47 protein-coding genes (1 of these 47 only partly in view) are annotated in these 55860 nt (G+C 70.1%); 23 read left to right on the top strand and 24 right to left on the bottom strand.

Annotated features, from left to right (window positions below; translation table 11 throughout):
* Nucleotides 1–542, top strand: partial view of an AEC family transporter gene (locus ACEN9J_RS00235; protein WP_413762965.1) — the 3' portion only. It extends 376 nt beyond the left edge of the window; the window shows 542 of its 918 coding nt (coding positions 377–918); the start codon falls outside the window, past its left edge; its stop codon occupies nucleotides 540–542.
* 658 nt (nucleotides 543–1200) lie between these two features.
* Here ACEN9J_RS00235 and queG read toward each other — a convergent pair.
* Entirely contained in the window at nucleotides 1201–2268 is a 1068-nt protein-coding gene (gene queG / locus ACEN9J_RS00230; protein WP_172705641.1) for a tRNA epoxyqueuosine(34) reductase QueG, read from the bottom strand.
* On the opposite strand from queG, the gene tsaE reads away from it, so the two are divergent.
* The 3 genes from tsaE (at nucleotide 2254) to ACEN9J_RS00215 (ending at nucleotide 4790) form a co-directional block, all read left to right on the top strand.
* On the top strand, nucleotides 2254–2742 hold the full coding sequence (gene tsaE, locus ACEN9J_RS00225; RefSeq protein WP_057597919.1) for a tRNA (adenosine(37)-N6)-threonylcarbamoyltransferase complex ATPase subunit type 1 TsaE: 489 nt from the start codon (nucleotides 2254–2256) through the stop codon (nucleotides 2740–2742). The two genes, queG and tsaE, sit on opposite strands and share 15 nt — an antisense overlap.
* Complete coding sequence (locus tag ACEN9J_RS00220) at nucleotides 2739–4325, top strand: N-acetylmuramoyl-L-alanine amidase (protein ID WP_296739856.1); 1587 nt, start codon at nucleotides 2739–2741, stop codon at nucleotides 4323–4325. Before tsaE ends, ACEN9J_RS00220 begins: the two co-directional genes overlap by 4 nt.
* 180 nt (nucleotides 4326–4505) lie before the next feature.
* Nucleotides 4506–4790 carry a glycine zipper domain-containing protein gene (locus ACEN9J_RS00215; protein WP_057597702.1) on the top strand — a complete coding sequence of 95 codons (285 nt, stop codon included), beginning with the start codon at nucleotides 4506–4508 and terminating at the stop codon, nucleotides 4788–4790.
* An 80-nt stretch (nucleotides 4791–4870) separates the two neighbouring features.
* Here ACEN9J_RS00215 and ACEN9J_RS00210 read toward each other — a convergent pair whose 3' ends face one another.
* The gene (locus ACEN9J_RS00210; protein ID WP_413762964.1) at nucleotides 4871–5533 is read right to left on the bottom strand and encodes a DedA family protein; all 663 of its coding nucleotides are present in this window, start codon (nucleotides 5531–5533) and stop codon (nucleotides 4871–4873) included.
* A gap of 94 nt (nucleotides 5534–5627) precedes the next feature.
* Here ACEN9J_RS00210 and ACEN9J_RS00205 point away from each other — a divergent pair, with 94 nt between their 5' ends.
* Nucleotides 5628–6842 (top strand): dienelactone hydrolase family protein, encoded by a 1215-nt coding sequence (locus tag ACEN9J_RS00205; RefSeq protein ID WP_413762963.1) that lies wholly within the window; start codon nucleotides 5628–5630, stop codon nucleotides 6840–6842.
* A gap of 13 nt (nucleotides 6843–6855) precedes the next feature.
* Nucleotides 6856–7794: a LysR family transcriptional regulator gene (locus tag ACEN9J_RS00200; protein ID WP_296777219.1), complete on the top strand. Its 939-nt coding sequence runs from the start codon at nucleotides 6856–6858 to the stop codon at nucleotides 7792–7794.
* 7 nt (nucleotides 7795–7801) lie between these two features.
* On the opposite strand, the gene ACEN9J_RS00195 is transcribed toward ACEN9J_RS00200, so the two are convergent.
* The gene (locus ACEN9J_RS00195) at nucleotides 7802–9154 is read right to left on the bottom strand and encodes an MFS transporter (protein WP_413762962.1); all 1353 of its coding nucleotides are present in this window, start codon (nucleotides 9152–9154) and stop codon (nucleotides 7802–7804) included.
* Nucleotides 9155–9192: 38 nt separating this feature from the next.
* The gene (locus ACEN9J_RS00190) at nucleotides 9193–10980 is read right to left on the bottom strand and encodes an IlvD/Edd family dehydratase (protein ID WP_413762961.1); all 1788 of its coding nucleotides are present in this window, start codon (nucleotides 10978–10980) and stop codon (nucleotides 9193–9195) included.
* Between the two features lie 207 nt (nucleotides 10981–11187).
* On the opposite strand from ACEN9J_RS00190, the gene mutL reads away from it, so the two are divergent.
* Together mutL and ACEN9J_RS00180 are read left to right on the top strand one after the other, a co-directional pair.
* Nucleotides 11188–13068 (top strand): DNA mismatch repair endonuclease MutL, encoded by a 1881-nt coding sequence (gene mutL / locus ACEN9J_RS00185; protein ID WP_413764649.1) that lies wholly within the window; start codon nucleotides 11188–11190, stop codon nucleotides 13066–13068.
* Between the two features lie 226 nt (nucleotides 13069–13294).
* Nucleotides 13295–14263 carry an alpha/beta hydrolase gene (locus tag ACEN9J_RS00180; RefSeq protein ID WP_057596858.1) on the top strand — a complete coding sequence of 323 codons (969 nt, stop codon included), beginning with the start codon at nucleotides 13295–13297 and terminating at the stop codon, nucleotides 14261–14263.
* Between the two features lie 4 nt (nucleotides 14264–14267).
* Here ACEN9J_RS00180 and ACEN9J_RS00175 read toward each other — a convergent pair whose 3' ends face one another.
* The 3 genes from ACEN9J_RS00175 to ACEN9J_RS00165 are packed head-to-tail and all read right to left on the bottom strand — an operon-like array spanning nucleotide 14268 to nucleotide 17377.
* Nucleotides 14268–16514: a molybdopterin cofactor-binding domain-containing protein gene (locus ACEN9J_RS00175; protein WP_413762960.1), complete on the bottom strand. Its 2247-nt coding sequence runs from the start codon at nucleotides 16512–16514 to the stop codon at nucleotides 14268–14270.
* 10 nt (nucleotides 16515–16524) lie between these two features.
* Complete coding sequence (locus ACEN9J_RS00170; RefSeq protein WP_413762959.1) at nucleotides 16525–16998, bottom strand: (2Fe-2S)-binding protein; 474 nt, start codon at nucleotides 16996–16998, stop codon at nucleotides 16525–16527.
* Between the two features lie 37 nt (nucleotides 16999–17035).
* Entirely contained in the window at nucleotides 17036–17377 is a 342-nt protein-coding gene (locus tag ACEN9J_RS00165) for a c-type cytochrome (RefSeq protein WP_057596846.1), read from the bottom strand.
* A gap of 181 nt (nucleotides 17378–17558) precedes the next feature.
* Between ACEN9J_RS00165 and ACEN9J_RS00160 the strand changes: the two genes are divergently transcribed.
* From ACEN9J_RS00160 to ACEN9J_RS00145, 4 genes are all read left to right on the top strand, one after another.
* Entirely contained in the window at nucleotides 17559–18476 is a 918-nt protein-coding gene (locus ACEN9J_RS00160) for an AraC family transcriptional regulator (protein ID WP_082321742.1), read from the top strand.
* Between the two features lie 177 nt (nucleotides 18477–18653).
* The gene (gene miaA, locus ACEN9J_RS00155; RefSeq protein WP_413762958.1) at nucleotides 18654–19628 is read left to right on the top strand and encodes a tRNA (adenosine(37)-N6)-dimethylallyltransferase MiaA; all 975 of its coding nucleotides are present in this window, start codon (nucleotides 18654–18656) and stop codon (nucleotides 19626–19628) included.
* Nucleotides 19625–20278 carry an ABC transporter ATP-binding protein gene (locus tag ACEN9J_RS00150; RefSeq protein ID WP_296739884.1) on the top strand — a complete coding sequence of 218 codons (654 nt, stop codon included), beginning with the start codon at nucleotides 19625–19627 and terminating at the stop codon, nucleotides 20276–20278. Before miaA ends, ACEN9J_RS00150 begins: the two co-directional genes overlap by 4 nt.
* Nucleotides 20279–20281: 3 nt before the next feature.
* Nucleotides 20282–21001, top strand: a complete 720-nt coding sequence (locus ACEN9J_RS00145) for a hypothetical protein (RefSeq protein WP_413762957.1) — start codon at nucleotides 20282–20284, stop codon at nucleotides 20999–21001.
* Here the strand turns inward: ACEN9J_RS00145 and ACEN9J_RS00140 are convergent.
* The 4 genes from ACEN9J_RS00140 to ACEN9J_RS00125 all read right to left on the bottom strand — a co-directional run bounded on the left by ACEN9J_RS00140 (nucleotide 20998) and on the right by ACEN9J_RS00125 (nucleotide 28030).
* Nucleotides 20998–21963, bottom strand: a complete 966-nt coding sequence (locus ACEN9J_RS00140; RefSeq protein ID WP_203201873.1) for a threo-3-hydroxy-L-aspartate ammonia-lyase — start codon at nucleotides 21961–21963, stop codon at nucleotides 20998–21000. The two genes, ACEN9J_RS00145 and ACEN9J_RS00140, sit on opposite strands and share 4 nt — an antisense overlap.
* 121 nt (nucleotides 21964–22084) lie before the next feature.
* Nucleotides 22085–25159, bottom strand: coding sequence for an efflux RND transporter permease subunit (locus ACEN9J_RS00135; RefSeq protein WP_057596851.1), 3075 nt, complete (start codon nucleotides 25157–25159; stop codon nucleotides 22085–22087).
* 10 nt (nucleotides 25160–25169) lie between these two features.
* Entirely contained in the window at nucleotides 25170–26363 is a 1194-nt protein-coding gene (locus ACEN9J_RS00130; RefSeq protein ID WP_413762956.1) for an efflux RND transporter periplasmic adaptor subunit, read from the bottom strand.
* Between the two features lie 74 nt (nucleotides 26364–26437).
* Nucleotides 26438–28030 carry an efflux transporter outer membrane subunit gene (locus tag ACEN9J_RS00125; RefSeq protein WP_413762955.1) on the bottom strand — a complete coding sequence of 531 codons (1593 nt, stop codon included), beginning with the start codon at nucleotides 28028–28030 and terminating at the stop codon, nucleotides 26438–26440.
* Between the two features lie 212 nt (nucleotides 28031–28242).
* Between ACEN9J_RS00125 and ACEN9J_RS00120 the strand changes: the two genes are divergently transcribed.
* From ACEN9J_RS00120 to ACEN9J_RS00110, 3 genes are read left to right on the top strand one after another with little or no spacing between them, the layout of a single operon-like run.
* Complete coding sequence (locus ACEN9J_RS00120; RefSeq protein WP_057596853.1) at nucleotides 28243–28968, top strand: GntR family transcriptional regulator; 726 nt, start codon at nucleotides 28243–28245, stop codon at nucleotides 28966–28968.
* Nucleotides 28965–29837, top strand: coding sequence for a phytanoyl-CoA dioxygenase family protein (locus tag ACEN9J_RS00115; protein ID WP_057596854.1), 873 nt, complete (start codon nucleotides 28965–28967; stop codon nucleotides 29835–29837). Before ACEN9J_RS00120 ends, ACEN9J_RS00115 begins: the two co-directional genes overlap by 4 nt.
* Nucleotides 29838–29874: 37 nt before the next feature.
* Nucleotides 29875–31236, top strand: coding sequence for an NAD(P)H-dependent oxidoreductase (locus ACEN9J_RS00110; RefSeq protein ID WP_261217175.1), 1362 nt, complete (start codon nucleotides 29875–29877; stop codon nucleotides 31234–31236).
* A 27-nt stretch (nucleotides 31237–31263) separates the two neighbouring features.
* Here ACEN9J_RS00110 and ACEN9J_RS00105 read toward each other — a convergent pair whose 3' ends face one another.
* Nucleotides 31264–31662 carry a nuclear transport factor 2 family protein gene (locus ACEN9J_RS00105; RefSeq protein WP_057596856.1) on the bottom strand — a complete coding sequence of 133 codons (399 nt, stop codon included), beginning with the start codon at nucleotides 31660–31662 and terminating at the stop codon, nucleotides 31264–31266.
* A 185-nt stretch (nucleotides 31663–31847) separates the two neighbouring features.
* Here ACEN9J_RS00105 and ACEN9J_RS00100 point away from each other — a divergent pair, with 185 nt between their 5' ends.
* The gene (locus ACEN9J_RS00100) at nucleotides 31848–32210 is read left to right on the top strand and encodes a YciI family protein (RefSeq protein ID WP_057596857.1); all 363 of its coding nucleotides are present in this window, start codon (nucleotides 31848–31850) and stop codon (nucleotides 32208–32210) included.
* Nucleotides 32211–32229: 19 nt separating this feature from the next.
* Nucleotides 32230–33462 carry an RNA polymerase sigma factor gene (locus ACEN9J_RS00095; RefSeq protein ID WP_413762954.1) on the top strand — a complete coding sequence of 411 codons (1233 nt, stop codon included), beginning with the start codon at nucleotides 32230–32232 and terminating at the stop codon, nucleotides 33460–33462.
* A 12-nt stretch (nucleotides 33463–33474) separates the two neighbouring features.
* Here the strand turns inward: ACEN9J_RS00095 and ACEN9J_RS00090 are convergent, their stop codons facing one another.
* Nucleotides 33475–34209 carry an NUDIX hydrolase gene (locus ACEN9J_RS00090; protein WP_261217183.1) on the bottom strand — a complete coding sequence of 245 codons (735 nt, stop codon included), beginning with the start codon at nucleotides 34207–34209 and terminating at the stop codon, nucleotides 33475–33477.
* Nucleotides 34210–34341: 132 nt separating this feature from the next.
* On the opposite strand from ACEN9J_RS00090, the gene ACEN9J_RS00085 reads away from it, so the two are divergent.
* Nucleotides 34342–34911 (top strand): NADAR family protein, encoded by a 570-nt coding sequence (locus ACEN9J_RS00085; RefSeq protein ID WP_413762953.1) that lies wholly within the window; start codon nucleotides 34342–34344, stop codon nucleotides 34909–34911.
* A gap of 4 nt (nucleotides 34912–34915) precedes the next feature.
* Nucleotides 34916–35830 (top strand): ADP-ribosylglycohydrolase family protein, encoded by a 915-nt coding sequence (locus ACEN9J_RS00080; RefSeq protein ID WP_413762952.1) that lies wholly within the window; start codon nucleotides 34916–34918, stop codon nucleotides 35828–35830.
* Between the two features lie 8 nt (nucleotides 35831–35838).
* Here ACEN9J_RS00080 and ACEN9J_RS00075 read toward each other — a convergent pair whose 3' ends face one another.
* Complete coding sequence (locus tag ACEN9J_RS00075) at nucleotides 35839–36300, bottom strand: Lrp/AsnC family transcriptional regulator (RefSeq protein WP_064262233.1); 462 nt, start codon at nucleotides 36298–36300, stop codon at nucleotides 35839–35841.
* A gap of 101 nt (nucleotides 36301–36401) precedes the next feature.
* Between ACEN9J_RS00075 and ACEN9J_RS00070 the strand changes: the two genes are divergently transcribed.
* On the top strand, nucleotides 36402–38672 hold the full coding sequence (locus tag ACEN9J_RS00070; protein ID WP_413762951.1) for an aminotransferase class V-fold PLP-dependent enzyme: 2271 nt from the start codon (nucleotides 36402–36404) through the stop codon (nucleotides 38670–38672).
* A 76-nt stretch (nucleotides 38673–38748) separates the two neighbouring features.
* Nucleotides 38749–39303 (top strand): DsbC family protein, encoded by a 555-nt coding sequence (locus ACEN9J_RS00065; protein WP_413762950.1) that lies wholly within the window; start codon nucleotides 38749–38751, stop codon nucleotides 39301–39303.
* On the opposite strand, the gene ACEN9J_RS00060 is transcribed toward ACEN9J_RS00065, so the two are convergent.
* On the bottom strand, nucleotides 39300–40742 hold the full coding sequence (locus ACEN9J_RS00060) for a serine hydrolase domain-containing protein (RefSeq protein WP_413762949.1): 1443 nt from the start codon (nucleotides 40740–40742) through the stop codon (nucleotides 39300–39302). The two genes, ACEN9J_RS00065 and ACEN9J_RS00060, sit on opposite strands and share 4 nt — an antisense overlap.
* Before the next feature lie 80 nt (nucleotides 40743–40822).
* On the opposite strand from ACEN9J_RS00060, the gene ACEN9J_RS00055 reads away from it, so the two are divergent.
* On the top strand, nucleotides 40823–43432 hold the full coding sequence (locus ACEN9J_RS00055; RefSeq protein WP_413762948.1) for an FtsX-like permease family protein: 2610 nt from the start codon (nucleotides 40823–40825) through the stop codon (nucleotides 43430–43432).
* A 155-nt stretch (nucleotides 43433–43587) separates the two neighbouring features.
* Here the strand turns inward: ACEN9J_RS00055 and ACEN9J_RS00050 are convergent, their stop codons facing one another.
* The 3 genes from ACEN9J_RS00050 to ACEN9J_RS00040 form a co-directional block, all read right to left on the bottom strand.
* A complete protein-coding gene (locus tag ACEN9J_RS00050; protein WP_057597097.1) occupies nucleotides 43588–45210 on the bottom strand; it encodes a carboxypeptidase regulatory-like domain-containing protein in 1623 nt (540 codons plus the stop codon).
* A gap of 246 nt (nucleotides 45211–45456) precedes the next feature.
* Nucleotides 45457–45825 carry a hypothetical protein gene (locus ACEN9J_RS00045; RefSeq protein ID WP_413762947.1) on the bottom strand — a complete coding sequence of 123 codons (369 nt, stop codon included), beginning with the start codon at nucleotides 45823–45825 and terminating at the stop codon, nucleotides 45457–45459.
* Nucleotides 45826–46213: 388 nt separating this feature from the next.
* The gene (locus ACEN9J_RS00040; protein ID WP_413762946.1) at nucleotides 46214–48754 is read right to left on the bottom strand and encodes a penicillin acylase family protein; all 2541 of its coding nucleotides are present in this window, start codon (nucleotides 48752–48754) and stop codon (nucleotides 46214–46216) included.
* Nucleotides 48755–48855: 101 nt separating this feature from the next.
* Between ACEN9J_RS00040 and ACEN9J_RS00035 the strand changes: the two genes are divergently transcribed.
* Nucleotides 48856–49926 carry a lipocalin-like domain-containing protein gene (locus tag ACEN9J_RS00035; protein ID WP_413762945.1) on the top strand — a complete coding sequence of 357 codons (1071 nt, stop codon included), beginning with the start codon at nucleotides 48856–48858 and terminating at the stop codon, nucleotides 49924–49926.
* 22 nt (nucleotides 49927–49948) lie between these two features.
* Here ACEN9J_RS00035 and ACEN9J_RS00030 read toward each other — a convergent pair whose 3' ends face one another.
* The 6 genes from ACEN9J_RS00030 to ACEN9J_RS00005 all read right to left on the bottom strand — a co-directional run bounded on the left by ACEN9J_RS00030 (nucleotide 49949) and on the right by ACEN9J_RS00005 (nucleotide 55858).
* A complete protein-coding gene (locus ACEN9J_RS00030; RefSeq protein WP_413762944.1) occupies nucleotides 49949–50935 on the bottom strand; it encodes a branched-chain amino acid ABC transporter permease in 987 nt (328 codons plus the stop codon).
* Nucleotides 50936–50945: 10 nt separating this feature from the next.
* Nucleotides 50946–51821: a branched-chain amino acid ABC transporter permease gene (locus ACEN9J_RS00025; RefSeq protein WP_203201892.1), complete on the bottom strand. Its 876-nt coding sequence runs from the start codon at nucleotides 51819–51821 to the stop codon at nucleotides 50946–50948.
* Nucleotides 51822–51866: 45 nt separating this feature from the next.
* Nucleotides 51867–53063: an ABC transporter substrate-binding protein gene (locus ACEN9J_RS00020; RefSeq protein WP_057597883.1), complete on the bottom strand. Its 1197-nt coding sequence runs from the start codon at nucleotides 53061–53063 to the stop codon at nucleotides 51867–51869.
* A 56-nt stretch (nucleotides 53064–53119) separates the two neighbouring features.
* Entirely contained in the window at nucleotides 53120–54316 is a 1197-nt protein-coding gene (locus tag ACEN9J_RS00015; RefSeq protein ID WP_057597882.1) for an ABC transporter substrate-binding protein, read from the bottom strand.
* 76 nt (nucleotides 54317–54392) lie between these two features.
* Complete coding sequence (locus ACEN9J_RS00010; protein ID WP_413762943.1) at nucleotides 54393–55100, bottom strand: ABC transporter ATP-binding protein; 708 nt, start codon at nucleotides 55098–55100, stop codon at nucleotides 54393–54395.
* A complete protein-coding gene (locus ACEN9J_RS00005; RefSeq protein ID WP_413764647.1) occupies nucleotides 55100–55858 on the bottom strand; it encodes an ABC transporter ATP-binding protein in 759 nt (252 codons plus the stop codon). Before ACEN9J_RS00005 ends, ACEN9J_RS00010 begins: the two co-directional genes overlap by 1 nt.
* Nucleotides 55859–55860: the final 2 nt, after the last annotated feature.

Here is a 55860-nt window from a genome sequence, read left to right as displayed (position 1 = left end):
CCGAAGGCCTGCTGCTGATCGCGGTGCTGATCGGGGTGTGCGTGCCGATGATGAACATCGCGGCGGTGTGGCCGATGACGCGGCATGCGCAGACCGGATTCGCGCGGCAGCTGGTGCGCAATCCGCTGATCGTGGCGACGGTGGCGGGGTTGCTGGCGAACGTGCTGGGGTTCACGGTGCCTGGCTGGCTCACGCCGACCTTGTCGCGGATCGGGGCGGCTTCGTTGGCGCTCGGGTTGCTGGCTGCGGGGGCGGGGAGGCCGTCCGCTCCGTGGGGGCGGGGGAAGGTGCTGGCTGTCTCGGTGCTTTCCATTCGGCACTTCATCTTGCCGCTGGTGGCCTGGGGGCTGGCTCGGTGGTTGCGGCTGGATGCGGCGCAGGCTTCTGTGTTGATGGCTTTTTCCGCGGTTCCTACGGCTTCGAGTGCGTATGTGCTGGCGCAGAGGATGGGGTACAACGGGGCGTTTGTGGCGGGGTTGGTGACGATGTCTACGGTGTTGGGGGTGGTTAGTTTGCCGTTTGCTTTGGCGCTGCCTCGTTGAATCCTTCCAGCGCTGTCTGCTTGATTTTTTTGTTGGTCCTGCTGAGGCCGTTGGCCGGGTCTCGCCCCGGCGGGCGAGTCACTTTCTCTTGTCTCGCCAAGAGAAAGTAACCAAAGAGAAGGCGACCCCGCTGTCTGTGTCCCTTCGCTTCGCTACGGGCAACCTGCGGTGCTCGGAGAAAGCGGGGGTCCGCAGAACTCGCTGCACTTCGTTGCGCTCAGACAGCTGCGGCCCTGATCCCGCTTTCTCCTGCGCTCCTCGGCACAGCCAGAGGGGACTAGGGTCAACGCGCCGTGGCGCGTCCTTGTGTGGTGAGTGCGCACGCGTAGGCACTGGATCTTTCACTGAGGCCGAGCAACGCGAAGGCCCGAAGGGCTTGCTTTGCCAAGCGCAGCGATGGCCCGACCCACCCCTCTGGCTGCGCCGAGGAGCGCAGCGTTTCGCGGATCAGGGCTCGCAGCTGTTTGAGCGGAACGAAGTGGAGCGAGTTCTGCGAGACCCCGCGAAACGCGAGCACCGCAGGTTGCCCCGTAGCGAAGCGAAGGGGTCGCAGACAGTGGGTCGCCGTTTATTTGGTTAATTTATTTTGGGGAAGCAAAAGAAAGTGACTCGCCCGCCGGGGCGAGTCCCGGCCGACAGCCTCAGCAAAAGCAAACCGCTAGGAAGAAGCCCCCAAAGCCCACTCCACATGCTCCCGAACCAGCGCACTGGAACCATCCTTCCGAGAAACCAGCGCCTCAAGAGCCCCCTCTTCACCAGCCCTCAAAGCATTCCCCAGCGCCACGGCAATGTTCCGCAACCACCGCTCATGCCCAATCCGCCGAATAGGACTCCCCTCCGTCCTCCGCAAGAACTCCTCCTCGGTCCAGGCAAACAACTCGGCCAAGGTACGCCCCGTCAACCCGTCCCTCGCATCGAAGTCCACCAACGAACTCTTCTTCGCGAACTTGTTCCACGGACAGATCAGCTGGCAGTCGTCGCAGCCATAGATCCGGTTCCCCATCAGCGTCCGCAGCTCCACCGGAATCGCCCCCCCATGCTCGATCGTGAGGTACGAGATGCACCGCCGCGCATCGAGCCGCCGCGGCGCCACGATCGCCCGCGTCGGGCACACGTCGATGCAGGCGCTGCAGCTGCCGCAGTGCGAGCTCACCGGCTCGCTCTCGGGCAGCACCATGTCGACGTAGATCTCGCCGAGGAAAAACATCGAGCCCGCGTCGCGATCGAGCACCAGCGTGTGCTTGCCGCGCCAGCCCTGCCCGCTGCGCGAGGCCAACTCGGCCTCGAGCACCGGCGCCGAATCGGTGAAGGCCCGATGCCCGAAGGGCCCGACCTCCTGCGCAATGCGCTCGGCCAGCTTCGCGAGCCGGTTGCGCAACACCTTGTGATAGTCGCGACCGCGCGCATACACCGAGACGATCGCCTCGCCAGGCCGGCGCAAGCGGTCGAACTCGACCGCCTGCCAGTCGGCCGGCGTGTCGCGCGGAAGGTAGTCCATGCGCGCGGTGATCACGCTCACCGTGCCGGGCACCAGCTCGGCGGGCCGCGCGCGGCGCGTGCCGTGCGCGGCCATGTAATCCATCTCGCCATGGAACCCATGGGCCAGCCATTGCATCAGACCGTCCTCGGCGCTCGACAGATCGACGCCCGCGATTCCGATTTGGGAGAATCCGAGTTCCCGGGCCAAGGCCTGAATACGCACAACGAGTGGATGGCTGCTGACGATCACTTGCCGATTGTAGAAATGCGCTGGCGCGACGAGGCCGATACCGAGGCCTTCGCCCGTTCGCTCGCGGCCTCCCCCGCCCTGCGCGATGCCTTCGTCGAACTGCACGGCGACCTCGGGGCCGGCAAGACCACCTTCGTGCGGCACCTGCTGCGCGCGCTCGGCATCACGGGTCGCATCAAGAGCCCGACCTATGCGGTGGTCGAGCCGCACGAGGCACCCGACGGCCTCGCGATCTTCCACTTCGACTTCTACCGCTTCAGCGATCCGCGCGAATGGGAGGACGCGGGCTTCCGTGACATCTTCGCGGGCCCGGGCCTCAAGCTGGCGGAATGGCCCGAAAACGCGGCGGGGCGCACTCCAATTGCGGACCTAGCTATTAAAATCGAAGCAATGACCGACGACACACGCAGCGTGACACTCCTGGCGAACACACCTCGCGGCGGCGACCTGCTGTCCCACGCCGCCGCATGAAGGCGGGCGGCCTCAAGCGGCGCGTGCTGCTGCAGGGCGGCAGCCTCGCGCTGGTGCTCGGCGTCCATCAGATCGCGCGCGGCGCCAGCATCCTCGCGGTGCGCGTCTGGCCCGCGGCCGACTACACGCGCGTGACCATCGAGTCCGACGTGCGCCTGCATTCGCAGCAGCTGGTGGTGGGCAACCCGCCACGGCTCGCGGTCGACATCGAGGGCATCGACCTCAGCAGCGAATTGCGCGAGCTGGTCGGCAAGATCAAGCCCGGCGACCCCTACATCAACGGCCTGCGCGTGGGACAGAACGCACCGAAGGTGGTGCGCATCGTGTTCGACCTCAAGCAGACCGTGGCGCCGCAGGTGTTCTCGCTCGCGCCCATCGCCGCCTACAAGCACCGTCTGGTGCTCGACCTCTATCCCGAGAAGGCCATCGACCCGATGGAGGCGCTGATCACCGAGCGCCTGCGCGACGCGCCGCGCACCAGCGGCGGCAACGACACCTCGGTGGCCAGCGCGCCCGCGGTGCCGCCGCCCGCGACGCCGCCCTCGGGTCTGGCACCCGACGGCGGGCCGCCGATCCTGGTGCGGCCCTCGCCCAACGTGCCGGCGCCGCGCCCCGTGCCCACGCCCGTCGCGCCGCCCGCGCGCCCGCCCGCGGTGGCGACCGCGCCGGCCCCCGATCCGCTGGGCGAGCTGATGGCGCAGCAGTCGATGCGGCCCGGCCCCGCGACGCCGCCGCCGGTCGTCGCCGAGAGCCGCCCGCTGCCGATGCCGCCGAGCCCGCCCGCGGCCGCGCCCCGGCCCGTGGCTCCGCCGCCGCCGGTGGCGGTCGCGCGCGGTGGCGCCACCGCCAATCGCACCGACCGCATCATCATCGTCGCGCTCGACCCGGGCCACGGCGGCGAGGACCCCGGCGCCATCGGCCCGGCCGGCACGCGCGAAAAGGACATCGTGCTGCAGGTCGCGTTCCGCCTGCGCGACCGCATCAACGCCAGCAGCATCAACGGCAACCCGATGCGCGCCTTCCTCACGCGCGATGCCGACTTCTTCGTGCCGCTGGGCGTGCGCGTGCAGAAGGCGCGGCGCGTGCAGGCCGACCTGTTCGTGAGCATCCATGCCGACGCCTTCACCACACCGGCCGCGCGCGGCGCCAGCGTGTTCGCGCTGAGCCAGAGCGGCGCCTCGAGCAGCGCCGCGCGCTGGCTCGCCAACAAGGAGAACGACGCCGACAAGGTCGGCGGCGTGAACGTCGGCAACCACGAGGCGCAGGTGCAGCGCGCGCTGCTCGACATGAGCACCACCGCGCAGATCAACGACAGCCTCAAGCTCGGCGGCGCGATGCTCGGCGAGATCAAGGGCATCGGCGCGCGGCTGCACAAGGGCCAGGTCGAGCAGGCCGGCTTCGCGGTGCTGAAGGCGCCCGACATCCCGAGCGTGCTGGTCGAGACCGCCTTCATCAGCAATCCCGAGGAAGAAGCCAACCTGCGCCGCGTGCAGTACCAGGAAGACCTGGCCGACGCGCTGATGCGCGGCATCCAGCGCTATTTCGCGCAGAACCCGCCGCTGGCACGCAGCCGGCAGCTCTGAGCGGTCCTCGGGCCCTGTTTTCAGAGGGCGGCGTGGGCAGCGCCGACCCCGCGCAGGCTCCCCTTCCCACGCTGCGGCCCGGCGCCCCGCACAGGCAGGCGCGGCCGGCTCCTACACGGCGTGGAACACCGTTTTGCAGAAGATCACTCCATCGATTTTTTAAACAGAAAGGTGGACATCATGAAAGCACGCATCTGGATTGCCGCTGCGGCGGCCACCTCCGTGATGGCGCTCGCAGGCTGCGCGTCGGGCCCGAACCAGAACCTGGGCACGGGCGTGGGCGCGGTCGGCGGCGCGCTGGTCGGCAATGCGATCGGCGGCAATACCGCCAGCACCGTGGGTGGGGCCGCCATCGGCGGCATCATCGGCAACCAGGTCGGCCGCAATGCCGACGAACGCAACTACTACAACCAGCAGCGCTATCCCCAGGGCAATTACTACCCGCGCAACGGCCCGAACTACTGACCGTCCGGGTGCCTGGCACCCATGCCGCACCAACGAAAAGAGCGCCCCGCGGGGCGCTCTTTTTTCGTGGGCGAGCGGCCTCAGGCGCCCTGCTGCGCGCGCGCCTTCTCGGCCCGCGCCGCACGCCAGGCGCCGAAGATCGCGAGCAGCCCCGGCACGAAGATCAGGGCCCAGATGATCTTGTCGAGGTGCTCGCGCACCAGCGGCAGGTTGCCGAAGAAGTAGCCCGCGGTCGCGATGCCCAGCACCCACAGCAGCGCGCCGCCGACGTTGAACATGCTGAACTTGGCGCGGCTCATCTCGGCCACGCCGGCCACGAAGGGCGCGAAGGTGCGGATGAAGGGCATGAAGCGCGCCAGCACGATGGTGATGCCGCCGTAGCGCTCGTAGAAGGCATGCGCCTGGTCGAAGGCCTTGCGGTTGAAGAAGCGCGAACTCTCCCACTGGAACACCTTAGGCCCGAAGTAGCGGCCGATGCTGTAGTTGCACTGGTCGCCGAGGATGGCGGCGATCACCAGCAGGGTGCAGGCGATCGGAAAGCTCATCAGCCCTACGCCGCACAGCGCGCCCACGATGAACAGCAGCGAATCGCCGGGCAGGAAGGGCATCACCACCACCCCCGTCTCGACGAACACGATCAGGAACAGGAGCGCGTAGACCCAGGGGCCGTAGGCGATGACGAAGGCCTCGAGGTGCTTGTCGACATGCAGGATGAAGTCGACGAGAAAGCTGATGATTTCCATGGGGGCGGATTATCCTTGCAGCGTCCGCCCCTCGGGCGAAGACCCCAGGCCGCGACCGCGCCTGCAGAACACCCACCCCACCTTGGAGACACCGATGACAGGTCAATACATCCAGCTCGCCGCCAAAGACGGCAGCGGCAGCTTCCGCGGCTATCTCGCCGTGCCGGCCTCGGGCCACGGGCCCGGCCTGGTGATCGCGCAGGAGATCTTCGGCGTGAACAAGACCATGCGCGACGTGGCCGACTACTACGCCGAGGAGGGCTACGTGGCGCTGGTGCCCGACCTGTTCTGGCGCCAGCAGCCCGACGTGGAACTGAGCTACAGCGAGGCCGACTGGCAGCAGGCCTTCGAGTTCTACGGCGGCTTCGACGAGGCCAAGGGCATGGAGGACATCCAGGCCGCGCTCGACGTGCTGCGCGACCGGCCCGAGGTGGTCGAGCGCCAGGCCGGCGTGCTGGGCTTCTGCCTCGGCGGCAAGCTGGCCTACCTCGCGGCCTGCCGCACCGATGCCGACGTGTCGGTGGGTTACTACGGCGTGGGCATCGACGCGGCGCTCGAGGAAGCGAAGAACATCCGCAAGCCACTGCTGCTCCATGTGGCCGAGCTCGACAAGTTCTGCCCGCCCGAGGCGCGCGAGCGCATCGTGCAGGCGCTCAAGGGCCATCCGAAGGTCGCGCTGCACGTCTATCCGGGCGTCGACCACGCCTTCGCGCGCGCGGGCGGCGACCACTTCCACAAGCCCTCGGCGCTGATGGCGCACGAGCGCAGCATCGCCGCGCTCAAGGCCGCGATCGGTCCGCACTACGACCTCTCGGCGCTGTGGGACAAGCACTGCGAGTACGAGTTCGGCACGCGCAACGTCGACGACACCATGTCGACCATGGTGGCCGAGCCCTACGTCAACCACATCCCGACCATGACCGGCGGCGTGGGCTACAGGGACCTGCATGCCTTCTACACGAATCACTTCGTCAACAGCAATCCGCCCGACACCGCGCTGACCTCGATTTCGCGCACGGTCGGCGCGACGCAGGTGGTCGACGAGTTGCTGTTCACCTTCACCCACACCACCGAGATCCCGTGGATGCTGCCGGGCGTGGCGCCCACGGGCCGGCGCGTGGAGGTGCCGCTGCTCGCGGTCATCAAGTTCCGCGGCGACAAGCTCTACCACGAGCACATCTACTGGGACCAGGCCAGCGTGCTGGTGCAGGTGGGCCTGCTCGACCCGAAGCTGCTGCCGGTGGCCGGCATCGAGACGGCGCGCAAGCTGCTCGACGAGACGCTGCCCTCGAACACGCTGATGCCCTGAACATGCGCGCCGCATGAAGAAGATCGACCCGCGGCTGCTGCAGGCCTTCGTGGCCGTCGCGCGCGAGGGATCGGTGTCCAAAGGCGCGCAGCGCCTGTTCCTCACGCAGCCGGCGGTCAGCCTGCAGCTCAAGGAGCTGGGCGCGCTGGTCGAGCTCGAGCTGTTCCAGCGCACGCCCACCGGCCTGCTGCTGACGCGCGACGGCGCGGCGCTGCTCAACCACGCGGAACACGCGCTCGAAGGCCTCAACGATTTCGCGATCGCCGCCGAGCGCATGAAGGGCGGCGTGCGCGGCGCACTGCGCATCGGCACCATCCTCGACCCCGAGTTCACGCGCCTGAGCGGCCTGCTCAAGGAGCTGGTGACGCTGGCGCCCGAGCTCGAGACCGAGCTGCACCACGGCACCAGCGGCGAGGTGCTGGCCAAGCTGCTGAACAAGGAGGTCGACGTCGGCTTCTACCTCGGCGATCCCGATGCGAGCGACCTGCCGCAGGCCAGCTCGGCCTCGCGCCGCAGCGAGGGCAAGGCCTTCCATTCGACCGTGCTCACGCGCTTCAGCTACCAGGTGATCGGCCCGCCGGGCTGGGGACCGCAGGTGATGGGCCGCGACTGGCCCGACCTGAGCTGCCTGCCCTGGGTGCTGGCGCCGGCGACCTCCTCGCACTCGCGGCTGCTGGCGCCGGTGCTGCAGGCGCGCGGGCTGGTGCTGAAGAAGGCAGCGCAGGCCGACCAGGAGTCGTCGATGCTCGCGCTGGTGCGCGCGGGCGTGGGCATCTCGCTGGCGCGCGACGCGGTGGCGCTGCGCGCCAGCCAGCGCGACGGGCTGGTGATCGCCGACCAGGTCGGCATCGAGAGCGACCTGCGCTTCGTCTGCCTCGCGGGCGCGCTGCGGCGCCCCGAGGTCGACTGCGCGATGCAGGCGCTGGCGCGCGCCTGGCGGCTGTCGCTCTGAACCGGCCTCAGGCGCGCGGCAGCGCGGAGCCTTCGAGCGCCGCGCCGGGCCGCGAGGCCTCGCGCGGCACGGCGGCCACCGTGCGCCAGCCCCTGGGCATCAGCGCCAGCATCAGGGCCGCGAGCAGCGCCGCGCCGCCCAGCGTGTAGAGGCCGGCGGCCGAACCGCCATGGTTCTGCTCGACATAGGTTCGCAGGTTCGGCGCCACGAAGCCGCCGAGGTTGCCGATGGAATTCACCAGCGCGATGCCGGTGGCGATGCCCAGGCCCGACAGGCGCTCCGACAGGAAGGCATAGAAGATCGGCGTGCCCGACAGGTAGGTCGAAGCGCCGATCGACAAGGCCGCGATCGCGAAGATCGGCGAACCGTGCGCCGACAGGCACACGCACACGCCGAACACCGTGTAGAGCGAGGCCACCGTGAGGCGCCGCCGCTCGTGGTGCCGGTCCGACCAGCGCGTGACGAAGTAGACGACGAACAGCGCCAGCAGCCACGGGATGCTGGTGACGAAGCCCACCATCAGCCCGATCTTCTGGCCGAGGATCTGCGACACCTGGCTCGGCAGGTAGAAGATCAGGCCGTAGGCCGCGATCTGCACGATGAAGAAGTTCAGCGCGAAGAACATCACCTTCGGGTTACGCAAGGTCTGCATCACGGTGTGCGGGCTGCCGGCCGCCTTCTGCGCCGCCTCCTGGTCGAGCACGGCCTGCAGCGCATCCTGCTCCGCGCTCGCGAGCCACTTCGCGGCATGCGGCCGGTCGACGATCACGAAGAAGGCCGCGATGCCGACCACCACCGCCATCGCGCCCTCGATCAGGAACATCCACTCCCAGCCCTTGAGCCCGCCGATGCCGTGCATCTCGAGCAGCGCGCCCGACACCGGCCCGCCGATCACCAGCGCGCCCGCGAAGCCGAACAGCAGGATGCCGTTGGCCTGCGCCCGCACCTTGGCCGGGAACCAGTAGGTCAGCGTGAGCAGCACGCCCGGGTAGAAGCCGGCCTCGGCGATGCCGAGCAGGAAGCGCAGCAGGTAGAACGAGGTCTCGGTGGTCGCGAACATCATGGCCGAGGCCACCAGGCCCCAGCTCACCATGATCCGGCTGAGCCAGATGCGCGGACCGATGCGCGTCATGATCACGTTGCTCGGCACCTCGAAGAGGGCGTAGCTCACGAAGAAGATGCCGGCGCCGAGCGCGAAGGCGCCGTCGCTGAGGCCGGTGTCGATCTGCAGCGCGTTCTTCGCGAAGCCGACGTTGACGCGGTCGAGGATCGACATGATGTACATGAGGATCAGCATCGGCAGCAGGCGCCAGCGCGCCTTGTGGACGGCCGCGCCGACCAGGGGGCTGTAGGGATTCATCATCGTCTCCTTGGTTCTTCTGATGAGGCTTGTTCGGGCTAGTGGTTGCGGCGCGGAATCCCCGCGGTCTGCGCCACGCGCTGGTACTTGACGGCCGGCTTGAGCACCATGCCCTCGGACAGCGTGTCGACCATCGCGCGCTGGATCTCCTGCCACGGCGTCTGGCTCGCGGGGATCGGATAGCCGCCCGCGGCCTCGAGCTGGCGCGCGCGGGAGCGCAGTTCTTCTTCGTCCACCAGCATGTCGACGCGGCGCGCCTTCAGGTCCACGCGCACGCGGTCGCCGGTGCGCAGCAGCGCCAGGCCCGCGCCCGCCGCCGCCTCGGGCGAGGCATTGAGGATCGAGGGCGAGCCCGAGGTGCCCGACTGCCGGCCGTCGCCGATGCAGGGCAGCGCCGAGACGCCGCTCTTGAGCAGATGCGCGGGCGCGCGCATGTTCACCACCTCCGACGAGCCCGGATGCCCGATCGGCCCGACGCCGCGCATGAACAGGATGCAGGAGGCGTCGATGTCGAGCGCCGGGTCCTCGATGCGGCGCTCGTAGTCCTCGGGGCCGTCGAACACGATGGCGCGGCCGACGAAGGCATCGGGGTCGCCGGGCGCGCTCAGGTAGCGTGCCCTGAACTCGTCCGAGATCACGCTGGTCTTCATGATCGCGCTGTCGAACAGGTTGCCCGACATCACGAGGAAGCCGGCGTTCTGTCGCAGCGGTGCCTCGAAGGGGCGGATCACGTCGGCGTCCTTCACCGGCGCCTGCGCGCAGTTCTGCGCCAGGGTGCGGCCCGTGACCGTGAGCGCGCCCTCGCGGATCAGGCCGTGGCGATGGAGCTCGGCCACCACGGCCGGCACGCCGCCGGCGCGGTAGAACTCCTCGCCCAGGTACTTGCCGGCCGGCTGCATGTCGAGCAGCAGCGGCACCTCGAGCCCCACGCTCTCCCAGTCCTGGATGGCCAGGTCCACGCCCGCGTGCTTGGCGATCGCGATCAGGTGGATCGGCGCGTTGGTCGAGCCGCCGATCGCCGAGTTGACGACGATCGCGTTCTCGAAGGCCGGGCGCGTGAGGATGTCCGAGGGCTTGAGGTCCTCGCGCACCATCTGCACGATGCGCCGCCCGGTCTCGTAGGCCATCTGCCCACGCTCGCGGTACGGCGCCGGAATGGCGGCGCAGCCCGGCAGGCTCATGCCCAGCGCCTCGGCCAGCGCGTTCATGGTCGAGGCCGTGCCCATCACGTTGCAGTGGCCGATCGAGGGCACGGTGGAGCCGACCAGGTCGATGTAGCCCGAGAAATCGATGCTGCCCTTGGCGAACAGCTCGCGCGCCTTGAACAGCGTGGTGCCGGTGCCGGTGCGCTGCCCGTCGTGCCAGCCGTTGAGCATCGGCCCGCCCGACAGCACGATGGCCGGGATGTTCGCGGTGGCCGCGGCCATCAGCGCGGCCGGGGTGGTCTTGTCGCAGCCGGTGGTGAGCACCACGCCGTCGATCGGGTAGCCGGTCAGCGTCTCGACCAGGCCCAGGTAGGCCAGGTTGCGGTCGAGCGCGGCCGTGGGCCGGCGGCCGTTCTCCTGGATCGGGTGCATCGGGAATTCCATCGCGATGCCGTCCATCTCGCGGATGCCGTCGCGCACCCGCTGCGCGAGCTCGCGGTGGTGGCGGTTGCACGGCGTCAGGTCGGAGCCGCTCTGCGCGATCGCGATGATGGGGCGGCCGGACTGCAGCTCCTCGCGCGTCAGGCCGTAGTTGAGGTACCAGGCCAGGTGGAGGACCGAGAGTTCGCTGTGCTCGGGGTTGTCGAACCAGGCGGCGGAACGAAGGGGGCGGGTGGTCATTGGGGGTCTTTCTCGAAGGGCGTTCTCGTGGAGCGGCCGCAGCTTAGGGAGAGCGCCGCGCGAGCGCCAATGAGATCGGTTGCGAGGCCGTATAAGCGCTGCAAATACAGCCGATGCCCCGCCCGGAAGGCCGGTCCGGGCCAGCTTCTAGAATGGTTCGGTGAGCGCCCTTCCCACCTCCTCCCTCCCCCCGCCGAACGCCGCCCGATCCGCGAACTGCCCGACGAGCTGATCAGCCAGATCGCCGCGGGCGAGGTGGTCGAGCGCCCGGCCTCGGTGGTGCGCGAGCTGCTCGACAACGCGCTCGACGCGGGCGCGACGCAGGTCACGGTGCGACTGGCGGCCGGCGGCGTGCGGCTGATCTCGATCGAGGACGACGGCCTGGGCATTCCGCGCGAGGAGCTCGTGGTGGCGCTGCGGCGCCATGCCACCAGCAAGATCGCGAGCCTCAACGACCTCGAGACGGTCGGCACCATGGGCTTTCGCGGCGAGGCGCTGGCCGCCATCAACGCGATCGCCGAGCTGAGCCTGCAGTCGCGCGCGGTGGGTGCCGACGGCGCCTGGTCGCTCGACGGCCGCACGGGCGAGCTGCGCCCGGTGGCGCGTTCGCGCGGCACCACGGTCGAGGTGCGCGAGCTGTTCTTCGCGACCCCGGCGCGGCGCAAGTTCCTCAAGACCGATGCCACCGAGCTCGCCCACTGCATCGAGGCGGTGCGCCGCCATGCGCTGGCGCGGCCCGACGTGGGCTTCTCGGTCTGGCACGACGGCAAGCTGGTCGAGCAATGGCGCGCCAGCGAGCAGCGCGAGCAACGCCTGGGCGATGCGCTCAGCGAGGATTTCGTGGCGCAGAGCGTCGTCGTCGAGCATGTGGGCGGACCGGTGCGCGTGGTCGGCCGCGCCGGCATCCCCGATGCGGCGCGCTCGCGCGCCGACCACCAGTTCTTCTACGTCAACGGCCGTTTCGTGCGCGACAAGGTGCTGTCGCACGCGGTGCGCAGCGCCTACGAGGACGTGCTGCACGGCCAGCGCCAGCCGGTCTACGTGCTCTACCTCGAGATCGACCCCGCGCGCGTCGACGTGAACGTGCACCCGACCAAGATCGAGGTGCGCTTCCGCGACGGCCGCGAGGTGCACCAGGCGGTGCGCCACGCGGTCGAGAACGCGCTGGCCGCGCCGCGCGCCGGCGACGCCACGCAGGCGGCCCAGGCGCAGCAGCCCTTCTTCAAGCCGGTGTCGCCGGTCACGACCGGCTCGTGGTCGCAACCGGCCATCAACTTCAGGGCCGCCGAGCGCGGCGCCGGCGATTTCGAGGCCATGTGGCCGCGGCGCGCCAGCGAAACCCTGCTGGCGCCCGAGTCGGCCTCGGCTCACTGGCCCGTGCTGTCCGATTCCGGCGTCGGCGCGGCGCCGGCCGCCGCCTTCGGCACCCAGGCCCCGGCCGCCCCGTTCCAGGCCCCCGCGGGGCTCGCGGCCGAGCCCCAGGCGCTGGCCCACAACGACGAGGCCTGGCCGCTGGGCCGCGCGCTGGCGCAGTTGCAGGGCATCTACATCCTGGCCGAGAACAGCCAGGGCCTGATCGTGGTCGACATGCACGCGGCCCACGAGCGCATCGTCTACGAGCGCCTGAAGACCCAGCTCGACGGCGCCGCCATCTCGAGCCAGCCGCTGCTGATCCCCGCCACCTTCGCCGCCACGCCGCAGGAAGTGGCCACGGCCGAGGCCTGCACCGCCGTGCTCGCCACCCTGGGCCTGGAGATCACGCCCTTCTCGCCGCGCACCCTGGCGGTGCGCGCGGTGCCCGGCACGCTGGCCGACGGCGACCCGGTCGAGCTGGCGCGCAGCGTGCTGGCCGAGCTGTCGCAGCACGATGCGAGCACCGTGGTGCAGCGGGCCCAGAACGAATTGCTGTCGACCATGGCCTGCCACGGCGCGGTGCGCGCCAACCGCAAGCTCACGCTCGACGAGATGAACGCCTTGTTACGCCAGATGGAGGCGACCGAGCGTTCGGACCAGTGCAACCACGGCCGCCCGACCTGGCGCCAGCTCTCGATCCGCGAGCTCGACGCCCTGTTCATGCGCGGCCGCTGAGCCGAATCCGCACCAAAAGCCGTCCCAAAAGCCGCCAATTGGCGGCTTTTTGAGGGTTTTTCCGGGTTTCGAGCCGTCATCCGCATGGCGGGCACGCACGTTGCATGGTGAGTTCGCCAAAGACGCCACAAGGCGCTGGTCAGGGAGGTGTCGAAACGCACGTCGGCGTGTTTCGGCAGCAGGCAGATGAACTTTTTCGCCGGCATCGCTGTCCCTCACTCCCATGATGAAACGCTGGACCCTCCTCGCGTCAGTCCTTTCGCTTTGCGCCATTCTTGCCGCCGGCTGCTCGACCTTCGACGAGCAGCAGCGCGAATGGATCTTCCAGCCCAGCGACCGCAGCTGGGGCAACACCGCCACCATGGCCCAGGGCATGCAGGACGTGTGGATCGACTTCCAGTCCTCCATCACGGGCGAGCCCGCGCGCCTGCACGGCCTGTGGCTCGGCGGCGAGCCCGAGACCACCGAGACCCCGGTGCTGCTGTACCTGCACGGCGCGCGCTACAACGTGGCGGGCTCGGCCCCGCGCATCCAGCGCATGCACGAACTCGGTTTCTCGGTGCTGGCCATCGACTACCGCGGCTTCGGCAAGAGCTCCAAGGGCCTGCCCTCGGAGGAATCGGCGCGCGAGGATGCCCGCGCCGCCTGGACCTGGCTGGCCGCGCGCCATCCGCGCCAGCACCGCTACATCTTCGGCCACTCGCTGGGCGGCGCCATCGGCATCGACCTGGCCGCGCGCGTGAACGACGAGAGCGGCACCATCGTCGAGAGCACCTTCACCTCGATCGCCGACGTGGTCGGCAGCTTCAAGTGGGGCTGGCTGCCCTTCCGTCCCTTCATCACCCAGCGCTTCGAGGCGATCGACAAGGTCAAGGACATCGGCGCGCCGCTGCTGGTGGTGCACGGCACCGCCGACAGCCTGATCAACCCGACGCTGGGCCGCAAGCTCTACGACGCGGCCACCGTGCCCAAGCTGTTCGTGCTGGTGGAAGGCGGCTCGCACCACAACACCAACTCGGTCGGCGAGGCCCAGTACCGCGCGGCGCTCACGCAGCTGTTCCGCATGAAGCCCGACAACATGGTGGCACGCAACCAGCCCAAGCTGTCGCCGCCCTCGCCGGCGCTGCCGCCCGCGGTGTCGCCGCAGGACGTGCGCGGCCAGGCGCGCGAGAACAGCGCGCCCGCCGCGATCTAGGACCTCAGGCCAGCTCGAACGGCAGCCGCCGCAGCGGCTTGCCCGTCAACTGCGCCACGGCATTGGCGAACGCGGGCGCCAGCGGCGGCAGGCCCGGCTCCCCCATCCCCTTGGGCGCATCGGCGCTCGGCACGATGTGGATGTCGAACTCCGGCACCTGCGTGATGCGCGCCACCGTGAAGTCGCCGAAGTTGCCCTGCTGCACCACGCCGTCCTTCAGGGTGATCGCGCTGCCCGGCAGGCAGGTCGACAGCCCCATCACCGCCGCGCCCTGCACCTGTGCTTCCACGCTGCGCGGATTGACGGCCAGGTTGCAGTGCACGCCGCTGGTCACGCGGTGCAGCACCGGCTGGCCGTCCTTGACCGAGGCTTCCACCACGTAGGCCACCACCGATTCGAAGGACTCGTGCACCGCCACGCCCCAGGCACGGCCGTCCGCGAGCTTCTTCTTGCCGTAGCCGCTCTTGTCGACGGCCAGCTGCAGCGCGGCGCGATGGCGCGGATGCTTGTCGCCGAACAGCTGCATGCGATAGGCCACCGGGTCCTGCTTGGTGCTGCGCGCGATCTCGTCGATCAGCGTCTCCATCACGAAGGCGGTGTGGGTCGAACCCACGCTGCGCCACCACAGCACCGGCACGTTGAGCTGCGGATGGTGCACCGTCAGGCGCATCGGCAGCGGATAGGGATCGCGCATGCCCTCGACCGCCGTGGCGTCGATGCCGTCCTTCACCATGGCGCCCGCGAACACCGTGCCCGCGGTGATGGACTGGCCCACGATGACATGGTCCCAGGCCAGGATGCGACCGCGCTCGTCGAAGCCGATGCGCGCGCGATGCAGGTGCATCGGCCGGTAGTAGCCGCCCTTGATGTCGTCCTCGCGGCTCCACAGCAGCCGCACCGGCACGTCGAGGCCGGCGGCGCGCGTGGCCTTGGCGATCTCGCAGGCCTCGACCACGAAGTCGCTGGTGCTCACGAAGCGGCGGCCGAAGCCGCCGCCCGCCATCTGCACGTTGACCTTCACCTGCGCGGGCTCGAGCTTCAGCGCGCGCGCCGCGGCGATGCCGTCGAGGTCGGCGGACTGGGTACCGACCCACAGCTCGGCGCGACCGTCCGACAGCTTCACGGTGCAGTTCAGCGGCTCCATCGGCGCATGCGCCAGGTAGGGAAACACGAACTCGGCCTCGAGCTTGCGCGGCGCATTGGCCAGCGGCGCCATGTCGGCGTCGAACTTCCGGTTGCCGGGACGGCCGGCCAGTTCGCGGTACTGGGCCAGCTGCTTGTCGGAATCGACCTTCTCGACGGCGGCCGTGTCCCACTGCAGCTTGAGCGCGTCGCGGCCCAGCTTGGCGGGCCAGTAGCCGTCGGCCACCACGGCCACGCCCTCGGCGCCGCGGTCCAGCGGAATGCGCACGACCGCCTTCACGCCCTTGACGGCGCGCGCGGCGCTGTCGTCCACCGACGCCAGGCGGGCGCCGAACACCGGCGGATGGGCCACCACCGCCGTGAGCTGGCCCGGGTGCTTGACGTCGATGCCGAAGTCCTGCCGGCCGCTGCTCTTGGCGGCCGCGTCGAGGCGCTGGGTCGGGCGGCCGATGATGCGGAAGTCCTTCGGATCCTTGAGCACCACCTTCTCGGGCACCGGCAGCGCCATCGCCGCCTCGGCCAGCTCGCCGTAGCTCGCCTTGCGCCCGCCCGGGCCGAGCACCGTGCCGGCCTGCGTGCGCAGGGTGGAGGCATCGACCTTCCAGCGCGCCGCCGCGGCCGACAGCAGCATGGCGCGCGCGCGGGCGCCGAGCTCGCGGTACTGCACGAAGCTGTTCTTGATGGTGTTCGAGCCGCCGGTCAGGTGCATGCCGAAGAAGGGGTCGGCATAGGCGGCGTCGTTGGTGCCGCTGCGGCTGCGCACCAGGGCCCAGTCGGCGTCGAGCTCCTCGGCCAGGATCATCGGCAGGCCGGTCTGCACGCCCTGGCCGAACTCGAGCCGGTTGATGGTCACCATGACCTCGCCGTTGGGCGCGATCTGCACGAAGGCCAGCGGCTGTTGCGTCGGCTTGAGGCCGCCGGCCGCCCGGGCCGCGCCGCCGGCCTGCGCCAGGGCCAGGTGCGGGAAGGTGCCGAGCGCGAAACCGCTCGCGCCGACGATCTTGAGGAAGCTGCGCCGCGGCAGCGCGGCGGGCTCGTCGGCCGCGGGGCGGGCCATCAGGCGTTGCAGCGAACGCGGCAGGTCGTGGTAGTCGATGTGGGGCAGCATGGCTTTTCCTTCAGGCGAGGTTGCGGGCTGCATCGGCCACGGCCGCGCGGATGCGCGCATAGGTGCCGCATCGACAGATGTTGCCGGCCATGGCCGAGTCGATCTCGTCGGCGCTGGGCTGCTTGCCCGCGGGCAGCGACTGCAGGAAGGCGGTCGCGCTCATGATCTGGCCGCTCTGGCAGTAGCCGCACTGCGCGACGTCGTGCCGCACCCAGGCGGCGTGCACGGCGGCGCCGACGCGGTCGCTGCCGTCGGTCATGCGTTCGATGGTGGCGATCTTCTTGCCGTCGGCGGCGGCGATCGGCGTGATGCACGAGCGGATCGCCTGGCCGTCGAGGTGCACGGTGCAGGCGCCGCACAGCGCGGCGCCGCAGCCGAACTTGGTGCCGGTCATGCCCAGCGTGTCGCGCAGGGCCCAGAGGATGGGCGTGCCGGGATCGGCATCGACCGTGTGGTCACGGCCATTGACGTGGAGCGCAGTCATTGCTTGTTTTCTCCGTGGGTGGATGGGGGAACGGGATTCACTTGGCGCCGTCGAGCAGCCATTGCGCGAGCGCCTGCAGGTCGGCATCGGGCACCTGGGCCTGCGGCGGCATCGGCATCGGGCCCCATTTGCCCGAGCTGCCGGCCTTGATGCTGGCGGCGAGCTGCGCGGCCGTGCCCTTGCCGTCGCCGTACTTCGCGCCGATGTCCTTCCAGGACGGGCCCACCACCTTGGTGGCGGGTTGATGGCAGGCGACGCAGGCGTACTTCTGGGCCAGCGCGAGGCTGGCGTCGGCCTGGCGCGGCCACAGGGTGCCCGCGCCGAGGCCCAGGGCCAGCGCGAGCGAGGCGGTGACGGAAGCGATCTTTTCTGTGTTCATCGTGGAAATCGTGGGGAAGGAGAGTTGCCTGATTCGACGGCGAGTGTGGGGCGTAGCCCGGCCGCGCGTTTGCCTGATTCGCTCGCGTTCTTGCCTGAAACACCGAGACTGCGGCGGAAATGCGCGCCGCGCGAACGCCCCGGGCTAGACTTTTCGCGACCTGTACTTCGAAAGGATCCAGATGGACCTCGCCGAGCCCGCGCGGCTGGATTCCCCGGCCGTGCTCGACGACCTGCAGCGCGCCGTCGCGCGCACCGCGCAGGCCGACGGCGACTACCTCACGGCCATTCCCGCGCTCTCGCTGCACCGCCGCAGCGCGATGACCGCGCCGCTGCACTGCCTCTACGGCTTCGGCCTCGGCATCACGGTCAGCGGGCAGAAACGCGTGGCGCTCGGCGACGAGGTGTTCGACTATGCCGCGGGCCAGTCGCTGCTGACCACGGCCGACCTGCCCGTGGTCTCGCACATCACCCGCGCCAGCGCGGCGCAGCCCTTCGTCGGCCTGGCGTTGCAGCTCGATCCGCGCGCGATCGTGCAACTGGCCGCCGAGATGGCGCTGCCCCCGCCGCCCCGGGACGGCAACCAGCGCGCCATGTCGCTCGGCGACCTCGACCCCACGCTGCTCGGCGCCGTGACGCGGCTGGTCGACCTGCTCGCCGAGCCGCGGCTGATCCCGCAGCTCGCGCCGCTGCTGCAGCGCGAGATCATGGTGCGGCTGCTCGCGGGCCGCCACGGCCCGCAGCTGCAGCGCCTGGTGGCGATCGGCTCACCGAGCCAGCAGGTGGCGCAGAGCATGGCCTGGCTCAAGCTCAACTTCACGCGCAACGTGCTGGCCGACGAACTGGCGGCCTCCGCGAACATGAGCCCCTCGACCTTCCGCCAGCATTTCCGCGCCGTGGCGGGCATGAGCCCGATGCAGTACCTCAAGCAATTGCGGCTGCAGGAGGCGCGGCAGCTGATGCTGAACCAGGGCATCGACGCCGGCACCGCGGGCGTGCGCGTGGGCTACGAGAGCGCCTCGCAGTTCAGCCGCGAATATGCGCGGCTGTTCGGGGCGCCGCCGCTGCGCGACATACGGCGCATGCGCGAGACGAGCTGAAATCGGGATCGGACAGCCGAACGCAGAAGGAAGACAAAAACTACGCAGAAGTCGCAGAAGGAACTCGAGGAATTTCTTGATTTCATTTCTGCGACTTCTGCGAAACCTTTGCGACTTCTGCGTTCGGCTGCCCGCTCCCGCTTTCAAGGGCGGGCCATTTGCTACGCTCGCTCCCTCATGGTTCCCTCTTCCCCGCCCCCCGGTCGACCGCGCTTCGTGGCCCTCGCCGGCCCCACCGCCTCTGGCAAGACCGCCGTCGCTTTGGCACTCGCGCGCGAACACCCGGTGGAGATCGTCAGCGTCGACTCGGCGCTGGTCTACCGCGGCATGGACATCGGCACCGCCAAGCCCAGCGCCGACGAGCTGCGCGCGGTGCCGCACCACCTGATCGACATCCTCGATGCGCGCGAGAGCTACAGCGCGGCGGCCTTCGTGGCCGATGCGGCGCGGCTGATCGACGAGATCCGCGCGCGCGGCGCGATGCCGCTGCTGGTGGGCGGCACCATGCTGTACTTCAAGGCGCTGTTCGACGGCATCGACGCGATGCCCGCGGCCGACGCCGCGGTGCGCGCGCGCATCGATGCCGAGGCCGCCGAACTCGGCTGGCCCGCGATGCATGCGCGGCTCGCGCAGGTCGATCCGGTCACGGCCGCGCGGCTCGCGCCGCAGGACAGCCAGCGCATCCAGCGCGCGCTCGAGGTGTACGAGAGCAGCGGCCAGCCGCTGTCGCACTTCCACGCCAGCGACAGCAAGTCCACGCGCGGCGTCGAAGGCGGCCGGCTGTTCTCGCTCGAGCCCGCCGACCGCGCCTGGCTGCATGCGCGCATCGCGCAGCGCTTCGACGCCATGCTAGCCGCGGGCTTCCTCGACGAGGTGCGTGCGCTGCGCGCGCGCGGCGACCTCTCGCCCGATCTGCCCTCGATGCGCTGCGTGGGCTACCGGCAGGCCTGGGAGACCCTCGACGTCGCCGACCCGCCCGATGCCGCCGCCCTGCAGGACCTGCGCGACCGCGGCATCGCCGCCACGCGCCAGCTCGCCAAGCGCCAGGTCACCTGGCTGCGCGGCATGCCCCACCGCACCGTGATCGCCTGCGACGCGCCCGACGCGCTGCCGTCGGCGGTGCGCCTCATCGCGCCCACGCTCCTCCCATGACCCTGCGCATCTCCGACCTGGGCAAGCACTACGGCCAGGCGCCGGTGTTCGAGCACGTCAGCCTCGCGATCGAGCCCGGCGAGTTCGTCGCCATCGTCGGCGAATCGGGCGTCGGCAAGTCCACGCTGCTCAACTGCATGGCCGGCCTCGACCGCTGGGACACCGGCAGCGTGGTGCACGACGGCACCGACATCGGCGCGCTCGACGCCGAGGCCTGCGCGCTCTGGCGCCGGCGCCACGTGGGCTTCGTGTTCCAGGCCTTCCACGTGCTGCCGCACCTCGACGTGGCGCAGAACGTCGCGCTGCCGCTGATGCTGCTCGGCGAGCGCCGCGACGAGGCGCGCATCGCGCGCATGCTCGAGGCCGTGGGCCTGCCGGGCATGGGCGCACGGCTGCCGCAGACGCTCTCGGGCGGCCAGCTGCAGCGCGTGGCGATCGCGCGCGCGCTGGTGCACCGGCCCGCGCTGCTGCTGGCCGACGAACCCACGGGCAACCTCGATCCCTCGACCGCCGCCAAGGTCATGGACCTGCTGATCGCGCAGACGCGCGAGCATGGCGCCTCGCTGGTGCTGGTCACGCATTCGGAGAGCGCGGCCGCGCGCGCCGACCGGCTGCTGCATCTCACGGCCGCGGGCATCCGCGTCGGCTGAACGGTGCGCGCGCCCTGGCCGCTGGCCGCGATCGCGGCGATCTACGTCGCCACCGAGCTGTGGCAGGTGGCCATGCGGCCCAGTTCGATGATCGGCATCCGGCTGGCCGTCTATGCGCTGGTGTTCCTGGCCGCGCTGCGCGGCAGCCGCGCGGCGGCCTGGCTCTGGGGCGCGATCAGCGCGGTCGCGGCCGTCGCCAGCGCCTTCGCGCTCTGGACCCTGATTTCCACGCGCAACGCCAACGGCGTGGGCCCGGCGACGATCGCCTTCATCGGCTTCCAGGCCGTCTTCTATGCGGTGGGCACGGCCTACATCTTCGGCAGCCGCTCGCTGCGCGCGTTCCAGCGGGCGCACGGCGCGTTGCGCGGCAAAGGGCCCGCCGCCCCGTCGCAATCGCCCTACGACGGCGCGCGCATCGCGCTCGGCAGCGATGCGCTGATGCTGGTGCGCCAGGGCAACGTGCAGACCCGTGTCGAGCTCGCGGCCATCGATGCGATCGCGGTGCGCTCGCAGACCATGGCCGAGGGCCTGCCGCGCGTGTGGATCGAGCCCTGCGCGCAGCGCGACGGCACGCAGCCGCTGATGGCGGTCACCACGCTGGCCAGCGGCTTCGCGCGCTTCGAGGCCTGGCTGTTCGAACTGCCGGGTTTCGATGCGCCGGCCTACCGGCAGTTGCTCGAATGCGGCGAGAACGCGCGCCGCGTCGTCTGGCAACGACCCTAGGCGGTGCCGCCGAGCAGCGCCGCGTAGCGCCCCAGGTCCACGTTGCCGCCGCTGATCAGCACGCCCACGCGCTGGCCGGCGATCAGCGGACCCGCCGCGCAGGCGGCCGCGAACGCGAGGCAGCCCGTGGGCTCGACCACCATCTTCATGCGCTCGGCGAAGAAGCGCATCGCCTCCACGAGCTGCGCATCGCTGACCGTGAAGATGTCGTCGACGTCGCGCCGGATGATGCCGAAGGTGTACTCGCCCAGGTGCTGGGTCTGCGCGCCGTCGGCGATGGTCTTGGGCGTGTCGATGTGCACGATGCGACCCGCGCGGAACGACTGCTGGCCGTCGTTGCCGGCCTCGGGCTCGACGCCGTAGACCTTGCAGCCGGGCGCCAGCGCGCGCGCCGACAGCGCCGAGCCCGACAGCAGCCCGCCGCCGCCGAGGCAGACGAACAGGTGGTCGAGCGGGCCGGTCTCCTCGATCAGTTCCTTCACGGCCGTGCCCTGGCCGCTGAGCACGTCGGGATGGTCGTAGGGCGGGATCAGCGTCATGCCGCGCTCGGTGGCGAGCCGGCGCGTCAGCGCCTCGCGGTCCTCGGTGAAGCGGTCGTACTGCACCACCTCGGCGCCATAGCCGCGCGTGGCCGCGAGCTTGGCGGCCGGCGCGTCCTTGGGCATCACGATCACCGCGGGCATCGACAACAGGCGCGCGGCGAGCGCGATCGCCTGCGCATGGTTGCCCGACGAGAAGGCGATCACGCCGCCCTTGCGCTGCTCGGCGTCGAACTTCGACAAGGCATTGAAGGCACCACGGAACTTGAACGCGCCCATGCGCTGGAAGTTCTCGCACTTGAAGAAGAACTGGGCGCCCCAGCGCGCATCGGCGGTGCTGGATCGCAGCACCGGCGTGCGGTGGGCATGGCCTTCGAGCCGCGCGGCCGCGGCGGTGACGTCGTCGTAGGTGGGGAGTTGCATGGGCCTAGTGTCGCGCAGTTGAAAGCGCGCGGGCAAGGCGGCGGACGCGAGGAGCCCCCCAAAAAAAGAAGCCCGCGGTCTTCGCGACCGCGGGCCCTTCATCCATCGCGTGGGTGCCGGCTCAGGCCTCGGGCGCCACCTGCTGCTGCGGCGCAACCGCGTCGGCCTGGCCGGTCTCTTCCTTCTGGTGCCGCGCCGCGATGAACAGGTACATCGCCGGCACCACGAACAGCGTGAACAGCGTGCCGATCGACAGCCCGCTGAAGATCACGATGCCCATCGCCTTGCGACCCGCCGCGCCGGCGCCCGAGGCGATCACCAGCGGGAGCACGCCGAACACCATGGCGGCCGTCGTCATCAGGATCGGGCGCAGCCGCGTGCCCGAGGCCTCGACGATGGCGTCGAGCTTGCTCAGGCCCTGCTTCTGCAGCCGGTTCGCCACCTCGACGATCAGGATGCCGTGCTTGCTGATGAGGCCCATCAGCGTCACCAGCCCGACCTGCGTGTAGATGTTCATCGAGGCGAAGCCCCAGAAGATGAAGATCATGGCGCCGAACAGGGCCAGCGGCACCGACACCAGGATCACGATCGGGTCGCGGAAGCTCTCGAACTGCGCCGCCAGCGCCAGGAACACGATGATCAGCGCGAACAGGAAGGTGATGGCGAAGTTGCCCGACTCCTGCACGAACTGGCGCGACTGGCCCGCGTAGTCGACCGTGTAGCCGCTGGGCGCGAGCTGCTGCACCACGCCGCGCAGGTACTCGAGCGTCTCGCCCTGTGTGCCGCTGGGCACGCCCTGGATGGTCACCGAGTTGAGCTGCTGGAAGTGGTTCACCGTCTCGGGCTGCACGCTGTACTTCAGGCTCGCGACCGTGCTGGCCGGCACCACGCCGTTGGGCGTCTTGATGTAGAAGTTCAGCACGTCCGAGGGGTTGAGCCGGTCCACCTGCTGCACCTGCGGGATCACCTTGTAGGAGCGGCCCGAAATCGAGAAGTAGTTGACGTAGCCGCCGCCGAGCGCCGCGCCCAGCGCGTTGCCCACGTCCTGCTGCGTGATGCCGAGCGAGGCGATCTTGTCGCGGTCGACCACCACGGTGGCCTGCGGCAGGTCGATCTTGAGGTCGGCGTCGATGTAGTAGAACTTTCCGTCCGCGCGCGCCTTGTCCATGATCTGCTGCGCGAGCGTGTTGAGGTTCTCGAACGGCTCGGTGGTCTTGATCACGAACTGCACCGGCAGCCCCGAGGCGCCCGGCAGCGCCGGGAACTGGAAGGCCACCACCTTGGCGCCCGCGATGCCGTTCCAGCGTTGCTGCAGGTCGGCCTGGATGTCGTGCGCGCTGCGCGTGCGCTGGTCCCAGGGCTTGAGCAGCACGCCGGCGATGCCGGCATTGGTGCTCGGCACGCCGGTCAGCTGGAACAGCTGCGCGTACTCGGGCGTGTCGTGCGCGACCTTGAAGATCTGGTCGGCATAGGTCTGCATCTGCGTGATGGTGGCCGTGGGCGCGCCCACCACCTGCGACAGCACGATGCCCTGGTCCTCCTCGGGTGCCAGCTCGGACTTCGACATCTTGAACATCACGAACAGGAGGCCGATGAGGATCACCCCCATCACGATCATCACCGGCCAGGTGCGCAGCACGCCGCGCAGGATCAGCGCGTAGCGGTGGTGCACGCGCTCGAAGACGTGCTCGATCTTGGTCGCGAACTTGCCGCTGTCCTGCTCGGGCTTGAAGATGCGCGAGCACATCATCGGCGACAGCGTGAGCGCGACCACGCCCGACACCACCACGGCGCCCGCGAGCGTGAACGCGAACTCGGTGAACAGCGAGCCGGTCAGCCCGCCCTGGAAGCCGATGGGCACGTACACCGCCACCAGCACCACGGTCATCGCGAGAATGGGCCCGCCGAGCTCGCGCGCTGCGAGCAGCGCCGCCTGCATCGGCGACTTGCCCTCGCGCATGTGCCGGTCGACGTTCTCCACCACGATGATGGCGTCGTCCACCACCAGCCCGATCGCCAGCACCAGCGCCAGCAAGGTGAGCAGGTTGATCGAGTAGCCCAGCGCCAGCATCACGAAGAAGGTGCCGATCAGCGACAGCGGCATCGCGATCACCGGCACCAGCACCGCGCGCAGGCTGCCCAGGAAGAGATAGATCACCACCGTCACGATCAGCAGCGCCTCGACCAGCGTCTTGATCACCTCGCTGATCGAGGTGTTGATGAAGTCGGTCGAGTCGTAGACGATCTTGCCGGTCAGCCCGCTGGGCAGCTGGGCCTGCAGCTCGGGGAAAGTGGTGCGCACCTGCTTGGCCACGTCGAGGATGTTGGCCTCGGGCGCGACCTTGATGCCGATGAACACCGAGCGCACGCCGTTGAAGGCGACGTTGAAGTCGTAGTTCTCGGAGCCCAGCGTCACGTTGGCCACGTCCTGCAGCCGCACGATGGCGCCGTTGCTGCTCTTGATGGACAGCTGCTTGAACTCGTCCACGCTGTGCAACGAGGTGCCCGCGGTGAGCGGCACGCTCACCATCTGGCCCTTGCTCTGGCCGACGGCGGCGAGGTAGTTGTTGGCGGCCAGCGCCGCGCTCACGTCGGTCGCCGTCACGCCGTAGGCGGCCATCTTCTGCGCATCGAGCCAGGCACGCAGCGCGAAGGTGCGCGCGCCCAGGATCTCGGCGGTCTGCACGCCGGGAATGGCATTGAGCTTGGGCTGCACCACGCGCACCAGGAAGTCGGTGACGTTGTTGTTGGGCAACGTGTCGCTGTAGAAGCCGATGTACATGGCATCGGTGGTCTGGCCGGTGGCCACCGTCAGCACCGGCTGCTGCGCCTGCGGCGGCAGCTGGTTGCGCACCGAGTTGACCTGCGTGTTGATCTCGGTCAGCGCGCGGTTCGAGTCGTAGTTCAGCCGCAGGGTGGCGGTGATGGTCGACACGCCCAGGCTGCTCGAGGACGACAGGTAGTCGATGCCCTGGGCCTGCGACACGGCGGCCTCGAGCGGCTGCGTGATGAAGCCCGCGACCGTGGCGGCGTCGGCACCGTAGTAGGCGGTGCTGATGGTGACCACGCCGTTCTCGGTCTTCGGGTACTGGTTGACCGGCAGGCCGGCCAGCGCGCGCAGCCCGAGCACCACGATCAGCAGGCTCACCACCATCGCCAGCACGGGCCGGCGGATGAAGATGTCGGTGAAGTTCATGCGGACGGCCTCACTTTTCCTGCGGCGTCGGGTTCGGGCTGTTGGCCGGCTGGACGCTGTTGTCGACCTTCACCGGCGTGCCGTTCTTCAGCTTGTTCTGCCCGCTGCTCACCACCACCTGGCCGGCCTCCAGGCCCTTGACGATGGCGATCTGGTCGCCGCGCGTCGGGCCCGTCTCGACGAAGACCTGCTGCGCGACCAGCTGGTCGCCGCTCGGCGCGTTGGCATTGGCCGCCGGCGCGGCCGGCGCGGCGCCCGATGCGCCGGCCGCGGGCGCGGTCGCGGCCTTGAAGGCATCGGCCGTCTTCACCACGAACACGGTCGAGCCGTAGGGGTTGTAGGTGACGGCGGTGGACGGCAGCGTGAGCTGTTCGCGCGCGCCGCCGATGTCGATCTTCACGGTCGCGAACATGCCCGGCAGCAGTTGCTGCTTCGGGTTCGAGACGGTGGCCTGCACCTGCACGTTGCGCGTGGCGGCGTCCACCTTGGGGCTGATCGCATTGATCTTTCCGCTGAAGGCCTGGCCGGCGAAGGCATCGACCGCGAGATTCACCGCCTGGCCGACCGCGAGCCCCGCGAGCTGCTGCTGCGGCAGCGTGAAGTCGACGTAGATCGGGTCCAGCGTCTGCAGGGTGACCAGCTTGTCGCCCGCGTTCACGTACTGGCCCGGATTCAGCGCGGTGATGCCCAGGCGGCCCGCGAACGGCGCGCGGATCGACTTCTTCGCCACCAGCGCGGCCTGCTGCTCGACCTGCGCGCGCTTGGCCTTGAGGTCGTTGGTGTCGGCATCGATCTGCGCCTGGCTCACGGCCTGCACCGCGAGCTGCGCCTGGTCGCGCTTGAGCACGGTGGCGGCCTGCGCGGCGGCGGCCTCGGCCGCGTGCAGCTGGGCGATGTCGGAGTCGGCGTTGAGCTCGACCAGCAGCGCGCCGGCCTTCACGTCCTGCCCGGACTTGAAATGCACCTGGCGCACCAGCCCGGCCACCTCGGTGCCGAGGTCGGCGCCGCGCACCGGGTTCAGCGTGCCGACCGCGGAGAACTGGGACTGCCACTGCAGCTTCTGCACCTCGACCGTCGACACGGTCTGCGGGCCCGGCTTGGGCACGGCGGCAATCAACGCGCGGATCTGCAGGAACTTGCCGAGCGCCAGCGCGGCAACGACCAGCAGCACGCAGCCGATCATGATGATCATTCTCCGGGTCATGGGTAGGCTTCTCTTCGAGTTATGGATGAAGGGACGGGGTGCCGCGGCATGAGGTTTTCATGCCGCGGCGGGATTCAGTTCCGCGCCGGGGCGGATGCGGTGTCGGCGGCCGGGGCGATGGTCGCGTCGGCGAGTTCGCCGCGGTTCCACCAGCCGCCGCCCAGCGCCTGGAACAGCGCGGCGGTGTCGGCATGGCGCGCGGCCTGGGCCTGCACCAGCGCGGTGTGCGTCTGCAGCCAGGCCTGCTGCGCGGTCAGCAGCTGCACGTAGCTGACGGCACCGGCGCGGAACTGCGCGGTCGCCAGGTCGAGCGACTGCCTGGCGAGCGACTCGGCCGTGGCCTGGGTCTGCAGCGCCGTGGCATCGAGCTCGAGCGCGCGCAGCGCATCGGCCACGTTCTGGAAGGCACCGAGCACGGTGTCGCGGTATTGCGCCGCGGCCGCGTCGTAGGCCGCGACCGCCGCGCGCTTCTGCGCGCGCAGCGTGCCGCCATCGAAGATCGGCTGCGCGAGCGCAGCGCCCACGCTCCAGAAATCGGTGGCCGAGCGGAACAGGTCGCGCGAGCGCGTGGCGCTGCTGCCGTAGCTGCCGGTGAGGTTGAACTTGGGATAGAGGTTGGCCGTGGCCACGCCGATCTGGGCGCTGGCCGCGTGCAGCCGGGCCTCGCTGGCGCGCACGTCGGGCCGCTGGCGCGCGAGCTCGGAGGGCAGCGACAGTGGCAGCTCGGCCGGCAGGTTCAGGCTCGCGAGATCGAACTCGGGCAGCCCGGCCTCGCTCGGCAGCCGGCCCGCGTAGACCGCGAGCTGGTGGCGCGTCTGCGCGAGCGACTTCTCGATCGCCGGGATCGTGGCCAGCGTCTGCGCGACCTGGGTGCGCTGCTGCAGCACGGTCGACTTCGGGATGGCGCCGGTGTCGAACTGCTTTTCGATCACGTCGAGCTGCTGCTGCTGCGCCTGCAGCACCTCGCGCGTGGCCTGCAGCTGCGCGCGCAGCGCGGCCTCGCGGATCGCCGTGGTCACGAGGTTGCCGGTCAGGGTCAGGTAGACCGCCTCGACCTGGTAGCCCTGCGCCTCGAGCGTGGCCTGCGCGCCCTCGAGCGCGCGGCGGTTGCCGCCGAAGACGTCGAGCGCATAGCTGACGTTGACCTGGGCGTTGTAGAGCGTGAGCAGCTGGCCGCCGGGCACCTGCGTCGTGACCTGCGAGGCGCGCTCGCGCGTGCCGCCCAGCGAGCCGTTGACCTGGGGCCACAGCAGGCTGCCCGACTGGGCCTCGTAGTTGGCCTGGGCCTGGCGCAAGGTGGCCTGGGCCGAGGCCAGCGTGGGGCTCTGCGCGAGCGCGTCGCGGATCAGGCGGTCGAGCGGCTCGGAACGGAACACGGCCCACCACTGCGCGGGAATGTCCCGGCCCGGCAGCAGTTGCTGCGACTGGCCGCCCGGAACCGGCGCCTGCGCGGTGCGCCCGGGCATCGGCGAGGCCGTGTAATCGGCGCCCTGCGCGGCGGCCGGCAGGCCCGGCGTCTTGAAGTCGGGGCCGAGCGTGCAGGCGCTCAGCAGCAGGGCCGCTCCCAGGACGGCACCCTGGCGGGGCCAGGCTGCGCGACTGCGCGCGGGGCCGGCCGGCGAGGCGTGGCGGGGGTCCTGCGTTGCTTTGTTGTCTTGGTTTTGCATTGGGCGAGGGTTGTACACCCGGAAGGTCGCGAAAAGCTGACCTGAAAAGAAAGAAAGAAAGAAAGGAAAGACCCGTCGAAATCGGGCTGGATTGTGTGGCCGGGCGTTACGCGAGCATTGCGGGTGCTACCGGCCACGCCGGTGAAAACCCTAGCTGCGCAACCGCGCCGGATTCCGTACTCTGTATACAGAGTTCAGAAACGGAGTCGCCCATGCCCGCCCAGCTCGTCAGCATCGAGGTCGCGCCCGACCTCGTCGACCAGGTGTACCGCGCCCTGCTCGGCGCGATCAGCAGCGGCGAGCTCGCGCCCGGCGAGCGGCTCACGCAGGAGGACATCGCGCAGCGGCTCGCGGTGTCGCGCCAGCCGGTGCTGCAGGCGCTGCGGCTGCTCAAGAAGGACGGCTTCGTGCACGACGCGCCAGGCCGCGGCGTGCTGGTGGCGCCGCTCGACGCCGACTGGATGCGCAAGGTCTACCAGGTGCGCGGCGCGCTCGACGTGCTGGCCGCGCGGCTCGCGGCCGCCGAGCGCTTTCGCATCGACCCCGAGCTGATGGAGCGCGGGCGCCGCGCCGCGGGCGGGCGCGACGTCGAGGCCATGATCGATGCCGACATGGCCTTCCACCAGGCCATCTACGCGGCCTCGGGCAATCCGCTGATCGCGCAGAGCGCCGACCAGCACTGGCGCCACCTGCGCCGCGCGATGGGCGCGGTGCTGCAGGCCGAGCCGCAGCGCGAGTCGCTGTGGGACGAACACGAGGCCATCGCGGCCGCCATCGCCGCGGGCGATGCCGGCGAGGCCGCGCGCCTGAGCGAGGAGCACGTGGCGCAGGCCAGCGAGGCGCTGGGCCGGCGCCTGGCCGAGCAGCTCGCGCGCGCATCCACCCCCTCTTCCCCGATCCCTTCCCACCCACGCACGACCCAAGGAGACACCGCATGAAGCTGACCCCCGAGCAACGCGCGCAGTTCGAGCGCGACGGCTACCTGTTCTTTCCCGGCCATTTCTCCCCCGAGGAGACCCGCGTGCTGACCGACGCGGTGCCCGAGCTCTACGGCCGCCGCGAGGCCTTCAACGTGCGCGAGAAGGGCTCGGACGCGGTGCGCACGAACTTCGCGGCCCACCTCTACAGCGAGCCCTTCGCGAAGCTCGCGCGCCATCCGCGCATGGTGGGCCCGGTGCGCGACCTCTTCGAGGAGGAGGTCTACATGCACCAGTTCAAGATCAACGGCAAGATGGCCTTCGAGGGCGACGTCTGGCAATGGCACCAGGACTACGGCACCTGGCTCAACGACGACCTGATGCCGACCGAGCGCGCGATGAACGTCGCGATCTTTCTCGACGACGTGAACGAGCACAACGGCCCGCTGATGTTCATCCCGGGCAGCCACCGCAAGGGCGTGGTCGACGCGAAGCACGACCTCACGACCACCAGCTACCCGCTGTGGACGGTCGACAACGCGCTGATCCGCCAGCTGGTGGATCGCGCCGGCGGCAAGGACGGCGGCATCGTCTCGCCCAAGGGCCCGGCCGGCTCGATGATCCTGTTCCACAGCTGCCTGGTGCATGCCTCGGGCAGCAACCTGTCGCCGTTCAACCGCGTGGCGGTCTACCTGAGCCTGTGCGCGGTCAGCAACCACATCCGCCGCCACAAGCGTCCCGAGTACATCGCGCACCGCGACTTCGCGCCGATAGCGATGCTGCCCGACGACTGCCTGCTTAAGCCCTACCCGGTCGACCTGCCGTGGAAGAACGGCCTGCCCGAGAGCGCGCTGCGCACCTCGACCGAGACGCTCGAGGCCGTCGCCTGACCCCGCCCAGAAGAACCACCGAGACAAGACCCCTTCCATGAGCCTCCACCAGAAACTCCAGCAGCGCGCCGCCGAAGGCCGCCCGATCCGCATCGGCCTGATCGGCGCCGGCAAGTTCGGTTCCATGTACCTCGCGCAGATCCCGCGCACGCCGGGCGTGCAGTTGGTCGCGATCGCCGACCTCTCGCCCGCGGCCGCGCGCGTCAACCTCGAGCGCGTGGGCTGGGAGGCCGCGCGCGCCAACGCAACGTCGGTGCAGGAAGCGCTGAAGTCCGGCGCCACCTGGATCACCGAGGACTGGCAGGCCGTGACGCGCGAGCCTTCGATCGACATCGTGGTCGAGTGCACCGGCAACCCCGTGGCCGCGGTCGACCACTGCCTCGACGCCTTCGCGCACGGCAAGCACGTGGTCAACGTGACGGTCGAGGCCGATGCCTTCTGCGGCCCGCTGCTGGCGCGCCGCGCGCAGCAGGCGGGCGTGGTCTATTCGCTGGCCTTCGGCGACCAGCCCGCGCTGATCTGCGACCTGGTGGACTGGGCCCGCACCTGCGGCTTCCCGGTGGTGGCGGCCGGGCGCGGCCACAAGTGGCTGCCGCACTTCAGCGAATCCACGCCCGAGACCGTCTGGGGCAACTACGGCCTCACGCCCGAGCAGGCGCGGCGCGGCGGGCTCAACCCGAAGATGTTCAACAGCTTCCTCGACGGCTCCAAGCCCTCGATCGAGAGCTCGGCCGTGGCCAATGCCACCGGGCTGGGCGTGCCCTCCGACGGCCTGCTCTATCCGCCGGCCAGCGTGGAGGACATCCCGTTCGTGACCCGTCCGCGCGACGAAGGCGGCGTGCTCGAGCGCAAGGGCATGGTCGAGGTGGTCTCCTCGCTCGAGGCCGACGGCCGCAGGATCCCCTACGACATCCGCATGGGCGTGTGGGTCACGGTCGAGGCCGAGACCGACTACATCAAGAACTGCTTCGAGGAATACAACGCCCACACCGACCCGAGCGGGCGCTACTTCACGCTCTACAAGCGCTGGCACCTGATCGGGCTCGAGGTCGGCCTGTCGGTCGCGAGCGTGGCGCTGCGCGGCGAACCCACGGGCGTGGCCACCTGCTGGAACGCCGACGTGGTCGCCACCGCCAAGCGCGACCTCGCGCCCGGCGAGCTGCTCGACGGCGAAGGCGGCTACACGGTCTGGGGCAAGCTGCTGCCGGCCGAGCGCTCGCTGCGCATCGGCGGCCTGCCGCTGGGGCTGGCGCACGGCATCAAGCTGGTGCGCCCGGTACGCAAGGGCCAGAGCCTGACCTGGGCCGACGTGGCGATGGACACCGGCACCCACGCCTTCAAGCTGCGCAGCGAACTCGAGGCGATGTTCGCGCCGAAGGAACAGGCCCGGGCGGCCTGAACCCGACCCACATCACGACGGCGCGGCTCAGCCCGCGTCCGCCACCGGCAGGTAGACCTCGTGCCACAGCACGACCTTGCCGAGCGCATCGAAGCGCAGCAGCAGCATCGCGTCGAAGTGGTCGACCGCGCCCGCGGTCCGCTCGACGCGCGCGCGCATCGCGAGCACCACCGACTCCTCGTCCGCCACCGCGTGGCTCACGCGGTAGTCGATGCGCGCGATCGTGGCGCGAAAGCCGTTCAGGAACGCCAGGTAGTTGTCGTGGTCGGCATCGTGGCGGCGGCCGTTGGCCTCGACCACGAAGCGCGGCGCGAAGCGTTCGGCGATCAGCGCCTGCGTGAGCGCGGTGTCGGCGCGCAGGTTCTTCCTGTTCCAGTCCAGCAGTTCGTGCGCCCGGCGCAGGTTGTCGTCGCGTGTCATCGGCATCGGTCGATTCTGCCTCGGGCGACCGGCCCGGCCGGCCAGCGCCATGCTGAAGGTCGGGGCGACCGCCATTGCGCTGCCGGCCGCGTCGTAAAAGAATATGCAACTCGCTGTCGAAATGCCGGTCAGCCAGCCGTCATTGGTGTGAGCGATCTTGCTCGATCCGCTTTTCACGACGGAGTTGCACCATGCAGTACATGCTTTTGTTCTATCAGACGCCTGCCGAATTCGAGCAGCGCGACGATGCGTCCGCCCAGGCCCGGCGCGCGAGCTGGGTGGCCTACGCCGACGCGGTGCGCCAGTCGGGCCTCGCGCTCGGCGGCCACGGCCTGATGCCGCCGATGACCGGCACCACCCTGCGCATCCGCGGCGACAGGCGCCAGGTGCAGGACGGCCCCTTCGCCGACACCAAGGAGCAGCTCGGCGGCTACTTCGTGATCGACGTGCCCGACCTCGACGCCGCGCTCGAATGGGCCGCGCGCGCGCCCTGCGCCGCCACCGGCGGCGTGGAAGTCCGTCCGGCCTTCACCGCCAGCGCCCAGGGCGGTTGAGACCGCCGGGGCACGCGCCATGAACGACACGGCCGCCCGCGAGGCTGCCGAGCGAGCGGCCCGCCAGTCCTATGGCCGGCTGCTCGCGATCCTTTCGGCACGCACGCACGACATCGCCGGCTCCGAGGACGCGCTGGCCGATGCCTTCGCGCGCGCGCTCGAGCGCTGGCCCGCCGATGGCGTGCCCGAGCGTCCCGACGCCTGGCTGCTGAGCGTCGCGCGCAACCGCCGGCTCGACGCCTGGCGCCACACCCGCGTGCAGGACGACGCCACCCAGACCCTGCTGCTGCTGGCAGGCGAGATGGACACCGCCGAGGCCGAGGGCCATGCCGTGCCCGACGACCGGCTGCGCCTGTTCTTCGTCTGCGCCCATCCGGCCATCGACGCCGCCGCGCGCACGCCGCTGATGCTGCAGACCGTGCTGGGCCTCGATGCCGCGCGCATGGCCGGCGCCTTCCTCACCTCGCCCGCCACCTTGAGCCAGCGGCTGGTGCGCGCCAAGACACGCATCCGCAACGCGCGCATCCCCTTCGAGTACCCGCAGGCTCGCGAGCTGCCGCAGCGACTGCAGGACGTGCTCGACGGCATCTATGCCGCCTACGGCACCGGCTGGGACGACGTCGACGGCGCCGATGCGCGGCCCGACGGCCTCACCACCGAGGCCATCGACCTCGGCCGCATCCTCTGCGCGCTGATGCCCGAGGAGCCCGAGCCGCTGGGCCTGCTCGCGCTGATGCTGTTCTGCGAGAGCCGCGCCGAGGCGCGCCGCAGCGACAGCGGGGCCTACGTGCCGCTCGACCAGCAGGATCCGGCGCGCTGGAATCCAGACCTGCTCGCCGAGGCCGAGGCCTGCCTGCGCCGCGCCTCGGCCATGCAGCGCCTGGGCGCCTACCAGCTCGAGGCCGCGATCCAGTCGGCGCACTGCGAGCGCCGCGTCGGCGCGCCGGTGCCGCCCGAGGCGCTGGTGTCGCTGTACGAAGGCCTGCTCGCGCTGCGGCCCAGCATCGGCGCGCAGGTGAGCCTGGCCTGCGCGCTCGCCAACGCGCGCGGACCCGACGCCGGCCTGCGCACGCTCGATGCGATCCCGCCCGACGAGGTCGCGAACTACCAGCCCTTCTGGGCCGCGCGCGCGCACCTGCTGGCGGCCGGCGGCGCGCGCGCCGCGGCGCGCCAGGCCTACGAGCGCGCGATCGGCCTCGCGAGCAGCGCGGCGGTGCGCACCTACCTCGGGGCGATGATGCTGCGCCTGTGAGGTGCGGCGCGCTCAGCCCGCGTCGGGCCGGGCATTGAAGGTGCGCGGGAACAGCGCCGCCCGCGAACGGTCGCGCAGCCGGTAGCGCATCGCCGGGCGCCCCGCCCCGCCCGCGAGCATGCCGGCCTCCTCCATGAAGCCGCCGTCGAGCATGCGCTTGCGGAACGCGCTCTTGTCGACCGGGCGCCCGAGCACGACCTCATAGGTGTGCTGCAGCGCCGGCAGCGTGAACGGCTCCTCGAGCAGGAAGGCCGGCAGCGAGGTGTATTCAACCTTGCTGCGCAGCCGCGCCACCGCCGCCGCGAGCAGCTCGCCATGGTCGAAGGCCAGCCGCTTGCGCAGCGCCGCCTCGACCTCGAACCACGCCACCTCGGCCGCGTTGGCGCCACCGCGCAGCTGCATCGCCTGCGCCGGGATCAGCGCATAGAAGCAATGCGTGGCCGACCAGCCGCGCGGATCGCGCTTCGCCCCGCCCCAGCTGCCGAGCTGCTCGAGGTAGGGCGTGACCACGCCAGTCTTCTCGCGCAGCTTGCGCAGCGCGCAGTCGAGCAGCGTGGCGTCCTCGTCGACGTTCACGAAGCCGCCCGGCAGCGCCCAGCGTCCTGGATAGGGCTCGGCGCTGTCGGCGGGGCGACGCACCAGCAGCACCTGCAGCGCGTCGTCGAGCACGGTGAACATCGCCACGTCGACGGTGACGAGGGGGCGGGGAAAGTCGAGCGAGGATGGGGAAGAAGAGGGCTTGCTCACGCGGGCTTGACGTTCGGATGATTAGTTGTACTATACAACCTTCAATTTGTTGTACTGAACAACTAATTAACCGAGCACTGGCCAACCTCTGCCGACGAGGCGAAAACGGCAGTCCCCAGAGATGAGAACGGGATGAAGAAGATGACCGACACCACCCTCCACCGCGCCGCCCTGATCGAGCGCATCGCCCAGGGCTTCGAACCCCGCTACCCGCTGTTCTGGGGCCACCAGCCCGAGAAGGACGGCAGCGCCGGCAAGGGCTGCTTCAGCCAGTGGTTCGAGGCGCCGTTCGAGATCGAGGGCGTGCGATACGCGACGGCCGAGCACTTCATGATGGCCGGCAAGGCGCGGCTTTTCGGCGACACCGAGGTCCTGGGCCAGGTGCTCGCCGCGCGCACGCCGGCCGAGGCCAAGAAGCTGGGCCGCGCGGTGCGCGGTTTCGACGACGCCGCATGGACTAACGCGGCCTTCGACCTGGTCGTGCAGGGCAACCTCGCGAAGTTCTCGCAGCATGCGGCGATGGGCGAGTTCCTGTTGCGCACCGGCGAGCAGGTGCTGGTGGAAGCCAGCCCCTACGACGCGATCTGGGGCATCGGCATGGCCGCGAGCCATGCCGACGCACGCGAGCCGGCGCGCTGGCGCGGCCAGAACCTGCTGGGCTTCGCGCTGATGGCCGTGCGCGACCGACTGCGGGCGGGTTGAAATCATGACGACCTCGACGGAAGACCGCTTCCGCGGCGCCCTGCTCGGCCTGGCCTGCGGCGACGCCGTCGGCACGCGCGTGGAATTCAGCCCGCGCGGCAGCTTCGTGCCCGTCACCGGCATGCAGGGCGGCGGGCCCTTCGGCCTCGCGCCCGGCGAATGGACCGACGACACCTCGATGGCGCTGTGCCTCGCGGCCAGCCTGGTCCATTGCCGCGGCTTCGATGCCGTCGACCAGATGAACCGCTACTGCAACTGGCGCAGCGTGGGCTACATGAGCAGCAACGGGCGCTGCTTCGACATCGGCATCACGGTGTCGAACGCGCTGTCGCGCTACCTCGCGAGCGGCGATCCCTTCGCGGGCGATCCCGATCCGCGCACCGCCGGCAACGGCGCGCTGATGCGGCTCGCGCCGGTCGCGATGTTCGGCGTGGCCGATGCGCCCGCGCTGCTGCGGCTTGCCGCCGACAGCACGCGCACCACGCACGGCGCGGCCGAAGCCATCGCCTGCTCGCGCCTGTTCGCGCTGCAGCTGCAGGCCGCGCTGCGCGGCGAGAACAAGGCGTCGATCCTCGCGCCGCGCGACCTCGGCGAAGCACCGAGCCCCGGCGTGGCCGCGCTCGCGGCCGGCCGCTGGCGCGACAAGCCGCGCGATGCGATCAAGGGCTCGGGCTATTGCGTGGAATCGCTCGAGGCGGCGCTGTGGTGCTTCGCGCAGGCCGACTCCTTCGAGGAAGCGATCCTCGCGGCCGCCAACCTCGGCGACGACGCCGACACCACGGCCGCGATCTGCGGCCAGCTCGCGGGCGCGTTTCATGGCGTGGCGGGCATTCCGGCGCCATGGCTGGCCACGCTCGCGATGCGCGACGAGATCGACGCGATGGCGCGCGCGCTGTTCGCGCTCGCCCACCCGGCCTGATCCCTTCGCTATTGCGCGTACGACAGCGGCAGCGCGGTCGTGAACTTGATCTCCTCCATCGCGAAGCTGGAACTGACGTCGAACAGCTCGGTGTCGGCGATCAGCCGCTTGTAGACCTTGTCGTAGGCCGCGATGTCGGGCACCACCACGCGCAGCAGGTAGTCGATCTCGCCGCTCATGCGATAGAACTCGACGATCTCGGGGATCACGTCGACCACGGCCTTGAAGCGATCGAACCAGGCCTGCGTGTGGGTGCTGGTGCGCACGGCGACGAACACCGTCACGCCGACGTTGACCTTCTGCGGATCGACCAGCATCACGTTGCGCGTGATCACGCCGGCTTCCTTGAGCCGCTGGATGCGGCGCCAGCACGGCGTCTGAGACAGGCCGACCTGGCTCGCGAGATCTGCGATCTGGCGCCCGGCGTCGAGCTGCAGCAGCTCGAGAATCTTTCTGTCTATGGCGTCCAATTTTATTTTTGCCATGAAAAATAGAATTTGATTCTCAAAAATCAGGGAAATCGAGTCTACAACGCAAGCCTTTTCCTGTCGCGGCTTCGCAGAATCGAGGCATGGACATCTACCTCGACGCCAACGCCACCACCCCCGTTCTGCCCCAGGCCCGCGAGGCCGCGCTGGCCGCCATGGCCGGCGATTTCGGCAACCCCAGCAGCATCCACAACACCGGCCTCAAGGCCCGGGCGCTGATGGACGCGGTGCGCGAGCGCGCCCGCCGCGCGATCGGCGCGCCCACGGGGCGGCTGCTGTTCCTCAGCGGCGCGACCGAGGGCATCCAGACCGCCGTGCTGTCGGCTCTGAACGCGCTGCGCGCGCGGCGCCAGGCCGGCGAGAGCGTGCCCGAGCTGCTGCTCTACGGCGCGACCGAGCACAAGGCCGTGCCCGAGGCGCTGCGCCACTGGAACGCGCTGCTGGGCCTCGACCTCGAGGTGCTGGCGATTCCCGTGGGCCGCAACGGCCGCCACGACCTCGACTGGCTGCGCGCGCACGCGCCGCGCGCCGGCATGGTCTGCACCATGGCCGCCAACAACGAGACCGGCGTGGTCAGCGACCTCGACGGCATCGCGGCCGCGCTGGTCTGCAGCCCGGCGCTGTGGATGGTCGACAGCGTGCAGGCGCTCGGCAAGCTGCCGCTGCGCCTGGGCGAGCGACCGATCGACTACGCGCCCTTCTCGGGCCACAAGCTCTACGCGCCCAAGGGCATCGGCCTGCTCTACGTGCGCGAGGGCGCGCCCTTCACGCCGCTGATGGCCGGCGGCGGCCAGGAGGATTCGCTGCGCTCGGGCACCGAGAACATGTCAGGCATCGCCGCGCTCGGCGCGGTGCTGGGCGCGTTGGAGGAAGGCTTCACCTTCCGCCGCGCCGACGCGCTCGCGGCCTGCCGCGACCGCCTGGCCGCCGCGCTGGCCGAGGCCTTCCCGGGCCTGGTCTTCAATGCGCCGAGCGCGCTGTGTCTGCCGACCACGCTGAACTTCTCGGTGCCGGGCCTGAGCTCCAAGCTGCTGCTGGACCTGTTCGACGCGGCCGACATGCGCGTGAGCGGCGGCTCGGCCTGCGGTGCCTCGAAGGCCCGGCCCAGCTACGTGCTCGAGGCGATGGGTCTGCCCGCCTGGCAGACCGCGTCGGCGGTGCGGCTGTCCTTCGGTCCTGCCAGCGACGATGCCTTCATCGACGAGGCCTGCGCGCGCATCCGCGCCTGCGGCGAGTCGCTGCGCCAGAGCTGCCTGGGCCCGGTGCCGCAGAACCAGGCGCAGCCACCCGAGCGCCTGACCCGCTTCGTGGTGGACGGCGCCTGCTGCTACCTGCTGGCCGATGACCAGAGCCGGCGCTGCGTGGTCATCGATCCGCTGCCCGAACTGAACGCGCAGCTGACCCAGTGGCTGGGCTGCCACGGCTACACGCTGGCGGCCGTGCTCGACACCCACAGCCATGGCGACCATGCCTCCTCGGGGCCCGAACTGCGTGCCGCCGTGCCGGCGCATCAGCTGGAGGCGGGCGCGGTGGATGCGCTCGGCTGGCCCGAAGGCGCGACGCAGATCGCGCTCGGCGCGCTGCGCCTCACGCGGCTGGCCGTGCCGGGCCACACCGCCGACTCCACCGTCTACCTGCTGCGCGACGCCAAGGGGCTGCGCCTGGCCTTCGTCGGCGACACCGTGATGCCCGGCGCGCTGGGCCGCAGCGATTTCGCGCAGAGCCGGCCGCTGGCCTTCGGCCCGTCCCTGCTGAAGCTGCAGCGCGCCCTCAAGCCCGACACGCTGCTGCTGCCGGGCCACGACTACGACGACCGCTTCGCGAGCACGCTGGTCACCGAGCGCATGGCCCAGCCGCTGCTCGACGACGTGCTCGACGGCCACCTCGACGCGCAGGGCTTCGCGAGCGCGAAGGCGGCGCTCGAGCGCGACCTCGGGCTCACCGAATACCGGACCATGGCCTGCGGCGCGCGGGTCGACCGCTGCGCCGGCAGCGGCACGCCCGAGCTGTCGCCCGAGGCCTCGGCCGCGCTGCTGCGCAAGCATCCGGGCCTGCTGCTGGTCGACGTGCGCGAACCCTACGAGCAGCGGCTCGGCCAGCCCGGCGTGCTCGATGCCGCGCGGCGCCAGGCCGTGCCGCTCTCGCGGCTGCTCAACGCCCTGCCCGACTGGCTGGCGCTGCCGGGCGAAACGCCGATCCTGTTCTTCTGCCGCAGCGGCAACCGCAGCGCGCAGGCGGCGCGCGCGCTGCGCCGCCTCGGCCATGCGCAGGCCTGGAGCCTCGCGGGCGGTCTCGCGCTGTGGCCGCGCCATGCCGCGGACGAAGTGCGCACCCTGCACGACGCAGTGCACTGATGCGCGCGCGGTCCGGGAACCTTCGCCGCGCGCCCGAACCGCATTCACGCTCACAACGATGTCAGGGACCGTCTCGATGAACCTTCGCCGCCGCCTTCTGCTCGCCACCTGCACCTGGGGCGCCACCGCCACCATGGTCCATGCCCAGACGCGGCGCGACGATGTCGCGGGCCGCTTCAAGAAGCTCGAGGGCTTCCGGTTCGACCAACTGCCGCTGCAGGACGCGATCACGCTGGTCCACGGCAATGGCAAGCGCCGCATCGCGGTGTTCTCCGATCCGCGCTGCGGCCACTGCCAGCGCGTCGACAAGGACCTGAAGGCGATCGGCAACGTCACCGTCCATGTCTTCCTCTACCCGGTGCTCGGCGAGGAATCGGTGGCCAAGGCACGCAACATCCTCTGCAGCGCCCGGCCGGCCCGCAACTGGGAGCAATGGATCGAGAAGGGCATCGACCCCGGCGCGCCCGCGGGCCGTTGCGATGCCTCGCCGCTGCAGCGCAACGCGGCGCTCGGCAGGCGCTACGACGTGAGCGGCACGCCCACGCTGATCTTCGGCGACGGCACGCGCGTGCCGGGCGCGATACGGGCGGCGTGGATCGAGCAGTTGCTCGACGCCGCCGAGCGCCCTTAGTCCACCAGCGCGGCTTCGCGCACGCGCCGCCCGGCGACCTGCGCGCCGCCCTGCGACAGCGTCACGCCCACCACCTGCCCGCCCTCGCGCTGGAACACGACCTGCGCGCCGATCTCGCCCACCGTGAAGCGGTCGGTGCCGATCGGCTTGAGCGGGTTGTAGCCACGGCCGCTCTCGCGCACCAGCAGGCGGCCGCTGCGTACCGTGAAGTCCAGCGACTTGGAGGGGGTGACGCGGTACTCGCCGCGGTACTCGGCCAACTTGTCGGCATCGACCGGCACCTCGACCGTGGGCGCCGGATAGCGGCTCTTGCCGATCGCCAGCATCACGCGCTGCAGCGGCGCGCGCGTGTTGCTGCTCAGGAGGATCATGGCCTCGCCGGTGTCGGGCGCGAGCATCCACAGGGTGCGGTAGCCCTCGGTGACGCCCGCGTGGTAGTAGGTGCGGCGAGCGCCCTCGGTGCCGCGCACCATCACCGCATAGGCGATCTCGGCGCCCTCGTAGCTGGCGAGCGGCGTGAGCAGGCGCACGGCGGCCGGTCCGAACGGGCCGCTGGCGCCGGCAAGGATGGCGCGGCTGAAGACCATCATGTCGGCCGCGGTCGAACGCAGCGCCGCGATCGGCGCATAGGCCTTCATGTCGAGCAGCGACTGGCGCCGGTCGCCCGCGAAGGCCGGCGCCATGCGCGAGGCCTTGTCGCCGAGCAGGATCACGGTGTCGTTCATGCCCAGCGGCTCGGTGATGCGCGCGCGCACCAGTTCGCTCCAGGTCGTGTGGTAGCGGTCGGCCACCAGCAGGCCGACCAGCGCCATGCCGTAGTTGCTGTACGCGCCCGCGCAGGGCGGCGCGGCGCCCAGCAGCTTGATGCGCGGCAGCGCGTCGTAGAGCTCCTGGCGTTCGAAGGCGCGCATCTGCGAGGCCAGCGCCGGGCCGCCGGTCACGCCGTCGGCCATCACCGGCATGCAGCCGGTATGGGTCACCAGCTGACGCAGCGTGACCGAGGCCACCGCCGGCGACAGCGGTGCCTTGATCTTGCCGGCCATCAGCTGGCCCAGGTTGTCGTCGAGCTTCATGTCGCCGCGCTCCACCGCCTGCGCGAGCAGCAGGCCGGTGAAGACCTTGGTGACCGAGCCGATCTCGAACATCGGCTGCTCGGCGCTCTCGGCCGAGAGCGCGCGCGGCGCGGGCGGCTCGGGGTTGTAGGCCGCGCCGTAGCTGGCCTTGCCGCCGCGCAGCAATCCCACCACCACGGTGCCGCGCTCGCTGCCGAGCGCGGTGCGCGCGATCAGGGCCGGATCGCTCGCGAGCGAGAGCGCCGCGCCGGGCGGCGACTGCGCGACGGCCGGGGCGACCAGCACCATCGACAACACGGACAGCAGCGCCAGGCGCCGCAGCGAGGCAGGGGCGCCGCAGCGCGGACCGCGGGAGAAAAGCCGCATCGTCGATTCCTCGATCAGGGACACAGGCCCGGATGGTGCCACGCCACGAAGGCCTTGCCCCGCCCCGCCACAATCGCCCCATGCGTGCATTGCTCACCACCTTCTCCTGGCAGGAACTGCGACACCACCCCTGGCGCAACGCGGCGGCGGTGCTGGCCGTGATGCTGGGCGTGGCGCTCGCGTTCTCGGTGCAGCTCATCAACGCCTCGGCGCTCGACGAGTTTTCGAGCGCGGTGCGCTCGGTCAACGGCCAGCCCGACCTCGAGCTGCGAGCGCCGCAGGGCGGCTTCGACGAGGCGGTGTTCGAGACGCTGGCACGCCAGCCGCAGGTGACGCTCGCGAGTCCGGTGCTCGAGTTCCAGGCGCTCGCGCTGGTCGCTCCGGCGCCCGGAGGCGAAGAGCGTCAGGTGCCGCTGCGCGCGATCGGCGTCGACGCGCTCGCACTGCCCGCGATCGCGCCCGCGCTGATGCCGCAGCCCGATGCGAATGCCGAACGCTTCGCGCTGTTCGCGCCCGACCTGGTGTTCCTCAACGCCGCCGCGCGCAGTGCGCTCGGCCTGCCCGCGCAGGCGCCGGCCGGCGCCGAGGAGAACGTGCGGCTGCGCAGCGGCGCCGACTGGCAGCGGCTGCGCGTGGCCGGCCACGTGGCGGCCGGCGGCGGCGCGATCGCGGTGATGGACATCGCCACCGCGCAGGAGCGCTTCGGCCGGCTCGGCCAGCTCAGCCGCATCGACCTGCGGCTGGCCGCCGGCACCGACCGCGCGGCCTTCATCGCGGCGCTGCAGGCCATGCCCGGCTGGCCCGCCGGCCTGCAGTTCGCCGAGCCCGGCGATTCGGCCGAGCGCGTGAGCAACCTCTCGCGCGCCTACCGCGTCAACCTCACGGTGCTGGCGCTGGTGGCGCTGTTCACCGGCGCCTTCCTGGTGTTCTCGGTGCTCGCGCTCAGCGTCGCCAAGCGCGCGCAGCAGTTCGCGCTGCTCGGCGTGCTGGGCCTCACGCCACGCCAGCGGCTGCGGCTGGTGCTGGCCGAATCGCTGGTGCTCGGGCTGATCGGCAGCGTGGCCGGGCTCGCGCTCGGCACCGCGCTGGCCGATGTCGCGCTGCGCGTGCTCGGCGGCGACCTCGGCGGCGGCTACTTCGAGGGCGTGGCGCCCACGCTGCACTGGAGCGGCGGCGCGGCCCTGCTCTATGGCGCGCTCGGCGTGGCGGCCGCGCTGGTGGGCGGCTGGTGGCCCGCGCGCGCGGCGCAGGCGCTGCCCGAGGCGCAGACGCTCAAGGGCCTGGGCGCGCCGCCCGCGCAGGGCCGCAGCCACTGGCTGGCGCTGGGCCTGATCGCGCTGGGCGCGGCGCTCGCCAACCTGCCCGCGATCCGCGGCGTGCCGGTGGCGGCCTACCTGTCGGTGGCCTGCCTGCTGGTCGGCGGCATCACCGCGCTGCCGTGGCTGATCGCGCTGCTCTACGACCGCATCGCGCCGCTGCTGTCGCGCCGCGTGCTGCCGATGCTGGCGATCGAGCGCGCGCGCCGCATGCGCGGCACCGCGGCGGTGGCGGTCAGCGGCGTGGTCGCGAGCCTCAGTCTCGCGGTCGCGCTCACGGTGTTGGGCGCGAGCTTCCGCGACTCGGTCACGCAATGGCTCGACATCGTGCTGCCGGCCGACCTCTATGTGCGCGCCACCTCGAGCGGACGCGGCGGCAACAGCGGCGCCGAGAGCAGCACCGACACCGCGACCTTCGCGCCCGAGCTCGTGCAGGCGCTGTCGCGGCTGCCCGGCGTGGAACGCAGCGGCACGCTGCGCACGCGCTCGCTGCAGCTCGACACGGCGCAGCCCGCGGTGACGCTGATCTCGCGCCACCTCGAAGGCGGCGTGGCGCAGGCGCTGCCGCTGGTGGGCCGCGCATTGCCGGTGCCCGAGGGGCAGATCGGCATCTACGTGAGCGAGCCGATGGTCGAGCTCTACGGCGCCAGGCCCGGCAGCGGCTTCGCACCGCTGTCGAACGCGCTGGCGCCCGCAGCGGGCGGCGCACCGGCCACCTTCTTCGTGGCCGGCGTGTGGCGCGACTACGCGCGGCAGTTCGGCGCCATCGCGATCGAGGCACGCGACTTCGAACGCCTGACCGGCGATCGCGATGTCAGCGACATCGCGCTGTGGCTCGCGCCCGGCGCCACGGAAGGCGCGGTGCAGGAAGCGGTGCGCGCACTGGCGGCGCAACGCGGGGGGTCGGAAGTGGAGATCGCATCCGTGGGCCAGATCCGCGCGGTCTCGCTGCGCATCTTCGACCGCAGCTTCGCCGTCACCTACTGGCTGCAGGCGGTGGCGATCGCGATCGGCCTGTTCGGCATCGCCGCGAGCTTCAGCGCGCAGGTGCTCGCGCGGCGCAAGGAATTCGGCCTGCTCGCGCACCTGGGCTTCACGCGCGCGCAGGTGCTCGCGGTGGTGGCCGGCGAAGGCGCCGCCTGGACCGCCATCGGCGCGGTGGCCGGACTGGGCCTGGGCCTCGCGGTGTCGGTGGTGCTGGTGAAGGTGGTCAATCCGCAGAGCTTCCACTGGACCATGGACCTGCTGCTGCCCTGGGGCCGACTGCTCGCGCTGTGCGCGGCCGTGGTGGCCGCGGGCACCGTCACCGCGTGGATGGCGGGGCGGGCCGCGGCCGGCAAGGATGCGGTGCTGGCGGTGAAGGAAGACTGGTAGGTGCCGCTTCGCGCGGACAAAAAAAAGCAGGCACGCGACCTGCGGATGTCCGCGGTCCCGTGCCTGCCGGCGCTTTGTCTGCGCGCCTTTTCCCCCTGCTCCCTTTCTTCTTCGGCCGAAGACGACCGGCTTTCGCCGGCCATCGTTCGTGCCGCTCAGTTGCAGTACTGGGCGTTCGCGTCGGTGTTGACTTCCGGCGGCTTGGCCGCGAGGAACTTCTGCACCGGCACGACCGTGGCGTTGCAGTTGTCGTCGGTGCGCAGGTCGAAGACGTGCCAGTAGCGCGTCGAGTCCGCCACCTCGCCCGCCGGCGGCGAGAAGACCGACTGGGCGCCGCGGTTGCTCAGTTCCACGCGCGCGGGCGATCCGGTCTGGCCCGGGTTGTAGGTGCCGGAGTAGTTGTAGACGAAGAAGCGGTAGGTGCGATTGCGCGCGAGCTTCGCGAAAGTCGTGTACTCGGGACCGAAGCTGTCCACGTCGTCCACGTCGAGGCCGATGAACGGCGCGGCCGCGAGCGAGCCCTTGTTGGCGTAGTAGACCTCTTCACCGACATTCGCGCCCATCGTGTGGGAATCGAGGTCGAAGGGCCGTTCACCCCAGGTCAGCTTGATCGACATGGCCGAGGCCGTCAGCGTGAGGCAGCCATCGATCGTGATGTCCTGCTCGCCCAGCGTCGCATTCGCCGCATTGGAGAGTTCGGCGTTCTTGCTCGCCACCACGAAGGCCTCGCTGCTGCGCTTGGCCGGCACCGAGAACTCGCCATTGGCATTGGTGACGGCAGAACCGACGCCGCTGTACGACTTGCCTTCCGACAACACGACCGCACCCGCGACGCGCTCGCCGGCCGCGTTCTGCACGCAGCCGTTGACGCGCACCGTGTTGTAGACCTGATCGGCGTTCCATGTCGTGAAGTGTGTGACCGTGCCTTCGTAGTACTGGTTGGGCGCGGTGCCCTGCAGGCTCGCGCTGCCCTCTTCCACCCACAGGCCCGTGCTCGTGTTGTAGAAGAACAGCGGCACCGTCGGCGGCAGCGCGGCGCTGCGCGACGAAGGCGCGATGCGCACGGTGGCGCTCACGCCCTGCGCGAGTTGCAGCGGTGCGCCGTCCGCGTCGACGAAGCTGGCGTCGAGCGCGCCGAAGCTCTCCATCGCCGCCGGTTCGCCGCTGGTGGCGGCGAGGTAGTTGCCGGGCATCAGGTTGACGTTGGTCGCGGGCGCGATCGGCGTGAGGCGGCCGGTGGCCTGGCCAGTGGGCGCGCTGCCATCGGCGCGGCGCAACGCGTTGGCGGGCAAGCGCACCATCGCGGTCGAGCCCGGCACCGCGATGTCGCGCGCAAGAGCCGGATTGAAGGTGTCGCTGAAGGCCACCGGCAGCATCGGGATGTTGATGACGGTGCTGGCCTCGGCGGCCGCGAGCGCGGCGGTGGCACGGCTCTGCGGTGCGAAGCCGCTCTTCTCGTAGCTCAGCAGCACCGAGGTGCCGTTGGTGATGCCTTCGAGCGCGTAGGAACCGTCGTCGCCGGTCATGGCGCTGATGCCATCGGCCGTGACCTTGACCTGCGCGATGCCGGCGCCGTCGAGGGCGTTGGTCACGCGGCCCGTGACCTTTGCGTCCTTGCGCACGGGAGTGCCGGGACCGCCCGGGTCACCCGGATCACCGGGATCGCCGCCGTTCTGACCGGGCGGCAGGAACGCGAAGCCGGAGCTTCCGCTGCCGCCGCCGCACGCGGCAACGGCCAACGCGACCGCCACGGCGGCCACTGCAATCTTGAATTTCATGGGTGTTCTCCCCCTCTGTAGCAACTGATCGATGAGTGCGGCTGCAATGCAGCAGCGTCGGATTCCGATGCGCGCCATGCCATGCGATGCATCGAAGGGGACCGAGCGTATGCATCGCGAGTCGCGGCAAACAGTGCCAAAAGTCACGCACATGCAACGGCCGCCGCATGCGATGGGAGAAGTGAATACGGAAGACCTCTCGGGGGTATTCGCATCGCCGCGATCGGCCGATGCAACCCGATTGCGCTAAGCGTTCCAGTCGATCAGACCGGTACCGCTCCAGTGACCGAACGAGGTGAGGTCGAGCTTGGGCCGCGCGATGCGACGCCAGGTCGCGACCATGTTCATCACGCGGATGTCGTCGAACACGACCAGCGCATGCGCGGGCAGGTTCAGCGTCGCGAGGTTGTCGAGCATCCGCGCCTCGGTGTGGCCGTCCTTGGGTCCGTCGACGAAGACCAGGTCGGCGGCCTCGAACAGCGCGCGATGCGCCTCGACGCCACCGGACGCGGAGATGTCGTGCAGCACCTGGCGCACGCGGCCCTGCTCGAAGTCGGCGGGCGCGAGCCAGGTCTGCTCGAAGCCGTGCCAGGGATGCAGGTCGAAGGTGGTCACGCTGCCGCCCGCGGGCAATTCCTGCGCGAGCGCGAGCGTGCCCCTTGCCGGTGAAGGTGCCGATCTCGACCACGCGCATCGGCTTCAGCGTGCGCACCAGCGCGGCGAGCAGCCGGTAGTGCTCGCCGGGCCAGGTGTCGAACCAGTGCGGCTCGCTCGAGGTGCGGCCGTCGTAGACGGTCAGCGCGATCTCGCGCGCGGCCGAGGCGGCCCGCAGCGCGATGTCGAGCAGGCGAGCGCTGGGCCGCGCGGGCTCGTCGTCGAGGCTCGCGATGAGCGAGACCTCCTTGTGGCGCGCCGGTACCTCGGCGAGTCGGCGCTGGAGTTCGTCGAAGGTCATGGTGCGGGCCCGATGCAAAAAACGCAGTCTAGGCGCCGCCATGCAGCTTCATGGCGCGGGCGTGAGACGAATCCGCTCCACCGTTTCCTTTTCCACGGCCGCGCGGCTGTAGACCAACGGCACGTACTTGCCTTCGAGCCACAGTGGCGCGAGGTCGCGGTAGTTGGGACTGTCGGGATTGCCCGACTGGCCCGGCGTGTTGATGACGCGCGAGGCATCCCAGTTGCCCACGTCGAGCACCATGCGGAAGGACGCACCCGAGGTCAGCCGATAGTCGCTCGCGCGATAGCTCGCGGCCATCGGCGTGAAGGACGAGCCCGACATCGGCCAGTCGCCCACGTCGAGCTTCCTGCGCGTGGCCGCATCGACGATGCCGCCGAGCGGATGGCGGAACTCGGCGCGGTGCAAGGCGCCCCACTTCCAGGCCGCGGGGTCGGGGCCGAGCTTGTTGCTCAGTTCCTGCATGGCGGGCGCGATGGTCTGCACCAGGATCGCATCGCGCTGCGCGTTGCTGACCCAGCCGAACGGGTTCTCGAGCAGCAGGATCATGCGCGTGTTGTCGCCCGGCAGCGCGTACTGCACGGCCGACTCGCCCGCGCCGGCCTTGAGCACGGCCTGGCGCAGCGGCTTGCTGCTCCACACCTCGTAGAGCGCGGCGGCCGCGCTGTCGCGGTCCATGGTGCCGTCCCAGCCCTGCAGCAGCGCGAGGCCGGCCGCGGTCTGCGCATCGCTGCTGCCCAGGCCCGCGAGCAGCTTGAGCAGGCGCTGCGCCGGCGTGGCGACGATGTCGTTCTGCATGCGTTGCGAATCCTCGAGCGTGAAGCGCTGGCCCGCGGCCACCTTGTCCGCGAACAGCTCCTTCAGGCGCCGCGCGCGCGCCGCGTCGCTCCATTCGTAGCCGATGCCCTTCTTCGCGGCCGGATGCTCGCCCGGGATGTTGTTCTCGTTCGCGGTCACCACATAGCCGCGCGCGGGATTGAACTCGGAGGGCAGCTCGTCGCCATTGCGGAAGCCCGACCACTCGTAGCGGCCGTCGCCCGGCACCGGCATCAGGCCGTCCCAGTTCGGGCGGATCGGCGTGAGCCCGCCGGGGATCCAGCCGATGTTGCCGTCGCGGTCGGCATAGACCTGGTTCTCGCCGGGCGCGCCCCAGCGGTTCATGGCGGCGCGGAACTGGTCCCAGTTCTGCGCGCGCATGTAGTCCATCGAGCCGAAGTACGGCGCCATGCCCGGCTCGAGCCAGGCCGCGCGCAACGCATAGGCGCGGCGCTTGCCGGGCTCGGACAGCAGCACCGGCCCATGGCGCGTGAAGGTGTTGACCAGCTCGCGCGGCGCGCGCTCGCCTTTCACCGCGATGCGCTCGGTCACGCGCACCATCGGCTCCCAGCGGCCCTGGTAGCGGTACTCGTTCGGATTGCGCGGATTGAGCTGGTAGACGTAGAGGTCCTCCTGGTCCATGTAGAAACGCGTGAGCCCGAAGGCGATGGTGCCGTTGTGGCCGATCGACAGGCCCGGCAGGAAGGGCTCGCCGGCGCCGATCGCATCCATGCCGGGCGCGCTCAGGTGTGCCATGTAGCGCAGGCTCGGCGCGCCGTGCGCGCGGTGCGGATCGTTCGCGAGGATCGGCCGGCCCGTGGCGCTGAGCCTGGGCGCGATCACCCAGTTGTTGCTGCCGTAGGCGGCCGTGGGGTCATCCTGCTCGGCCTGTGCCTCGTCGCCTGCCTGCGACACCGCGAAGCTGCCGGGTCCGGCGCCGGGTTGCGGCAACGGCGTGTTGGCCTTGGTGAACTGCGGTGCCTCGGTGGCGCGCAGATAGGCCGCGCGCAGCTCGGCGGCGGGCACGGTGCAGGGATCGAGCCCGGGCGGCACGCGCGGATTGACGGGCGGGTCGAGCTCGCGCCGCAGCCAGTCGGCCTTGATGCCGGGGCCGCCCGCGCAGTAGGCACGCGCGCGTTCGATCTCGGAGGTGAGGTTGAGCGTGAGGCCATGGTGGCGGATGCGCACCACGTCCTCCGACGACCAGGTCGCGGGCTGGTAACCGAGCAGCTTGAACTCCGGCGGCAACAGGTCGGGTTGCGCGCGCACCTGCGCCACGTAGGCGTTGACGCCGGCCGTGAAGGCCTCGGCCACGCGCTTGGCGTCGGAACCGTAGGCCAGCCACTCGCGGTACATGTCGCCGCGGTAGAGCACGGCGCGCGCAGCACGGTCGCTCTCGACCCAGGCGGGACCGAAGTCCTGCGCCATCTCGCCGAGGCCGCGCTTGCGCCACAGGTCCATCTGCCAGAGCCGATCGCGCGCCGCGATGAAGCCCTGCGCGACGAAGGCGTCGTAAAGCGTGCCCGCGTAGAGGTGCGGCACGCCCCAGCGATCGACCAGCACCTCGGCCGGCTTCTCGAGGCCCGGCACGGCGAACGACGAAGGCGCGCGGGGCGGCGTGCTCGTCGACGGCGGTGCTTCGGCGGGCGGTCCAGAAGCGCAGCCCGCGAGCGCGAGCAGCACGGCCAGCGGCACGAGCCTCGGGGCGAGGGAACCGGAACGGGGGGATGCGATGCGCCGCGCGACAGGGCGCGGGCTGGGCGTGCGCTTCATGGATCTCGTCTCCTTCTTTTTATGGGCCGGCCCACGGTAATCGCTTTCGCCCGCGCGTGGGTTACAACGCGTGACGAGGCCGCTTGTAGACTCGTGCGGCCATGCCACCCGCCCTCCTGTCGCGCCGCGACCTCCTGCTCGCGGCCCTCGTTGCCTCTTCAGGCCTCGCGCCCGCCTGGGCCCTGCCGCCGCGCACGCTGCAGTTCCCGCGCGACTTCGGCAGCCATCCCGAGCTGCGCACCGAGTGGTGGTACATCACGGGCCATGCGCAGGCCGAGGGCGGCCGCGCCTTCGGCTTCCAGGTCACCTTCTTCCGCTCGCGCGTCGACGCCACGCAGGGCATGCGCTCGAAGTTCGCGGCGCAGCAGCTGGTGTTCGCGCACGCGGCCGTGACCGACCTCGAGGGCCGCGCGCTGCGGCACGACCAGCGCATCGCGCGCGCGGGCCTGGGCGGCGCCTCGGCCAGCGAAACCGACACCGCGCTGCGTTTGCGCGACTGGTCGCTGCTGCGCGGCGCGGACGGCTACACGGCGCGCATTCCCGCCAGCGGCTTCACGCTCGAGCTGCGCTTCGCGCCCACCCAGCCGGTGCTGCTGCAGGGCCGCGCGGGCCTCTCGCGCAAGGGGCCCGACGAGGCCCAGGCCAGCTACTACTACAGCGAGCCGCAGCTCGCGGCGCAGGGCCGCATCGTGCTCGACGGCCGGCCCTTCGCAGTGCGCGGCAGGGCCTGGCTCGACCACGAATGGAGCGAGGCGCTGCTGCACCCCGAGGCCGTGGGCTGGGACTGGATCGGCATGAACCTCGACGACGGCAGCGCGCTCACGGCCTTCCACCTGCGCCGCGCCGACGGCAGCGCGCTGTGGTCAGGCGGTTCGTTCCGCGCGGGCGACGGCACGCTGCGCGTGTTCGGCCCCGACGAGGTGCGCTTCGAGGCCGGCCGCCCGTGGAACAGCCCGCGCACGCAGGCGCGCTACCCCGTGCAATGGCGCGTGCGCACGCCCGCGGGCGAGTTCGAAGTGCGCGCGCTGCTCGACGACCAGGAGCTCGACAGCCGCGGCTCCACCGGCGGCGTGTACTGGGAAGGCCTGAGCGACCTGCTCGACGGCCAGGGCCGGCGCGTGGGGCGCGGCTACCTGGAGATGACGGGGTATGTGGCGCCGCTGAAGCTCTAGGCGAGCGCCCGACCCCGCGCCTTCATCGGGCCTTGCGCCGATCGATGAAGGCGATGATCTCGCCCATGATCCCCTTGCGGAAGGCGAGCACGCAGATCACGAAGATCAGGCCCGTGACCATGGTCACCGACTCGCCCAGCGTGTTGAACCAGTCGATGGTGGTGATGCGCGCGAGCAGGTTGCCCAGCTCGCCGATCTTGTTCTCCAGCAGCACCACCACGGCCGAGCCCACCAGCGGGCCCGACAAGGTGCCCAGCCCGCCCACCAGCGTCATCAGGATCACCTGGCCCGAGGCGGTCCAGTGCACATCCGACAGGGTCGCGAAGCCCAGCACCAGCGTCTTGAGCGAACCCGCCAGCCCCGACAGCGCCGCCGAGATCACGAAGGCCAGCAGCTTGAAGCGCGCCACGTCGTAGCCCAGCGACAGCGCGCGCGGCTCGTTCTCCTTGATGCCCTTGAGCACCTGCCCGAACGGCGAGTGGATGGTGCGAACGATCAGCAGGAAGGCGGCCGCCACGATCGCCAGCGCGACGTAGTACATCGTCAGGTCGTTGCTCAGGTCGATGAGGCCGAACAGCTTGCCGCGCGGCACGCCCTGCAGGCCGTCCTCGCCGCCGGTGAACCTGGCCTGCAGCGCGACGAAGAACATCATCTGCGCCAAGGCCAGCGTGATCATCGCGAAGTAGATGCCCTGGCGGCGGATGGCCAGCACGCCGAACAGCCAGCCCAGCAGCGCGCCCACCAGCGTGCCCGCGATCAGGCCCAGCTCGGGCGTGAGGCCCCAGACCTTGATCGCATGGCCGGCCACGTAGGCCGAGCCGCCGAGGAAGGCCGCATGGCCGAAGGACAGGAGCCCGGTGAAGCCCAGCAGCAGATTGAAGGCCGAGGCGAACAGCGCGAAGCACAGCAGCTTCATCACGAACACCGGGTAGGCGCCGAAGAACGGCGCCAGCACCAGCGCGACGAGCAGCAGGCCGTAGACGACGGTGGAGATCTTTTTCATGTTCATGCGCCCGCTCTCACTTCTCTTTGCCGAACAGGCCGGCAGGACGCACCAGCAGCACGATGACCATGATCACGAACACGACGGTGGACGAGGCCTCGGGATAGAAGACCTTGGTGAAGCCCTCGATCACGCCCAGCCCCAGCCCGGTGAGGATGGCGCCCATGATCGAGCCCATGCCGCCGATCACGACGACGGCGAACACCACGATGATCAGGTTCTGGCCCATCAGCGGCGAGACCTGGATCACCGGCGCGGCCAGCACGCCCGCGAAGGCGGCGAGGCCGGCGCCGAAGGCATAGGTCAGCGTGATCATCAGCGGCACGTTGACGCCGAAGGCCTCCACGAGCCGCGGGTTCTCGGTGCCCGCGCGCAGGTAGGCGCCGATGCGGGTCTTCTCGATCACGAACCAGGTGGCGATGCACACGACCAGCGAGGCCACGACCACCCAGGCGCGGTAGTTGGGCAGCACCATGAAGCCCAGGTCGGTGGCGCTCGAGAGTGCCTCGGGCGCGTCGTAGGCCAGGCCCGAGACGCCGTAGATGGAGCGGAACACGCCCTCGATGAGCAGCGTGAGGCCCAGGGTGAGCAGGAGGCCGTAGAGGTGGTCGAGCTTGTAGATCCAGCGCAAGAGCAGCCGCTCGATCAGCACGCCGAACAGGCCGATGACGATGGGCGCGGCGATCAGCATCACCCAGTAGTTGATGCCGAAATATTCCATCGCCATCCAGGTGAGCACCGCGCCGAGCATGAACAGCGCGCCGTGCGCGAAGTTGATGACGTTGAGCAGGCCGAAGATGACGGCCAGCCCGAGGCTCAGGATGGCATAGAAGGAGCCGTTGACCAGCCCCAGGAGGAGCTGGCTCAACAGGGCGGGAAGGGAAATGGTCATAGGGGGTTCAGCAGGCGCGGGCCCCCGCGGGCCCGCGGGGGTCGATCACTTCCAGAGCGCGCACTTGCTCTCGGCCTTCGTGGTGAAGACCTGGTCGCCCGGCAGCTTGGCCACGACCTTGTAGTAGTCCCAGGGCTGGCGCGACTCGGACGGCGCCTTGACCTGCATCAGGTACATGTCGTGCACGAAGCGGCCGTCGGCGCGCACCGTGCCCTTGGCGTAGAAGTCGTCGATGGGCATCTTCTTGATCTGCTCCATCACCTTGTCGGCATCGGTGGTCTTCGCCGCCTGCACCGCCTTCAGGTAGGTCATGGTGGCCGAATAGTCGGCCGCCTGGATGTCGGTGGGCATGCGCTTGGTCTTGTCGAAGAACTTGCGGCCGAAGGCGCGCGTGCGTTCGTCGAGGTTCCAGTCCCAGCTGGTGGTGAGCAGCAGGCCTTCGGTGTTCTTCAGGCCCAGGCTGTGGATGTCGGTGATGAACACCAGCAGGCCGGCCATCTTCATCGACTTGGTGATGCCGAATTCGCGGGCCGCCTTGATCGCGTTGATGGTGTCGCCGCCCGCGTTGGCCAGGCCCAGGATCTGCGCCTTGGAGTTCTGCGCCTGCAGCAGGAAGGACGAGAAGTCGGAGGCGTTGAGCGGATGCTTGACGCTGCCCACCACGGTGCCGCCCTTCTCCTTCACCACCTTCGCGGTGTCGGCCTCGAGCGCGGCGCCGAAGGCGTAGTCGGCGGTCAGGAAGAACCAGTTCTTGCCGCCGTTCTCCACCACGGCACCGCCCGTGCCCTTGGCGAGCGCGACGGTGTCGTAGGCGTAGTGCACGGTGTAGGGGCTGCACTGCTCGTTGGTGAGCGCCGAGGTGCCGGCGCCGTTGACCACGAACACGCGCTTCTTCTCCTGCGCCACCTTGGCCATCGCGAGACCCGTGCCCGAGTTGGTGCCGCCGAACAGCATGGTCAGGCCCTGCGTGTCGATCCACTCGCGCGCCTTCGAGGCCGCGATGTCGGCCTTGTTCTGGTGGTCGGCGGTCAGCAGTTCGATCGGCAGGCCGTTGACCTTGCCGCCGAAGTCGTCGATGGCCATCTGGATCGCCACCGCGCCATTCTTGCCCTCCACGTCGGCGTAGAGACTGGACATGTCGGTGACGAAACCGATCTTGACCTTGTCCTGCGCCTGGGCGGCGCCCGCCGCCACGAAGGCGGTGGCGAGCAGACAGGCGGAAGCGATGGCGCTGCGTTTCATGGGAGTGATCCTCGTGGTGGTCTCGTGTTCTTCGGCGGGGCGGTCTCAGGCGCTCTTCACTTCCAGAGCGCGCACTTGGTTTCGGCCTTGGTCGTGAAGACCTGATCGCCCGGCAGCGTCTTGAGCACCTTCAGGTAGTCCCAGGGCTTCTTCGACTCGGACGGCGACTTCGCCTCCACCAGGTACATGTCGTGGATGAAGCTGCCGTCGGCGCGGATCTGGCCCTTGCCGTAGAAGTCGTCGATCTTCATGCTCTTGAGCTGCGCCATCACCTTGTCGGAGTCGGTGGTCTTGGCGGCGGCCACGGCCTTCAGGTAGGTCATCGTGGCCGAGTAGTCGGCGGCCTGCACGTCGGTCGGCATGCGCTTGGTCTTCTCGAAGAAGCGGTTGGCGAACTTGCGCGTGTCGTCGTTCAGGTCCCAGTACCAGCTCGTGGTGTGCAGCAGGCCTTCGGTGTTCTTCAGGCCCAGGCTGTGGATGTCGCTGAGGAACACCAGCAGGCCGGCGGTCTTCATCGTCTTGTTGATGCCGAATTCCTTCGCGGCCTTGATCGAGTTGATCGTGTCGCCGCCGGCATTGGCCAGGCCCAGGATCTGCGCCTTGGAGTTCTGCGCCTGCAGCAGGAAGGACGAGAAGTCCGAGGCATTGAGCGGATGGCGCACCGAGCCCACCACCGAGCCGCCCTTCTCCTTCACCACCTTGGTGGTGTCGGCTTCGAGCGCGTGGCCGAAGGCGTAGTCGGCGGTCAGGAAGAACCAGCTCTTGCCGCCGCGATCGACCACCGCCGCGCCCGTGCCCTTGGCCAGCGCGACCGTGTCGTAGGCGTAGTGGATGGTGTAGGGGCTGCACTGCTCGTTGGTCAGCACCGAGCTGCCCGCGCCGTTGTTGAAGTACACGCGCTTCTTCTCCTCGGCCACCTTGGCCGTGGCCAGCGCCACGCCCGAGTTGGTGCCGCCGAAGACCATGGTCACGCCGGCGGTGTCGATCCATTCGCGCGCCTTCGAGGCGGCGATGTCGGCCTTGTTCTGGTGGTCGGCGGTCAAGAGCTCGATGGGCTGGCCCAGCACCTTGCCGCCGAAGTCGTCGATGGCCATCTGGATGGCGGTGGCGCCACCCTTGCCTTCGAGGTCGGCGTACAGGCTCGACAGGTCGGTGACGAAGCCGATCTTGACCTTTTCCTGGGCCTGCGCGCCGGTGGCTGCGAGGGCGAGGACGGCGATGGCACCTGCGATGAGGCCGAGTTTCTTTTGCATGCGAAGTCTCCTGAAAGAATCTTTGTGAGATGAGGACGGGAACGTCGGGGTCTTGTGGACGGGAGGGGAAAGGGGTTCAGACGCCGAGCAGCTCGTTGAGCACGGGCATCTTGGCTTCCAGATCCGCGGCACCGAACTTCTCGACGATGCGGCCGTGCTCCATCACGTAGAAGCGATCGGCCAGCGGCGCCGCGAAGCGGAAGTTCTGCTCCACCATCACGATGGTGTAGCCCTTGGAACGCAAGGTCGTGATCATTCGCGCGAGCGCCTGCACGATCACCGGCGCCAGGCCTTCGGAGATCTCGTCGAGCAACAGCAGCTTGGCGCCCGTGCGCAGGATGCGCGCGACCGCCAGCATCTGCTGCTCGCCACCCGACAGCCGCGTGCCCTGGCTGTGGCGACGCTCCGCCAGGTTCGGGAACATCGCGTAGATCTCCTCGACCGACATGCCCTGCCCCGCGCCTTTCAGCTCCGGCGGCAGCATCAGGTTCTCCTCGCACGACAGGCTCGCGAAGATGCCGCGCTCCTCGGGGCAGTAGCCGATGCCCAGGTGCGCGATGCGGTGCGTGGGCATCGCGATCGTCTCCCGGCCATTGACCTCGATGCAGCCCTTGCGCGCGCCGGTCAGGCCCATGATCGCGCGCAGCGTGGTCGTGCGGCCCGCGCCGTTGCGGCCCAGCAAGGTGACGACCTCGCCCGGCTGCACGATCATGTCGACGCCATGCAGCACATGCGATTCGCCGTACCAGGCTTGCAGGCCCTTGATCTCGAGTGCGGCGGTCATCAGTGGCCTCCCTGCAGTTGGCCGTCGGTGGTGCCCATGTAGGCCTCCATGACCTGCGGGTTCTTCGAGACTTCGGCGTAGGGGCCTTCGGCCAGCACGGCGCCGCGCTGCAGCACGGTGATGGTGTCGGCGATGGTCGAGACCACGCTCATGTTGTGCTCGACCATCAGGATGGTGCGGCCCGCCGACACGCGCTTGATCAGCTCGGCCACGCGGTGCACGTCCTCATGGCCCATGCCCTGCGTGGGTTCGTCCAGCAGCATCAGCTCGGGCTCCATCGCGAGCGTGGTCGCGATCTCGAGCGCGCGCTTGCGGCCGTAGGGCAGGTTCACGGTCTGCTCTTCGGCGAGTTCTTCGAGGCCCACCTCGGCGAGCAGCTCGCGCGCCCTGGCGTTGAGCGGCTCGAGCGACTTCTCGCTCTTCCAGAAGTGGTACGAGGTGCCCAGGCGTCGCTGCAGCCCCAGGCGCACGTTCTCCAGCAGCGTGAGGTGCGGGAACACGGCCGAGATCTGGAACGAGCGGATGATGCCGCGCCGCGCGATCTGCGCGGGGCGCTCGCCCGTGATGTCCTGGCCGTTGAAGAGAATCGTGCCGCTGGTGGGTTCGAGGAACTTCGTGAGCAGGTTGAAGCAGGTCGTCTTGCCCGCGCCGTTGGGTCCGATCAGCGCGTGAATCGAGCCGCGCACCACCGACAGGTCGACCTTGCTGACCGCGGTGAAACCCTTGAATTCCTTGGTGAGCTGGCGTGTTTCGAGAATGA

The sequence above is a fragment of the Variovorax sp. Varisp41 genome (genome assembly GCF_047325085.1).
Lineage (GTDB): Bacteria > Pseudomonadota > Gammaproteobacteria > Burkholderiales > Burkholderiaceae_C > Variovorax.
This window is presented reverse-complemented; position numbering and strand designations above follow the sequence as displayed.

Excerpts from the sequence above, each read along its gene's own strand:
- tsaE (WP_057597919.1), top strand. The coding sequence starts at position 2,254 with ATGGCTGCTGACGATCACTTGCCGATTGTAGAAATGCGCTGGCGCGAC.
- ACEN9J_RS00220 (WP_296739856.1), top strand. The coding sequence starts at position 2,739 with ATGAAGGCGGGCGGCCTCAAGCGGCGCGTGCTGCTGCAGGGCGGCAGC.
- ACEN9J_RS00215 (WP_057597702.1), top strand. The coding sequence starts at position 4,506 with ATGAAAGCACGCATCTGGATTGCCGCTGCGGCGGCCACCTCCGTGATG.
- ACEN9J_RS00210 (WP_413762964.1), bottom strand. The coding sequence starts at position 5,533 with ATGGAAATCATCAGCTTTCTCGTCGACTTCATCCTGCATGTCGACAAG.
- ACEN9J_RS00205 (WP_413762963.1), top strand. The coding sequence starts at position 5,628 with ATGACAGGTCAATACATCCAGCTCGCCGCCAAAGACGGCAGCGGCAGC.
- ACEN9J_RS00200 (WP_296777219.1), top strand. The coding sequence starts at position 6,856 with ATGAAGAAGATCGACCCGCGGCTGCTGCAGGCCTTCGTGGCCGTCGCG.
- ACEN9J_RS00195 (WP_413762962.1), bottom strand. The coding sequence starts at position 9,154 with ATGAATCCCTACAGCCCCCTGGTCGGCGCGGCCGTCCACAAGGCGCGC.
- ACEN9J_RS00190 (WP_413762961.1), bottom strand. The coding sequence starts at position 10,980 with ATGACCACCCGCCCCCTTCGTTCCGCCGCCTGGTTCGACAACCCCGAG.
- ACEN9J_RS00180 (WP_057596858.1), top strand. The coding sequence starts at position 13,295 with ATGAAACGCTGGACCCTCCTCGCGTCAGTCCTTTCGCTTTGCGCCATT.
- ACEN9J_RS00175 (WP_413762960.1), bottom strand. The coding sequence starts at position 16,514 with ATGCTGCCCCACATCGACTACCACGACCTGCCGCGTTCGCTGCAACGC.
- ACEN9J_RS00170 (WP_413762959.1), bottom strand. The coding sequence starts at position 16,998 with ATGACTGCGCTCCACGTCAATGGCCGTGACCACACGGTCGATGCCGAT.
- ACEN9J_RS00165 (WP_057596846.1), bottom strand. The coding sequence starts at position 17,377 with ATGAACACAGAAAAGATCGCTTCCGTCACCGCCTCGCTCGCGCTGGCC.
- ACEN9J_RS00160 (WP_082321742.1), top strand. The coding sequence starts at position 17,559 with ATGGACCTCGCCGAGCCCGCGCGGCTGGATTCCCCGGCCGTGCTCGAC.
- miaA (WP_413762958.1), top strand. The coding sequence starts at position 18,654 with ATGGTTCCCTCTTCCCCGCCCCCCGGTCGACCGCGCTTCGTGGCCCTC.
- ACEN9J_RS00150 (WP_296739884.1), top strand. The coding sequence starts at position 19,625 with ATGACCCTGCGCATCTCCGACCTGGGCAAGCACTACGGCCAGGCGCCG.
- ACEN9J_RS00140 (WP_203201873.1), bottom strand. The coding sequence starts at position 21,963 with ATGCAACTCCCCACCTACGACGACGTCACCGCCGCGGCCGCGCGGCTC.
- ACEN9J_RS00135 (WP_057596851.1), bottom strand. The coding sequence starts at position 25,159 with ATGAACTTCACCGACATCTTCATCCGCCGGCCCGTGCTGGCGATGGTG.
- ACEN9J_RS00130 (WP_413762956.1), bottom strand. The coding sequence starts at position 26,363 with ATGACCCGGAGAATGATCATCATGATCGGCTGCGTGCTGCTGGTCGTT.
- ACEN9J_RS00125 (WP_413762955.1), bottom strand. The coding sequence starts at position 28,030 with ATGCAAAACCAAGACAACAAAGCAACGCAGGACCCCCGCCACGCCTCG.
- ACEN9J_RS00120 (WP_057596853.1), top strand. The coding sequence starts at position 28,243 with ATGCCCGCCCAGCTCGTCAGCATCGAGGTCGCGCCCGACCTCGTCGAC.
- ACEN9J_RS00115 (WP_057596854.1), top strand. The coding sequence starts at position 28,965 with ATGAAGCTGACCCCCGAGCAACGCGCGCAGTTCGAGCGCGACGGCTAC.
- ACEN9J_RS00110 (WP_261217175.1), top strand. The coding sequence starts at position 29,875 with ATGAGCCTCCACCAGAAACTCCAGCAGCGCGCCGCCGAAGGCCGCCCG.
- ACEN9J_RS00105 (WP_057596856.1), bottom strand. The coding sequence starts at position 31,662 with ATGCCGATGACACGCGACGACAACCTGCGCCGGGCGCACGAACTGCTG.
- ACEN9J_RS00100 (WP_057596857.1), top strand. The coding sequence starts at position 31,848 with ATGCAGTACATGCTTTTGTTCTATCAGACGCCTGCCGAATTCGAGCAG.
- ACEN9J_RS00095 (WP_413762954.1), top strand. The coding sequence starts at position 32,230 with ATGAACGACACGGCCGCCCGCGAGGCTGCCGAGCGAGCGGCCCGCCAG.
- ACEN9J_RS00085 (WP_413762953.1), top strand. The coding sequence starts at position 34,342 with ATGAAGAAGATGACCGACACCACCCTCCACCGCGCCGCCCTGATCGAG.
- ACEN9J_RS00080 (WP_413762952.1), top strand. The coding sequence starts at position 34,916 with ATGACGACCTCGACGGAAGACCGCTTCCGCGGCGCCCTGCTCGGCCTG.
- ACEN9J_RS00070 (WP_413762951.1), top strand. The coding sequence starts at position 36,402 with ATGGACATCTACCTCGACGCCAACGCCACCACCCCCGTTCTGCCCCAG.
- ACEN9J_RS00065 (WP_413762950.1), top strand. The coding sequence starts at position 38,749 with ATGAACCTTCGCCGCCGCCTTCTGCTCGCCACCTGCACCTGGGGCGCC.
- ACEN9J_RS00060 (WP_413762949.1), bottom strand. The coding sequence starts at position 40,742 with ATGCGGCTTTTCTCCCGCGGTCCGCGCTGCGGCGCCCCTGCCTCGCTG.
- ACEN9J_RS00055 (WP_413762948.1), top strand. The coding sequence starts at position 40,823 with ATGCGTGCATTGCTCACCACCTTCTCCTGGCAGGAACTGCGACACCAC.
- ACEN9J_RS00050 (WP_057597097.1), bottom strand. The coding sequence starts at position 45,210 with ATGAAATTCAAGATTGCAGTGGCCGCCGTGGCGGTCGCGTTGGCCGTT.
- ACEN9J_RS00040 (WP_413762946.1), bottom strand. The coding sequence starts at position 48,754 with ATGAAGCGCACGCCCAGCCCGCGCCCTGTCGCGCGGCGCATCGCATCC.
- ACEN9J_RS00035 (WP_413762945.1), top strand. The coding sequence starts at position 48,856 with ATGCCACCCGCCCTCCTGTCGCGCCGCGACCTCCTGCTCGCGGCCCTC.
- ACEN9J_RS00030 (WP_413762944.1), bottom strand. The coding sequence starts at position 50,935 with ATGAACATGAAAAAGATCTCCACCGTCGTCTACGGCCTGCTGCTCGTC.
- ACEN9J_RS00025 (WP_203201892.1), bottom strand. The coding sequence starts at position 51,821 with ATGACCATTTCCCTTCCCGCCCTGTTGAGCCAGCTCCTCCTGGGGCTG.
- ACEN9J_RS00020 (WP_057597883.1), bottom strand. The coding sequence starts at position 53,063 with ATGAAACGCAGCGCCATCGCTTCCGCCTGTCTGCTCGCCACCGCCTTC.
- ACEN9J_RS00015 (WP_057597882.1), bottom strand. The coding sequence starts at position 54,316 with ATGCAAAAGAAACTCGGCCTCATCGCAGGTGCCATCGCCGTCCTCGCC.
- ACEN9J_RS00010 (WP_413762943.1), bottom strand. The coding sequence starts at position 55,100 with ATGACCGCCGCACTCGAGATCAAGGGCCTGCAAGCCTGGTACGGCGAA.